The organism is Microvirga antarctica, assembly GCF_017921815.1.
GTDB classification, from domain to species: domain Bacteria; phylum Pseudomonadota; class Alphaproteobacteria; order Rhizobiales; family Beijerinckiaceae; genus Microvirga; species Microvirga antarctica.
In genome coordinates this window covers 1-57,671 of the sequence record NZ_JAGEMM010000002.1, presented here as the reverse complement: position 1 = coordinate 57,671, position 57,671 = coordinate 1, and the positions used below count along the sequence as shown (strand labels likewise).

The window sequence follows — 57,671 nt, the reverse complement described above, 5'->3', positions numbered from 1 at the left end:
CACCGCGTCGTCAGGCCCGATGGGGGCACCGGCCATGTGCTGCAGCGAGGCTGCGCGCTCTACAATGGCGACATCCCCTTCCGCCTCGTCGCGGTGACGCAGGATGTGACCGATCGCGAGCGGGTTCGCCGGGAAGGCACCGTCGCGCAGCGGCGGCAGACCTTCCTGCTTAACCTCAATGATCGCCTGCGGGACCTTGAGGATCCCAACGCCATCATGGAAGCCACCGTGCAGAGCCTCGGCCAGTTTCTCGAGGTCGATTTCGCCGGCTATGGCGAGGTGGATGAGGAACTGGGCGTCAACGTCATGGCGCGGGAATGGTCCCGCTGGGTCGTCAGCACGGAAGGCCGGCAGTTCCGCCTCAATGAATTCCTGCCCGACATGGTCGTGCAGCTGAAAGCGGGAAAAACCCTGTGCGTCGACGACGTCGACACCGACCCGCGGGTGCGCGACCCGGCGATCCAGGCGATCTACAGAACCATCAACGCGCGCACCGCCATCGGTGTGCCGCTGCTCAAAAACCAGCGCCTGGTGGCGATGCTGTATCTGAACGCGGCCCGTCCGCGCCATTGGTCGACCGACGAGATTGCGCTGGTGGAGGATGTCGCCGAGCGAACCTGGACGGCGGTGCAGAAGGCGCGGGCCGAAAGCAGCCTTCGGGAGACGGATGCGCTGTTTCGCGTGATCGCCGAATCGTTGCCGGCGCTCGTCTGGATCGTCAAGCCGAACCTCGAACTCACCTACACCAACGAGAGATGGGTGAGCTATTCGGGCTTCCCGAAAGAACAGGCGCTCGGCCATAGCTGGATGACGACGATCTATCCGCCTGACATGGAGCGCATGAGGGACGAGCTGGTTCCCGTTCAGGAAAATGAATCCGCCTATGAGACCGAGGCGCGCTACCGCTCGCGCTCCGGCGAATATCGCTGGCATCTCATCCGCGCCGCGCCGCGGCATTCGCAGACCGGCGAATTCCTCGGCTGGTGCGGAACGAGCGTCGACATTCACGACCTGAAGGAGACGTCCACCGCCTTGCAGGAGAGCGAGCAGCGCTTGGCCCTTGCGCAGCAGGCGGTCGGCATCGGCGTGTTCGACTGGGACGTGCCCTCCGGAAAGGTGACCTGGACGGTCGAGCAGGAGCGCCTGTTCGGCCTCGATCCCAACACCTTCACGCAGGATTTCGAAGGATGGGAATCCCGCGTCGTGCCGGCCGATCTCGACCAGACCAAGGCGATGCTCGAAGCCGCGATGGCGCGCCGGGATTCCGACATCACCTTCTCTCACCGCATCATGTTGCCGGATGGGACCATCCGCTTCATCGAGGTCAATGCGCGTTTCTTCTACGATCCGGACGGCAACCCCCTTCGCATGGTCGGAGTCAATATCGACGTCACGCGGTACAAGCAGGCCGAACAGCGTCAGCACCTGCTCATCCGCGAACTCCACCACCGGGTGAAGAACACCCTTGCGACCGTGCAGGCCATCGTGGGCTCGACCGCCCGCTCCACGTCGAGCATCGACGAGTTCTACCAGAGCTTTGTCGGACGGATCGTGTCCCTGGCCCGCACGCACAATCTCCTGACCGAGGATTACTGGCAGAAGGCCTCCCTCGGCGATCTCATCCGCACGGAGCTTGGTCCCTACGACGACGCCGGACGCAAGCGCGTGTTCATCTCCGGCCCGCCGGTCGAATTGCCGTCTGAGGCGGCGGTGCCCGTCGGCATGGCCATCCATGAACTGACGACAAATGCCGCAAAGCACGGGGCCTTGTCGTCGTTTGGCGGCAATGTCGATGTCCGTTGGCGTGTCGACGACAAGGAGAGCGGGCCTGTCCTGCATTTCGACTGGACCGAACGGGATGGACCGACCGTCAGCGCGCCCTCGCGGCAGGGCTTTGGCTCGCGCCTGCTGAACCGCGTGCTGACGACGCAACTCGGCGCCGATGTCAAAATCGATTTTCGCGAGGACGGCCTGCGGTTTGCCATGACCATGCCGATCCCCGCGGTTCCGCCCCTTCCCGATACCAGCCAGTGAGTGACATGCTGCTCGACCGCAACCGCTCCCACCTTCTCATCGTCGACGTGCAGGAGCGGCTGGTGCCGGCCGTGCAGGACAGCGCGCACATGCTGGACAGGATCGTGATGCTGGCTGCGGCCGCGGGCCGGCTCGGCATTGCCGTCACGGTGACGGAGCAATATCCCAAAGGCCTTGGATCGACCGTCGGATCCGTCGCCGACGCCGTTCCGCCCCGCGCACCCGTGCTCCCGAAGATGCATTTTTCAGCCGCGCGCGACCGGGTGATCGCCGAGCGCCTCGCAGCCGTGAGAGCGGAGGGTCGCGACCAGTTGGTGATCTGCGGTGCGGAGGCGCATGTCTGCGTGCTGCAGACAGCCCTCGACCTGAAAGCCTCGGGGGTCACGGTCGCCGTTGTGGCCGACGCGGTCTCAAGCCGGGCGGCCGACAGTATCAGCGCGGCCTGCGCCCGTCTGCTGCACGCGGGATGTCATTGGGTGACGACGGAGATGGCCCTGTTCGAATGGCTCGGCGAGGCCGGCACGGATGATTTTCGTGCACTCTCGGCGCTGATCAAAGCGGCTCCGACGCGCCCTCCCCGCCAGCCGCAATGAATTCTTTCAGCTCGTCGAGCGATGCGAACCGGAAGAAGCCTTGCGGCGTCTCGGCCTCGATCGATCCGTCGGAATACATGACGTATTTGTTCTCGCCCGAATTGTAGGTGCCGATGACGGCAGCGGGGCCGCCCGGCAGGTCGGCGTCATGCGCCTCCTCGTCGGGCTCGATTGCCACTACCGTGTCTGTTTCCGTCTCGGCGACAGAGACAAACACCTCCTCGTCATCCACCGCACTCTGCGCGACCGGGAGTTCGTCGGCGAGTTCCTCGTCGGGGCTCGTGGTGAAGGAGGGCTGCTCCCGCTCGGGAAAACGAACTTCGGTGTCGATGGATTCGCGATAGCGTTCCGCGAACAGGAAATCCGGCACCTGACCTTCCGAGATATCATCCCTCTGGGCATCGAACTCGGGCTCGGACGAAGGCTCCGGCGCGTCGATGGCAGCCTTCGGGAAGGGGTAGGCCGCTGCAGAGGGCAATGGGGCGGGGTCCTCGGCACGATCCAGGTCGTCAGGCGCGTCGAGAGCCGCCGGCGCGTCCTCAAAGAGTGGCAATGTCGGCTGCTGGATCTCCGCCGAGGCTTCGGAATCCTGCGCCGACTTGGTGCCGAACAGGGAACCGGCGAGCCCGCCAGCGGCCGCGCCGATGCCCACATCGCCCAACATGCGACCCCGCGCCTGTTCGGCGGAAGTGGGGGGAACCGCCACAGTCTCGATCTCGTCCTCCAGGCTGAGCTGCACCCGGGCGAGTTCTTCCTGAATTCGGGTCAGGCGCGCGACCACCGCGGTGATGCCGACGAGGAGCGCGCCGCTCGATGCCCCGATAATTCCAGAAATGACCATCGTCCAGCCGCGTTCGACGAGGACGATGTCCCAACCGAGGATGGCCGAAAACAATCCACCCACGATCATCGCCAAGGCGAGGGCGTAAAGAGCGATGATCATGTAATCTCCGTGACGCAAACAAAAGGTTGCCGCAAGGCAAGGCGCTGTTTTTATACGGCAAAGCCCATGTCAAGGGAAGGTTGCCGCGAAAAAAGTCCAAAGCATCGCCGTTGCCCTCGGGCCAGAGGCGCTTTAACTACAGCATGTCCCGGAAACGTCGACGCACTTTTCCGGTGGAGGACATTCTCAGGCTCGTGATGTCCGTGCGAATTCTCAGTGATCGGCCATCAAGGCCGGAATGCGCGCGGTCCGTCAGTTGCTCAATCCAGTCAGGAGACGCTCATGTCGTTCACTCTTCCCGAACTGCCTTACGCTTACGATGCGTTGCAGCCCTACATGTCCAAAGAGACGCTGGAATACCATCACGACAAGCACCACGCTGCTTACGTGAACACCGGCAACACCCTGATGCAGGGCACCGAGTTTGAAGGCAAGAGCGTCGAGGAGGTCGTCAAGGGCTCCTATGGCAAGAACCAGCCGCTCTTCAACAACGCCGGCCAGCACTACAATCACCTCCACTTCTGGAAGTGGATGAAGCCCAAGGGCGGCGGCGCGATCCCGGGCGAACTCGAGAAGAAAATCATTTCCGATCTCGGCTCGGTCGAGAAGATGAAAGAAGATTTCGTTGCGGCAGGCGTCGGCCAGTTCGGCTCCGGCTGGGCCTGGCTCGCTGTCAAGGACGGCAAGATCGCCATCATGAAGACACCGAATGGCGAGAACCCCCTCGTTCACGGCGCAACGCCGATCCTCGGCTGTGACGTCTGGGAGCATTCCTATTACATCGATTACCGCAACCGTCGTCCCGACTATCTCAAGGCGTTCCTCAACGACCTGGTGAACTGGGAATATGTGGCCGAGCTCTACGGCAACGCCGGGCACTGAACCGACGGACATCCCCTGCAGCGGGCCCTTTCGAGGGCCCGTTTTGCGTTGAGGCGGCTTGGTCGAATGCGATCGCAAGACCCGGAGTGCGGCAGATGGCCTGCGATGAGATGGTTGGCTCCTGGCAGACTTGATGCAAAGGATGGGACCATGAGCGTTCAGGGAACAGACCCGCTGCGCACCGCGATCGAACACGACCCCCGGTGGGCGAGCGTTGCCGCGCGGGACCGGGCGTCGGACGGCGCGTTTGTCTACGCGGTCAAGACCACCGGGATTTATTGCAGACCGTCCTGCCCGTCCCGTCGCGCGGCGCCCGGTAATGTCAGTTTCCACGCAACCGCGCCAGACGCAGAGCTGGCGGGTTTCCGTGCCTGCAAGCGCTGCAGGCCGGAGCGGGCCACGGTGAGCGAGCCGCACGCAGAAGCCATCGCCGAGGCCTGCCGGACCATCGCAGACGCTGAGGAGCAGCCCTCGCTCGCGAGCCTCGCGCGCAATGCCGGGCTGAGCACCTTTCACTTTCACCGGGTCTTCAAGGCCCTCACCGGCGTGACGCCGAAGGACTACGCCACCGCCCACCGGACCGGGCGCGTCAGGGACGAACTGTCCCGCAGCGCGACCGTCACACAGGCCATCTATGGGGCGGGTTTCAACGCGAACAGCCGGTTTTACGAGGCTGCCGACCGGATGCTGGGCATGACACCAAGCGATTTTCGCGCCGGCGGGACGAACACCGAAATCCGCTTCGCCGTGGCCCAGTGCTCCCTCGGGGCGATCCTCGTCGCCTGTAGCCAGAAAGGCGTCTGCGCCATTCTGATGGGTGAGGATCCGGACGGCCTGGTGCGGGATCTTCAGGATCGTTTTCCCCGGGCCGATCTCGTGGGCGGCGATGGAGCGTTCGAGGGCCTGGTCGCCAAGGTGGTGGGCTTTGTGGAAGCGCCCCGGATCGGCCTCGACCTTCCCCTCGACATCCGCGGCACCGCTTTCCAGCAGCGGGTCTGGAAGGCGCTGCTGGATATTCCGGCAGGCACCACGGCGAGCTATGCCGACATCGCCCGCGCCATCGGCCACCCCAAAGCCGTCCGGGGCGTCGCGCAGGCTTGCGCGGCCAATGCGATCGCCGTGGCGATTCCCTGTCACCGGGTCGTCAGGAGCGATGGCGCCCTCTCCGGCTACCGCTGGGGGATCGAGCGCAAGCAGGCGCTGCTCGACCGCGAGAAAGCGGCCTTAAGTCAGAAGCCGGGGGACAGGACGATCCCCCGCTCCCGCAACAGCCGCGCAAAGGCTGGCGAGGCGAGGTAGGCGCGCTCCAGCGGCCTGCTCTCCACCGCCGGATCGAGGCCGCGCAATTCCTCGTCCACGTAGCCCGGATGGCACATGACGACGGGACGCGGGCCGAGGCTCCTGAACGCCTCGGCGAAAATCCGCTCCGGCGGCACCGAGAGATCAAACGGCGCATAGCCGGAGAAGCCGTCATTGGTGGCAAAACCCGCAGCCCCCGCGCGGGCGCGAAACCCGGCAGCCAGGATATCCACAAGCAAGGCTTTCCCCCGACCGACCGACCGGCCGAGGATCGAGCGACCCGAATCGGAGGGGTCGCGCAGCCACAGCTTTTCCTGATAGCCCCGTTCGGTCAGAACACTGAGGAGCGCCAGCCGCACGACCGGCAGCACGTGCACATGCTGGTGTCCGTCCACAAACATCGGCGCGGCCCCATGCACGCTCTCGAACGCCACCACCTGACGGGCGATCTCCGCCCGGATTTCCCCGAGCGACAATCGCCCCGTGAGAGAGCGGGCAAGCAGGTCCCGCAGGGCCGGAAAAGCTCCGCCGGGGGCCAGATTCGGCATGGGGCCGATGGGCGACCCCGTGGTCAGGTTAAGATGGAGGCCGATGCCGATGCGGCCCGTCACCCGCGCGAGATCCGGGGCCGCCCGCCGCCAGCCCGGCATGTTGGTCATCGCGCCGGTGGCCGAAATCCGGCCGGCTTCGGCCAATTCGAGAATTCCCCGGCTGACGCCGTCGGACAATCCGAAATCATCCGCGCAGAGCACGACCTTTCGCGTAGCGGCCATTGGCGATCCCCATTCCTTCCGCTCGCCGACAGGGCCCGGCATCCCGCCCGAATTTGGACGCGGTCATGCATGAAACACAAGCGGCCAACGCCCGGTGCGTCATCGGCACCCGGAAGAACCCGCCCGCAAGGTGGGAAAGTTGCAAGCGGCCTCTTGAGCCCCGGTGAAAACTCGGCTCTCAATGCGCCACCCGCGAGAGGAACATCTTTTGGCGTCGCCTGAACTGAGCGTCATCATCCCCGTCCACAACGAAAGCGCCAATATCGGCCCTCTCTGCGAACGGCTCGTGCCCGTGCTCAACCGCATCACCCCGGTCTGGGAAATCGTCTTTATCGACGATGGCAGCGGCGACGAGACCCTCGCCCTTATCAAGGCGCAAAGCCTGCGTGACCCGCGAATCGGCGCGGTGTCCTTCAGCCGAAATTTTGGCAAGGAGGTGGCGATCGCCGCCGGCCTCGACCATGCCCAGGGCGACGCCGTCGTGATCATGGATGCGGATCTCCAGCATCCACCGGAGATGATCGAGACCTTCGTGGCCAAGTGGCGCGAGGGCTTTCTCATGGTCTACGGCCAGCGCACCGACCGCTCGGACGAGACCCGGGTCAAGCGCGGCTTCGCCCACCTGTTCTACCGCCTGTTCTCGCGGTTCGGCGAAATCAGCCTGCCCGAGGGCGCGGGCGATTTCCGCCTGATCGACCGCAAGGGCGTCGAGGTTCTGCGGACGCTGGGCGAAAAAGCCCGCTTCTCGAAGGGCCTGTACGCCTGGATCGGCTTCCGCAACACCGGCGTGCCATTCGTGGTGGAAGACCGGCTGCACGGTCAAAGCCAGTGGGGCTTCCGCAAGCTGTTCCGCTTCGCTTTCGACGGCATCGCGTCGTTCTCGACCGTGCCGTTGCGGGTCTGGACCTATCTCGGGACGCTGATCTCCATCTGCTCGATCGCCATTGCGATCTACTTCCTGATCCGCACGATGCTGTACGGCACCGATCTGCCGGGCTTTCCCAGCCTCATCGTCTCGCTCACCTTCTTTTCGGGGGTGCAGCTTCTCTCGCTGGGCATCATTGGCGAATATGTCGGCCGGATTTTTGCCGAGGTGAAGCGCCGCCCGCTCTATGTGGTGGCCGAGCGCGTCGGCACGGCGGCCGAAGTCAGCAACGCGCTGGTGCAGGACGATCCTCGGTTACGTCGGGCCTGATCGATGCTGAAGAAGATTCTCTCGGTCGGCGGCTGGACGCTCGTCTCCCGCCTCACCGGTTTCGTGCGCGACGTGATCCTGGCCGCCGTCATGGGCGCGGGTCCGGTCGCGGATGCGTTTCTCGTCGCCTTCCGCATTCCCAACCATTTCCGCGCCATTTTCAGCGAAGGCGCATTCAACAGCGCGTTCCTGCCGACCTACGCGCAGGTGCTCGAGACCGACGGCGAAGCCCGCGCGCGCTCGTTCGCCAGCCGGGTGACCACGTTGATGCTGCTGGTGCAGATGGTGCTGCTTGCCGCAGCCCTGGTGGCCATGCCGTTCGTGGTGACGCTTCTGGCGCCGGGCTTCTGGTCCGACCCGCCGAAATTCGAACTGGCCGTCACGCTGACGCGGATCACCTTTCCGTATCTGCTGTTCGTGACGCTGGTGACGATCCTGTCCGCCATCCTCAACGCCCATGAGCGGTTTGCGGCGGCAGCCGCCGCGCCCGTGCTTCTCAACGTCTCGCTGATCGCGGCGTTGAGCCTCGCGTTTCTGTTTCCCACCGCCGGCCATGCGGCGGCCTGGGGCGTAGCGCTCGCAGGCGTGCTCGAACTGATGCTGGTCTGGGCGGCTGCGCGGCGGCTTAATGCCGTGCCGCAGTTCGAAAAGCCGCGCATGGACAAGGCCATGAGCCGGTTCTTCAAGACCCTCGGACCGGCGGTGATCGGCTCGGCCGGGGTGCAGCTGGCCCTGTTCGCCGATACCATCATCGCGTCCTTCCTGCCCACCGGCGCGGTCTCGTCGCTCTATTATGCGGACCGCATCTACCAGTTGCCGCTCGGCGTCATCGGGATCGCGGCCGGCACCGTCCTTCTGCCGGAAATGAGCCGGCGGATCGCGGCGGGCGATCCCGATGCCGCCCATCGCTCGCAGAACCGCGCCGTGGGCCTGACGCTGGGTCTGGCCGCGCCGTTCGTTGTGGCGTTTCTCACCCTGCCGGACCTCATCATGTCGGCCCTCTTCCAGCGCGGCGCGTTCGATGCGGCTGCTGCCGCGCGGTCGGGGGCGGTTCTGGCGGCTTACGCGATCGGCCTGCCCGCCGCTGTGCTGATCCGTTCCGCAGTCGCCAGTTTCTACGCGCGCTCCGATACGCTCACGCCGCTGATCGCGTCGCTCGCCGCCGTCGCGGTGAATGTGCTGCTGAAAATCCTGCTGATGGACACCTACGGTGTCGTCGGCCTCGCGCTTGCCACGGCGCTGGGCATCTGGGTCAACCTGTCTCTCCTCGTGATCCTCGCCCTGCGGCGAGACTGGATGGCGCCGAGCGCGCAACTCGGCCGCATCGCGGCGGCGGTGGCAGCCGCCACCCTCCTGCTCGCGCTTTTCGCGTGGTTTGCGCCCGTCCCACTCGGCCGCTGGGCGACGAGCCTGCCGCGCTGGCGGAATGAGACCCTGCTGGCGGTGATCGGCCTCGGCGGCGCCGCCATCTACGGTGCGACCCTCGTTGCCGGCCTGAAAGTCGCCGGCGTCAAGCTCGCACGGCGCTAGCTGCGATTCTCCGGGCTTGGCGCGGGTGCATTGGGCCAGCAGACAACGAGGATCTGCGCTTCCTCGGTGCCCGTCGAGAGATAGCAATGGCCGAGACCGCTGTTGAAATACAGCGAGTCGCCCTCGGCAAGATCAACCGTGCGGCCATCCTCGATGAGCACCCTCACCGATCCCTCGAGAACCAGCAGGAATTCCTCGCCCACGTGGCGGATGAAATCATCGAAGGCCTCGAGAACGCGGGCCTTCACGCGGCCCAGCATCGGCACCATCTGCTTGTGGGACACGCCGGCCGCCAGCATCTCGTAGACATAGGTCGGCGTGTCGTAGCGCTCGGCCTGCCCCTTGGGGGTCACGGCCAGGGTGTCCCGTTCGAACGCCCGCGTTTCCGCGGCAAACAACGCCCCCACGTCGAGACCCAGATTCTGGGCCAGGGGCACGAACCTGTCGTAGGTCAGGGACATCTGGCCACGCTCCACCTTTGAGATCGTCGACGTGGCAAGGCCGCTCCGTCTTGCCGTTTCGGCGAGGGTCCAGCCATGCTCCTTACGCAGTTGCTTGAGCCGTCGTCCGAGCGTCAAGCGAGGCGAGGTCATGGCACCCTCCTGGAATTCCGGCCGGCGGTCTTCCTTTCGTTCCAACATCGCTCCAGCGAATAGCATCATGATAACGTATCATGTCGATGTGGCAACTGACGTGTTTTGCAGCGCCTCACACGGCGGCTTCCAGGCTAATGCTGGCGTCCGGCATGTCGAGAAGGGAGCGCGATCCCGGCGATCTCCGTCAGCAGCTTCCGGCGCGCCGCCAGCCCGAAGGGCCGCGTCTCATCCGCGACCTCCACGAATGCTCCCGGGCCGCCGATGACTTCAGCGGCGTAGTAATCTTCCAGCGCCATTCCGCCCGGGCCGCCGGGACGGCCGCCGGGCCGACGGATCGACAGGGCATTGATGGTGAAACCCTTCGCGATGGCCTCTGCACGCACTTGCGCCAGCGGCCGCCCGTTCATGTTCGGGCCGTCGCCCGAGACGTCGATGACTTTCCGGGTCCCCTCATGGGCGTTCGATTCCACCAGCCGGACCGAGAAGTCGATGGCGTTTGAAATGGAGTTGTAGCCGCTCGCACCGCGCGGCGCCGCCACCAGTTTATCGGCAAAGACCCGGGCGCTCGCCTCGTCGCGGATGACATGCCAGTCGACGATCAGCACCTGCGATTGCGGGCCGCCCCACTCCATGAAGGCCACCGCGATGGAGCCCAGCGCGCCGTCCCGGATACCGTCCAGCACGGGCTTGCTCGTCAGGGCATCCGCCCAGCCTTGCCGCTGCAGGCGCAACTCATCGGAATCGATCGAGCCCGAGCCATCCGCCGCGAAAACCAGTTCGAGGTCGACCGGCTCGGCCATGGCGGGCGTCGCCGCCAGTGCGACCGCAAGAACACAAGGCATCCAGAAACGCATCGACGATTCCCTCCCGTGACGGGAGACAATCTAGCGCTCAAAAGGCCCCGGAACGCCGGTTGTCGCGATCACAAAGCCGTTGGGGTCGTCAGGCGGCGAGGCCGGACGGCCGGTCGTGCGCGAAGGCCCAGTACAGCTCGCGCGCCCGCCGGTAGAACCGGCCCGGCTGCAGGTGCCGGTCGTCGATCCGCAAGACCGGCATGACCTTGGAATAGTTGCCCGAGACGAAGACCTCGTCGGCGCCCGCGAAATCCTCGAAGCGCAGGAAGCCCTCGACCACCTCGACCTTGTCGTCGCGCAGCAGCTGGATCACGCGCTGGCGGGTGATGCCGTTGAGAAAGGTGCCGTTGGCCGCCGGCGTGAAGACCACCCCGTCCTTGGCCATGAACACGTTCGAGGTTCCGGTTTCCGCAACGTTCCCGAGAGCATCGCAGACGAGCGCGTTGTCGAAGCCGTTCTGCTTGGCCTCGCGCAGGACCCGGGCGTTGTTGGGGTAGAGGCAGCCCGCCTTGGCATCGGTCGGCATGGTGTCGAGGGTCGGACGGCGGAAGCTGGATTTCATCACCGACAATCCGCCCGGCACCGGCATGGGCGCCTCGTACAGGGTGAGGCAGAACTGGGTCGAGGCCGCATCCGGCACGATGGTGGACATGCCCTCGGCCTCGCCCCAATACATCGGCTTGACGTAGAGCGCGGTTCCGGGCGCGAACTTTGCGGCCCCTTCCCGCACCAGTTCCATGATGCGTCCCGGCTCCATGGTGGGCGCGAGGCCCATCACGCCGGCCGAGCGATTGACCCGCGCGCAATGGCGGTCGAGATCAGGCATCACGCCCTCGAAGACGCGCGCCCCGTCAAACACCGACGATCCCATCCAGGCCGCGTGCGAGCGCGGGCCGATGATGGGCGGATTGCCCTCATGCCAGGCGCCGTCGAACCAGTTCCAAGTCTGGGAATACCAGGCCATGTCGTTCGTTCTCCGCTAGCGGCGCATCGCTCCGCGAGGGAACGGGTGGCCGAAACCGTCAAGGGAAGCCCCCTCGGGATGCAGGCAAAGGCCCCGGGGGCCAAGATCAAAAATGCCCGCTCTCCAGTAATGAGCCACCCGAAGGCTTGCAAGCTAATCGCACTAAAATATAATGCAATGTTATTTCAGGATTGCATCATGGCTGTTTCATCCAATTCATACGACCACAACCGTACGGGAAACGCCTATGTCGACGGCGTGCTCTCAGGGTGGCACTGGGACCGGACCACCCTGAATTATACGTTCCCCCAGACCGCCTCGGCCTACGCGACGGATTACGGCGGCCATTCTGAACCGCTCTTCGGTTTTCAGCCGGTCTCCGCACAGATGCAAAAGGCGACGCGCGAATTTATCCATGGCACGAGCGATGCCGGGACGCCCTGGATGAGGCTGACACCGATCGAAGGTTTCACCAACCTTGTGTTCACCGAGACAACCTCGGGATACGCCGACACCGAAATCATGATTGCCCATTCGACCAAGGGCAATCCGACCGCACATGCCTATTACCCCATCACAGTTCAGGACTTCCGGGCTGGCGACGTCTGGTTCGGCGACAGCGTGGATGTGAACTACCTGCGCCGCAATCCCCTGATCGGAACCTGGGGCTACAAAGCTGCCATGCATGAGTTCGCCCACGCATTGGGGCTGAAGCACGGCGACGCTGTGGACGAGCCCGAAGATGTCGCCTTGCCGCTCGACAAGGATTTCCTCGAATATTCCGTGATGACCACTCATTATGCGCCCGAGGTCGAGCCCAGCTCCCTTGCGGCGACTGAGACCTATCGGTTCCACTATCCGCAGACTTACATGATGCTGGACATTGCGGGGCTGCAGCATCTCTATGGCGCCAACTACACGTTTCGCGCCGCCAACACGGTTTATACTTGGAGCCCGGACACCGGCGAGGCCATCGTCGACGGCGTCGCGCAGGGCCGCCCCGGCGGGGGCGACGTGACGGATGCCAGCGCCAACAAGATTTTAGAGACCATCTGGGACGGCGGCGGGACCGACACCTACGATCTCTCCGCCTACGCGACGAACCTGAAGATCGATCTGAACCCCGGTGCCTATTCGACGTTCAGCGAGCCCCAGCGGACGTGGCTCGGTTCTCTCAACGAAGAGAGCTACACCGCGCGCGGCAATGTCTACAATGCCCTGTTGGCGAACGACGATCCCCGGTCGCTCATCGAGAATGCCGTCGGTGGACGCGGGGATGACACGATCCGCGGAAACCAGGGCATCAACGTGCTGCGCGGCTATGCAGGCCAGGATACGATGGAGGGCCGCGCCGGCAACGACATCTTGGACGGTGGAGACGGCACCGATACGGCGGTTTTTTCCGGCGCTTTCGCGAACTACGTCATGACCCATCAAACCGACGGTACCTTCCTGGTCGCAGATCAGCGAACGGATGGGGACGGCGAAGACAAGCTCGTCAGCGTCAGAGTGGCGAAATTCGCAGATCGGACGATCGTTCTCGGCGGCAACACGGCACCGACCGCCGTCATCCTGTCCAAAAGCAACGTCAACGAGAATGCACCCTTGAACAAGGTGATTGGTGTCCTTTCCGGAGAAGACCCTGAGGGAGATTCACTCACCTACCGGCTCACGTCCAATCCCGGCGATTATTTCAGGATCGACGGCGACAAGCTCGTCCTGGCCAAGAAACTCGACTACGAGGATGCCCATCAGCATGTCATCACCGTCGAAGGGACGGATGTCGGCGGGCTCACCACCACCACCACGTTCACGATTGATGTGGGAGATGTCGTCGAGAGGCCCCCCGCGACCGTCCTCTTGTCGACCGTCAGCATCGCCGAGACCACGCCGGTGGGCGCTGTCGTCGGGAAAGTGTCCGCCTACGATCCGGATGGCGACAAACTCACCTTTCGTGTTGAAGACGATGGCGGCGGAACGTTTTCACTCCAGGGCGACAATCTCGTTCTGGCAAAGCCCCTCGATTACGAATCACGCACATCCTACGGCATCGACATCTCGGCGACGGATCCCGACGGGCTGTTCTGCAAGGCGCATTTCGTCATCGGCGTTGAGGATCGGCTGGAGGCGACCGATCCGGCAAACACGGGCACCCCTCACCCCACGACGACGCCGCGTATTCTGCGCGGGACAAAAGCGAGAGATCACTTGTCTGGTGGCGGCGGCAACGACACGCTCTATGGCGGGCTGAGCAACGATGTCCTGGCCGGTGGCGCAGGCAACGATGTCTTCATCTTCGACAGCCGTCTTGACGGCAAGAAGAACGTCGATCGCATCGTCGATTTCCATGTGCCGTCTGACACGATCAACCTCGCGCGCACCGTCTTCAAGACGGTCGGCAAGGCTGGAACGCTGAAGAAAGACGCCTTCTGGATCGGCGCGAAGGCGCACGACGCATCCGATCGCATTCTCTATGACAGCAAATCAGGCGTGGTTGCCTACGATGCCGACGGCACCGGCGCGAAGGCTGCCGTCAAGTTCGCGGTCGTGAACAAGCATCTCCATCTGACGTCGCACGATTTTCATATCGTGTGAGCGCGCCAGCCGCACCGACGCGCTCCGCATCGGTGCGGCTGCTGACCTGATCAGGAGGCGAGCGCCGCGAGGATGCGCGCCCACGACCTCGTTCCCTTGTGGAAGCTCTTGAGGTCGTATTTCTCGTTCGGCGAGTGAATGCGATCGTCGTCGAGGCTGAAGCCGACGAACAGCGTATCGAGGCCGAGCGTGCGCTTGAAATCGCCGCCGATGGGGATCGAGCCGCCCATGCCGATGACGATTGGATCAACCTTCCACTCGTCATGCAAAGCGGCCTTCGCGGCGATGAGAGCGGGGAAGTCCTGCGGCAGCGATTGCGCGCGCGAGCCCTTGTGGCGGATGAACTCCACCGTGCAATCGGCGGGAATGCGCGCTTCCACGAAAGCCTGGAAATTGTCCGAGATCGCCTGAGGGTCCTGGTCGCCCACGAGGCGGAACGAGATCTTGCAGCGCGCTTCGGCCGCGATCACCGTCTTGGTGCCCTCGCCCGTGTAGCCGCCGATGATGCCGTTGACGTCGCAGGTCGGGCGCGACTGGATCTGCTCGATGAGCATGCGATCCTTCTCGCCGGCCGAGTGCCGCAGCCCGACCTGACCGAGGAACTCCTCCTCCGTCAGGTTGAGCTGCTTCCATTGTTCGAGAACCTGGCTCGGCGTCTCCGGAACGCCGTCGTAGAAATCCTTGATGGTGATGCGGCCGGACTCCTCGTGAATGTCGGCGATGATTTTTGCCAGCACATGGATGGGGTTTCGCGCCGCGCCGCCGAACTGGCCGGAATGCAGATCCCGGTCGGCGCAGCGCACGATCACCTCCTGGTAGACCATGCCGCGCAACGACGAGGTGATGGCAGGCGTCGCGCCATCCCACATGCCCGTATCGCAGACCAAAGCCACATCGGCCTTCAGCTCGTCCTTGTTGGCCTCGACGAATTCCGGCAGGAACTTCGACCCGTCCTCCTCCGCGCCCTCGACGAGGAAGGTGATGCCGATGGGCAGGGAGCCGGTGACGGCCTTCCACGCGCGGCAGGCTTCCACGAAGGTCAGCACCTGCCCCTTGTCGTCCGACGCGCCGCGCGCGCTGATGACCTTGCGGCCGTCCGGCAATGTCGCCATCCGGGGCTCGAAGGGCGGCGTCTCCCATTGGTCCAGCGGGTCGACCGGCTGCACGTCGTAATGCCCGTAGAACAGCACATGGGCCTTCGCGTCGCCCGCCACATGCCCGACGACGGCCGGATGGCCACCGGTCTCGCGGAGCGCCGTCTTGACGCCCATCCCGTTGAGTTCGTCCACCAGCCATTGCCCGGCCCGGCGGCAATCGTCCTGATAGGCCGGGTCGGTCGAGATCGAGGGCATTTTGAGCCACTGGAAAAGGCGGGCGAGCGAGGTGTCGAGATCGGAATCGATCCGCGCGAGAACCTGATCGAGGGCTTGGTCGGAATGGGACATGATGGAAGCGTTACCTGCTGGACTGAAACGAGCGCACAGCTAGCCCCAGGAGCAGCGCTGTCGCAAGAGAGGTTGAGGCGGGTCTGCCGCTGGCTAACGTCGCAGCAATCCGCCGAGGGTGCCCCGGACAATGGCGCGGCCGATGGAGCTGCCCTGGCGACCGCCGATGGATTTGCCGATCTGGGCTGCGAGCGAGCCCACCGTCTGGTTGACGACGGTGCGCGTCACCTCGCGGGTGACACGCTGCGTCACGGTCATGGAACCCTTGCGGGCCGGCCCGCTGCCGAACAGGCCGCCCAGCATATCGAGCAGACCGCCGCTGCCATTGGCTTCCTGCGCGTCGGCTGCGGCCTTCTCGGCGCGCTTGGCCAGCAATTCGTAGGCCGATTCCGAATCGATGCTCTGCTCGTATTTGCCCCGCAGTGGACTGGCCGCGATGATGCGTTGGCGCTCGGCCGCATCGATCGGCCCGACCTGCCCCATGGGCGGCGCGATCAGGGTGCGCTCGACCATGGAGGGCGAGCCCTTGCCCTCGAGGGTCGAGACCAGCGCTTCGCCGACGCCAAGATCGGTGATCGCCTTCTCGGTATCGAAAGCGGGATTCTGCCGGAACGTCTGGGCGGCGACGCGCACCGCCTTCTGTTCGCGCGGCGTATAGGCTCGAAGCGCGTGCTGCACCCGGTTGCCCAGCTGGGCCAGCACGGATTCCGGAACGTCCATCGGGTTCTGGGTGATGAAATAGACGCCGACGCCTTTCGAGCGGATCAACCGGACCACGCGCTCCACCGTTTCCAGCAGCACCTTCGGCGCATCGCTGAACAACAGGTGGGCTTCATCGAAGAAGAACACCAGTTTCGGCTGATCGAGATCGCCCACCTCCGGCAGTTCCTCAAACAGCTCCGACATCAGCCAGAGCAGGAAGGTCGCGTAGAGCCGCGGGTTGTTCATCAGCCGATCGGCCGCCAGGATGTTGATGACACCGCGTCCATCGCGGTCCTTGCGCATCAGATCCTTGATGTCGAGCGCCGGCTCGCCGAGAAACTCCTCGCCCTTCTGGTTTTCGAGCACCAGCAACTGCCGCTGGATGGTGCCGACGGTCGCCTTCGAGACGTTGCCATAGGTCGTGGTGAGATCCTGCGCGTTTTCGGCCACGAGTTGCAGCAGCGCGCGCAGATCCTTGAGATCGAGCAGCAGCAGGCCCTGCTCGTCGGCGATGCGGAACGCGATGTTGAGCACGCCCTCCTGCGTGTCGTTGAGATCGAGCAGGCGCGACAGCAGCAGCGGCCCCATTTCGGAGATGGTCGCGCGGACCCGATGCCCCTGTTCGCCGAACAGGTCCCAGAACTCGACCGGGAACCGGTCCGGCACGTAGTCGATGCCCACTTCCGCGGCGCGCTTGACGAAGGCCTCCTTGCCGGTGCCGGGGGCTGCCACCCCCGACAGGTCGCCCTTGATGTCGGAGGCAAAGACCGGCACCCCCGCATTGGAGAAGCCCTCCGCCAGCACCTGCAGCGACACCGTCTTGCCGGTGCCGGTCGCCCCGGTGATCAGCCCGTGCCGATTGGCGAGCTTCAAGTCGAGCGTTTCGAGCTTCGTGCTTTTGCCGATCAGGATCTTGCCATCCAGCATCTTGCCATCCAGCATCTTGGCGTCTTCGCGCATCGTCGGTCTCCGGTCGTGGCCGCCGACTCTAAGCAATGCCCGCGTCGGATTCTACTCCCGGTCTCACTTGATTTCGGGAGGCCGCACAGCGAACTATCGCCTGAACACGACACGGTTGAGGAGAATCACGTGGAAGAATTGATCGCACGGGTGACAGAGAAGACCGGCCTCGATGCCGAAACGGCCCGCAAGGCGATCGGCATCATTCTCGCCTATCTCCAGAAGGAGGGCCCGGCCGCAGAGGTCAACCAGCTTCTGGCGGCCTTTCCGGGCGCTGCCGACGCCATCGCGCTGGCGGAATCGGGTGGCGGCGGGGGCCTCATGGGCATGATGGGATCGCTCGGCGGCGGCGTCATGGCGCTCGGCAGCAAGCTGATGGGCGCCGGCGTGTCGATGGGCCAGATGCAGCCGCTCGGCCACGAACTGCTCGCCTTCGGCCGCGAAAAGGCCGGCGAGGACGTGATGGGACCCATCGTCGGCTCGATCCCGGGCCTCGCGCAGTTCGTCTGAGCTGAGAAAAAACGGGCGGCCGCCGAGTGGCCATCGGCCCGGCGGCCTGCGATAACTCACAGGCCATGACGGGACGACCCCCGCGGTCTGCCCGTCATTCCGTGCCTGTTCACCGCCTGCCAGGACCCGATGACAGATCAGCGCCCCGCCTCTTTCCTGACCAACGACTTTCCGGCAGCGACCCGCGAGGACTGGCGCCGACGGGTCGAGACTGTTCTCAAGGGGGCGGATTTCGAGCGGGTGCTCGTCGGACGGACGTATGACGGCATCACGATCGAGCCCCTCTATGAGCGGGCCGCGGCCAGCCGGCCCGTCCAGCGGGAAACAGCCGGCGCCTGGCGGATCGCCCAGCGTGTCGACCATCCGGATCTCGCCGAGGCCAATGCCCTTGCGCTGACGGACCTGGCCGGGGGCGCGGATTCCCTCACCCTCGTCTGCGACCGGGCCCCTGCCGCGCGCGGCTTCGGCCTTTCCCTCGGCACCGTGGAAGACCTCGACCGGGCCCTGTCCGGGGTGATGCTCGATCTCATCCACCTGCGGCTCGATGCGGGCGGGCGCGGCCGGCAGCTCGCGGCGCTCTTCGTGGCGCTCGCGGACAAACGCGGCCACGCGCTCGCCAGCCTCTCGGTCGATCTCGGCCTTGATCCGCTCGGCGCAATGGCAGCGAGCGGCGTGCTGTCGACCTCCTGGGACATTGTTGCGACCCGGATGGTCGAGACCCAGCAGGCGCTCACGGACCGTGGCTTTGCGGGCCGCACGTTCCTCGCTGACGGACGGCCCTATCACGAGGCCGGCGGAAGCGAGGCCATGGAGCTGGCGGCCGTGCTCGCCACGGGCGTCGCCTATTGGCGGGCGCTGGAGGCTGGCGGCGTGCCGCTCGAGACTGGACGGGACGCGCTCTCCTTCCTGCTCGTGGCGGATTCCGACGAGTTTCTCACGGTGGCGAAATTCAGGGCGCTTCGATGCCTGTGGGCCCGTGTCGAGCAGGCCTGCGGCCTGACCCCGAGGCCGGTCCGGCTTCATGCGGAAACGTCCTGGCGGACGACGACGCGGCGCGATCCGTGGGTCAACATGCTGCGGGCGACGCTGTCGACTTTTTCGGCCGGTCTTGGCGGCGCCGACGCCATCACCATCCTGCCCTTTACGGCAGCCCTCGGTCTGCCGGATGCCTTCGCCCGGCGGGTGGCACGCAACACCCATCTCATCCTGTTGGAGGAGGCCCATCTCGCCCGGGTCGAGGACCCGGCCTCCGGCGCGGGTGGGTTCGAGGCGCTGACCGATGCCTTGTGCGAGAAGGCCTGGGCGATCTTCCAGGGGATCGAGCGCGATGGCGGCCTTCTCGAAATTCTCAAGACCGGCGCGCTCCAGCGCGACATCGCGGCGACCCGCGCCACCCGCGACAAGGACATTGCCACGCGCCGGGACCCCATCACCGGCACCAGCGAGTTTCCCAACCTCCATGAGGGCCCGGTTGCGGTTCTCAGGCCCTCGCCCTTGTGGCCGCCTGCCGCAAACTCCTCCCGTTCCCCCGCCGGAGAGCCTGCCGCGCCCGCGAGCCCGACGCCGTTTTCGGGCCTGATCGCGGATGCGGCCGCGGGCTCCAGCCTGTCCGACCTTGCCAAAACCGCCAACGGTCCGGACCCGGTGGCGGTCGCGCCCCTGCCCTCCTCGCGCGATGCCGAACCCTTCGAGCTTCTGCGCGACCGGGCCGATGCCCATGCGGCCAAGACCGGCAGCCCGCCGCGCTTGTTTCTCGCGACGCTCGGCCGCCCAGCCAGCTTCACGGCGCGGGCGACTTTCGCCAAGAACCTGTTCGAGGCCGGCGGGATCGAGACCGTGATGGCAGACGGCGACCAGACGCTCGCCACACTGCTTGACGCCTTCCGCACAAGCGGCGCTTCGCTTGCCTGCCTCTGCGCGCCGGACGAGGCCTACCAGACAGACGGCGTGGCGGCGGTCGCGGCGCTGAAGGCTGCGGGCGCAGCGGCCATCTATGTCGCCGGTCGGCCGGGGGACCTTGGCGAGTCGCTGAGCGCAGCGGGCGCTGCCGGGTTCGTCCATCTGGGCTGCGACGTTCTCGCTTGCCTCGATCAGGCGCTCACCCTCGCGCTCGGTAGCGCTGACCGGTCGAATGCCCTAAAATGAGGCGGGCTCGTCTCAGTTGTTGTCAAAGGTAATCGCGGTCAGATGTCTCGCATCCCGAATTTTGCCGGTCTCGATTGGACGAACGACAGCGCTGCGGATTTTGCGCCACGCGCTGGTGAGGCGTGGCTGACGCCGGAGGGCATTCCGGTCAAGCCCGTCTACGGACCCGAGGATCGCGCCGGCATCGATTTTCTCGACACCTTTCCGGGCATCGCCCCATACCTGCGCGGCCCCTACCCGACCATGTACGTCAACCAGCCCTGGACCATCCGCCAATATGCGGGGTTCTCGACGGCGGAAGACTCGAACGCCTTCTATCGGCGCAATCTGGCGGCGGGCCAGAAGGGCCTGTCCGTCGCGTTCGATCTCGCGACCCATCGCGGCTATGACAGCGACCATCCGCGGGTGTCGGGCGATGTGGGCATGGCGGGCGTTGCCATCGACTCGATCTACGACATGCGCACGCTGTTTTCCGGCATCCCGCTCGATCGCATGAGCGTGTCGATGACCATGAACGGCGCGGTGCTGCCGATCCTCGCGCTCTACATCGTGGCGGCCGAGGAACAGGGCGTGTCGGCCGACCAGCTGTCGGGCACAATCCAGAACGACATTCTCAAAGAGTTCATGGTGCGCAACACCTACATCTACCCGCCCAAGGGGTCGATGCGCATCATCTCGGACATCTTCGCCTACACGTCCGCCCATATGCCGAAATTCAATTCGATCTCGATTTCCGGCTACCACATGCAGGAAGCGGGCGCGACGCAGGACCTCGAACTCGCCTACACGCTGGCCGACGGCGTCGAGTATATCCGCGCTGGTCTCGCGGCGGGCCTGACCATCGACCAGTTCGCGCCGCGCCTGTCGTTCTTCTGGGCGGTGGGCATGAACTTCTTCATGGAAGTCGCCAAGATGCGCGCCGCGCGCCTGATCTGGGCGCGGCTCGTTAAGGAGTTCGATCCCAAGAGCGAGAAATCCCTGCCCCTGCGCACTCATTCGCAGACGTCCGGCTGGTCGCTTGCCGCGCAGGACGTATTCAACAACGTGGTGCGCACCTGCATCGAGGCGATGGCCGCCACCCAAGGCCACACGCAATCCCTGCACACTAACGCGCTCGACGAAGCGCTGGCGCTGCCGACGGATTTTTCCGCCCGCATCGCGCGCAACACGCAGCTCTTCCTGCAGCAGGAAAGCGGCACGACGCGCATCATCGACCCGTGGGGCGGCTCCTATTACGTGGAAAAGCTGACGCACGATCTCGCCGAAAAAGCGTGGGCGCATATCCAGGAGGTCGAAAGCCTCGGCGGCATGGCGAAGGCCATCGAGGCGGGAATCCCCAAACTGCGCATCGAGGAAGCCGCCGCCCGCACGCAGGCCCGCATCGATTCCGGCCATCAGAAGATCATCGGCGTCAATTGCTTCAAGTCCACCGACGAAGCGACCATCGACATCCTCAAGGTCGACAACGCGTCAGTGCGCGCGCAGCAGATCGACAAACTGAAACGGCTGCGCGCCGAACGCGTGCAGAGCGATGTCGATGCAGCACTTGCCGCCTTGTCGGAAGGTGCTGCCGGCACCGAGGCGAACCTCCTTGACCTCGCGGTGAAAGCCGCGCGCGCCAAGGCGACGGTTGGCGAGATTTCCGACGCGCTCGAAAAGGTCTGGGGCCGGCACGTGGCGTCGATCAAATCGATCTCGGGCGTCTACAAGCGGGAGATGGGCATGTCGCAGCCGGTGATCGAACAGGTGCGCCGTCTGGTCGAGGATTTCGAGGCCAATGACGGACGGCGCCCGCGCATTCTCGTGGCCAAGATGGGCCAGGACGGGCACGACCGCGGCCAGAAGGTGATCGCATCGGCCTTTGCCGATCTCGGCTTCGACGTGGATATCGGCCCGCTCTTCGCGACCCCTGCCGAAGCCGCCCGTCAGGCCATCGAGAACGACGTCCATATCGTCGGCGTCTCGTCGCTCGCCGCCGGCCATCTGAGCCTGGTGCCGGAGCTGAAAGCGGAGCTTGCGAAATACGGACGCGACGACATCATGATCGTCGTCGGCGGCGTCATCCCGCAGCAGGATTTCGAGGCCGTCTACGCCGCCGGCGCCTCGGCGATCTTCCCCCCCGGCACCGTCATCGCCGACGCCGCCGTGGGCCTCATCGAGGACCTCAATCGCCGGCTGGGCTACGGGCCGAAGCAGGCGGCGGAGTAGGGGCACGGACTTGACCCTTCTCCGATGCAACTGTATCTCTCGTCGGCATGGGAACTGAAATGTCCAAGAGAGCACGTCACGTCATCGCCAGCCCGAGTGGCCGGTGGAGCGTCAGACTGACAGGTGCTTCGCGGGCCTCGAAGACCTTCGACAGCCAAGCCGCAGCCGTAAAGTACGCCAAGGAATCGGCCAAGAAGGACGGCACGGAACTTTATGTCCATCGTCGCGACGGGACGGTTCGGAATAAAGATAGCTATGGCGCAAGCATCGATACGGCACGCGACAGACGCTAGTCCGCGATGACGTTTGACACGAATGTCTTCGTCAACTGTCCGTTCGACAGATCGTACTATCCGCTCCTCCGACCGCTTCTGTTCACCATCTGCTACATGGGTCTCAAGCCTCGCATCGCGTTGGAATCACTCGATTCCGGCGAAGCGCGGATCCGCAAGATCATCTCACTCATCGAGCAATCGCGATTCGCGATCCATGATCTCTCACGGCTGAAGGCCGAGAAGGCCGGTGAGTACTTCCGCCTCAACATGCCGTTCGAACTCGGCCTCGATGTCGGTTGCCGGCTGTTCAAAGGAGGGCACCACGCGCGTAAATCCTGCCTGATCCTTGAGGCCGAACGCTACCGGTATCAGGCCGCCATTTCGGACCTGTCGAATTCGGACATTGCCGTCCACGACAATGAGCCTTCCCAGCTCACCTCCGAGGTCCGCAACTGGCTGAGCACCGCCGCAAAACTGCAAGCGGATGGAGCGACGAAAATCTGGGGCCGCTTCAACGACTTCATGGCCGACAATGATGACGCTCTGGCGGCCAGAGGTTTCAGCCCGAAGGATATCGAAAATCTTCCCGTCGGCGAACTCATCGATTGTATGGAAGAGTGGGTGCGCAAGAACGTCAATCGGGGCCGCGTAGCATGATGCGCAGTCGCCCGGTCAATTCGCCCGGTCGATCGCGCGCTTGACCACCTGCTGCACTTCCGGGTTCGACAGGAAGAGATCGTGGTTGATGATGCCGCCGCCGAATTCGGAGGCGTCGGCGACGCGCACGCCCAGCGATTCCAGTCGCTCGCGGTCTGCGGCGCCCGCGCGCACGATGCCGCCCGCGAGCCTGCTCGACATGGCGAGCGCCCGGTCGTTGGTGGAACTGATGACGGTGATTTTCTGGGCGTCGGGTCCAAGCCGCTCGAGGCCGCGGGCGAACAGGTCGATGTCGATGTCGGGGGCCGCCATCACCACCGCGCCGATGCGCGACATGGCGCCCTCGCCGCCCGATCCGCGCAGCATGCGCAGGGTCTCGAGCGTCAGCAACGTGCCCATGCTGTGGGCGACGATGTGGATGCGCCCACCGCTCGGTGACTTGGCGATGGCCGAGAGCAGATCCTCCAGCGCATCGCGGGACCACATGGCGCTTTCGCGGTCGCTCACATAGCTGAACGTCGAGCCGGCCGACGGCCAGGTGAAGAGCCCGGTCGCGCCGGGAAAGCGGATGCCCTCCGACAATTCGATGGTCGAGGTGGCGGCGGTCTCGAAGCTTTCCTTGTAACCGTGAATATACAGCAGCAGGTCGCGCCCGAGCGCCGCCTGGGCGAAGGATTGCGCCGCGGTGCTGCGGTCAATCGAATCCACCGATGCGATGCTCCAGCCGCCGGAGGTGACGCGGCCCATCAGGGAGCGGTCGGGCGGGGTGAGCCGCGCCTCCGCAAACACCATGTCGGCCGAGCGCTGCGCACTGAACCATGGCTTCTTGATCGGATCGCTGACCGGAAGCCGGGTCGTGGCCACCAGAAGGCGGGGATCGTTGGAAAGTCCGGCGCGCGGCGAGGTGGGAACGCCGGGCAGGATCGATTCGCCGCCGAGACAGCCGGACAGGGCGAGAGTCGCGAAAGCGATGACGACGGAGCGACGGGCGGGATGGGACATGGGGCCGGGGGTTGGAGGTGACAAGGCGATCCGCTCTGTCGCGTCGGATCATGGCGGGCGCAAGGCAGGACGAAGGCCTGCGACGATCTCTCAGGCAACGTGGTCAATCATTGGTGAACACCGGGCCGCTTGATGCGCCGCCCCGTGAGGCCTAAATCGGCCGTGATGTTCCTCGCCCGCATTCTCCTCGTCATCCTCGGTCTGTTCTTCCTCCCGCTTGGCGCCCATGCCCTCTGGTGGGGGATGCGCGAGGATGTGGCGGCCAATTACCGGGGCGCGGACTGGTCGAGCGCCAAGCTCCTGCCCGAGCCCGCCGCAGCCCCGCAGGCGATCGTGGCGATCTACGCGGCCCGCGTCGGCCGGTGGCGCGGCATCTTCGCCCATCACACCTGGGTGGTGGTGAAGGAGGCAGGCAGCGCCCGCTACACCCGCTATGACAAGGTCGGCTGGGGCAGTCCGGTGCGCACCAATGGCTGGGCGCCGGATGGACGCTGGTTCGGCAACGCGCCTCGCCCGATCGTCCTCATCGAGGGCGAGGCAGCCCAACGACTCATTCCGCAGATCCAGGCCGCGGTGGCGAGCTATCCCTATCGGGTGTCCGGCGACTATCACGCCTTCCCGGGGCCGAACTCCAACACCTTCGTGGCGCATATCATGCGCTCCGTGCCGGCGCTCAGCGCTGCCCTCCCGCCCACCGCCCTGGGCAAGAACTGGCAGCCCCTGCGGGATATTGTCGGCCTCACCCCGAGCCGCACCGGAATACAGATCTCGCTCGGCGGCTATGCGGGCCTGACGATTGGGTGGATCGAGGGCTTCGAGGTGGATTTCCTCGGCCTCGTCGCCGGCATCGACATCCGCCGGCCCGCCCTCAAGCTTCCCGGCTGGGGACGGATCGGCATGGACCCGATCATCTGGTGAATAGGCGCCGCGAACGCGCTAGAGCTTTTTCATGACCGGGCCAGCAGATCCCCTGAGAACCATTAATGCGGAGGCCGTCGCGCGGGGCGACCGCGCCGTGCTGGCGCGCGCCATCACGCTGATGGAATCGCGCCGCGCGGACCACCGGGCGAAAGCCCGCGACCTGCTGCAAGCTTTGATGCCCCGCACGGGAAAAGCGGTGCGGGTGGGAATCACCGGCGTCCCCGGCGTCGGCAAATCCACTGCGATCGATACGCTAGGGAGCCTGCTCACGGCCCGCGGCCACAAGGTGGCGGTGCTCGCGGTCGACCCGACCTCGACCCGCAGCGGCGGGGCCATCCTCGGCGACAAGACCCGCATGGCGAAGCTTTCGGGCGATCCCGACGCCTTCATTCGCCCCTCCCCGTCCTCGGGGACTCTCGGCGGGGTCGCGGCCAAGACCCGCGAGGCGATGCTGCTCTGCGAGGCGGCAGGCTTCGACGTGATTCTGGTGGAGACGGTGGGCGTCGGCCAATCGGAGACGGCGGTGGCCGATCTCACCGATTTCTTTCTCGTGCTCATGCTGCCCGGCGCCGGCGACGAGTTGCAGGGGATCAAGAAGGGCATTCTCGAACTCGCCGACATGATCGCCGTCAACAAGGCGGACGATGCAGGCATGCGCGCCAAAGCCGCCGCAGCGGAGTATCAGGCGGCCCTCCACATCCTCACGCCCGCCTCGGCTAGCTGGACCCCGCCGGTGGTGACCATCTCGGGCCTCACAGGCCAGGGACTCGATCTCCTCTGGGACAAGATCCTCGACCATCGCAGCCGGCTTGAGGCGACCGGCGAACTTGCCGAAAAGCGGCGCGGTCAGGATACCAAGTGGATGTGGGCGCTGGTGCACGAGCGCCTGCACGACCGGTTGAGGCAGGACGCGGCCTTGCGCCAACGCGTGCCGGCCATCGAGGCCGGCATCGCCGACGGCACACTCTCGCCGACCGCCGGCGCAGACGAGATCATCGGGCTGTTGAAGCTTTAGCCGGATCACGCCGCCTGTTGCGGCGCGGGTCCCACATAAACCGATTGTGGGCGGATCAGCCGTCCGCTGGCGATCTGCTCCTGCGCATGGGCGATCCAGCCGAGGGTGCGGCCCATGGCGAAGACGCAGGTGAAACTGTCTGGCGGAAAGGCGAGCGCCTCGAGCAGAAGCGCCGTGTAGAACTCCACATTTGTTTGCAGCGACCGGGTGGGCTTGCGCTCGCGCAGGATGGCGAGCGCTGCGGCTTCCACGGCTTCCGAATAGGCAAGCCGTCCCGCGCTGGCGCCGAGTTTGCCGATCGCGCGCTTCAATGCATCGGCGCGCGGATCGCGGACACGATAGATGCGGTGGCCGAAGCCCATCAGGCGGTCGCCGCGGGCAAGGGCCGCCTCCAGCCAGGTGCGGGCGTTGGAGGCCTCGCCGATAGCGTCGAGCATCTCGATCACCGGTCCCGGCGCGCAGCCATGGAGCGGGCCTTTGAGCGCGCTCAGGCCCGCCAGCACCGCCGAGGTCAAACCGGCCTGCGTCGAGGCGACGACCCGGGCCGCGAAGGTCGAGGCGTTCAGCCCATGGTCGCAGACGGTGACCAGATACGTGTCGAGGGCTTCCGCCTGCACTTCCGGTGCGGCCACACCCTTCAACATGCGCAGGATATCGGCCGCGTGAGACAGCGACGCGTCAGGCGCGAGCGGCGCCAATCCCCGCTGCGCGCGGATGACGGCCGGCGTGAAGACGGCGGGCGCTGCAAGAAGACGCAGGGCGGTGGCCAGATCGTCCCCATCGGCAAGACGCGCCATCAATGCGCGGACCGCCTCGATCGGCGAGCGCCCGATGAGCGTTGCATCGAGCCCCGCCACCTCCGCGAAGACCGCGACACGGGCGCGGCCCAGCGCCGCCGCGAAGTCTCCACCTGAAGGAAGATCGGGGAAAAACCCGTCCAGCATCAGCTCCGCCGCCTCGGCGAAGGTTGTGTGCCCGGCCAGATCGTCGAGCCGATGGCCGCGAATGATCAGCCGGCCGGCCGCACCGTCCACCTCGGAAAGCACGGTCTGCGCCGCCACCACATCGTCAAGTCCGCCCATCATCTCGAAAACTCCCTCACACCTGAGGCTTGAGAGTTGCGCCGCCCGAGACTACAATCAAGATTGATCAATATAATCAATGTATGGCAATGAGCGACTGGTTGACGGCCCAGGAAGTGATGCGGCGTTTGCGGCTGAAACCGCAGACGCTCTACGCCTATGTGAGCCGGGGACGGATCGAGGCACGGGCGGACGACGCCGATCCGCGCAAAAAACTCTATCGGGCGGCCGATATCGGCCGGCTGGAATACCGCAAGACGCGAGGACGCCGCGGCGCGACCATCGCCGAGGATGCGATCGCCTGGGGCGAACCGGTGCTGGCCTCCAGCATCACCACGATCGCCCACGGGCGGCTCTGGTATCGCGGGCAGGACGCCGAGATGCTGGCGCAGACGGCGCGGCTCGAGGATATCGCCCGGCTTCTGTGGGCCTGTGGCGAGGCGCGCTTCCCGACCCAGGCGAGCATCATCCCGGCGGGAACAGGCCAGCAGCGCATGTTCGCTCTGATGGCGGCGCGCGCCGCCGCCGACCCGGTGATCGCCGGCCGCACGCCGAAGGCCCTTTACCTCGAGGCGGCCTCGGTGCTCGACGGGCTGGTCGATGCCGTGGCCGGCGGCCCCGGCGAAGGACCCATCCATGAGCGCATCGGACGCGCGTGGGGTTGCGATGCGGACGGCGCGGCGTTGATCCGCATAGCGTTGGTGCTGCTGGCCGACCACGAACTCAACGCGTCGACGTTCGCGGTGCGGGTCACGGCCTCAACCGGCGCGTCCCTGGCGGCGTGCGTGCTCGCCGGGCTTTCGGCTTTGTCGGGTCCTCTTCATGGCGGTATGGCGCGCCGCGTCCGGGCCTTCTTCGACGAGACGCAGCGCGACGGCACCGCGCGCGCCGTCCGCGCCCGGCTCGCAACCGGAGCGCCCATACCGGGCTTCGGCCACCCGCTCTATCCCGCTGGCGATCCGCGGGCGCGCTGCCTGCTCGCGGCCTTCACGCTGCCAGCCGCGTTCGCGGAGGTGAGCCAGACCACGCAGGCGATCACCGGCGAGGTCTCCAATATCGACTTCGCACTCACCGCGCTGAGCGAGATCCTGCGGCTTGACGACGACGGGCCGTTCCAGATTTTCGCTGCCGCCCGCTGCACCGGCTGGATCGCCCATGCGCTGGAGCAATTCCAGACCGGGCGCCTGATCAGGCCGCGGGCGCGTTATACAGGCCCGGCGCCTGACATCACCTAGCGCCCAGCACCGGCAATATCCCGGGCGGGCCGCATGGCGCCGACGCGGATGCCGTTCCAGTTCAGGTTGTCGGGCGCAGCCAGGCGACCGATGGCGGCGGCCTCGGTGTCGTCGAGCTTGAGATAACGGAGCAGCAGGGCCGCCATCGCGATCTCGGCCGCGCGGGTGGCGCCGTCATCGATCTTCAGCGCAATGCCGTAGCCGAGTTCCGGCAGGGCCGCGCAATAGACGCCCTCCGCCCCGACCTTGACGAAGGCGCGCTCGCCCAGGATCTCCATCACCTTGGTGTCGAACCGGTCTGTTCCGGCCACCATGAAGGGATTGAGCGCCACCGCCTTGCGGATGCGGGCTGCGGCCTTGGCGGTATCGGCGGAGACGCCCACGCCGGTGCCGAAGCGGGCAAAGCCGAAAGCCATTGCCGGCAGGGGGATGGCGTAGGTCGGGATCGAACAGCCGTCGATGCCGCCAGCCTCCTCGTCATGGCAGGCGCCGGTGATATCCTCCAGCGCCGCCCTCACCCGCTGCTGGACCGGGTGGGCGGCTGTCACATAGCCGGCCGGATCATCGCCAGACGCACTTGCGAGGCAAACGAAACCAGCATGCTTGCCCGAACAGTTGTTATGCAGGGCATTGGGGGTACCACCGCTCGCGGCAAGCGCTCGGTTGGCGGCCTCGCCCATCGGCCAGTGGCTGCCGCATTCGAGGCACCCTACATCGCGGCCGACCTTGGCAAGCATCGAGGCGGCCGTCGCCGCATGCCGCTCCTCGCCCGAATGGGACGCGCAGGCGAGCGCGATTTCCGCGTCCGTGAGCCCGAATTGATCGGCAGCGCCGCTCTCAATGAGAGGCAGCGCCTGAAGGGCTTTCACGGCGGAGCGGGGGAAAACCGGACGGTCGACGTCGCCGAGGGAGAACACCGTTGCGCCATCGGCTTGCACCACGCACAGACTGCCGCGGTGGCGCGATTCGACCGAATGGCCGCGCACGACCTCGACGAGAAAGGGATTGCCCATAGATTGCCTCAGGATTGATTGGCGGTCTTGTGTGCCGAGGCTTCGACGGAGTCAAAGCTTTCCGCAACAGGTCTGCCAACCTCGGCCATGGCTTGCGGCAAGGCCGCCGCCCGCTTAAACCGGACGGAGATTGAAAGAGGGACGAGCAGATGCGTGTCACGATGATCGGAGCAGGCTATGTGGGCCTCGTGTCCGGGGCCTGCTTCGCCGATTTTGGTCACGACGTCTGCTGCGTCGACAAGGACCCGGCCAAGATCGACGCGCTCAATCGCGGCGAGATCCCAATCTTCGAGCCCGGGCTGTCCGACCTCGTGGCCAAGAACGTGCGCGACGCGCGGCTCTCCTTCACCACCAGCCTGCACGAGGCGGTGAAGGATGCCGAAGCGGTGTTCATCGCTGTCGGCACGCCGTCGCGGCGCGGCGACGGCCATGCGGACCTCTCCTACGTGTATCAGGCGGCGCGCGACATCGCCGCGTCGCTGTCCGGCTACACCGTCATCGTCACCAAATCGACCGTGCCGGTGGGCACCGGCGACGAGGTCGAGCGGATCATCCGCGAGGCGCGGCCGGAGGCGGAATTCGCCGTGGTGTCGAACCCGGAATTTCTGCGCGAGGGCGCGGCGATCGCCGATTTCAAACGCCCCGACCGGATCGTCATCGGCACCGAGGACGAGCGCGCCAGCAACGTGATGACCGAAATCTACCGGCCGCTCTACCTCAACTCGTCGCCCCTGCTGGTGACGTCGCGACGCACCGCGGAGCTCACGAAATATGCCGCCAACGCGTTTCTCGCCACCAAGATCACGTTCATCAACGAGATTGCGGATCTGTGCGAGCAGGTCGGCGCGAACGTCCAGGACGTGGCGCGCGGCATCGGGCTCGATAACCGCATTGGCGGCAAGTTCCTCCATGCAGGCCCCGGCTATGGCGGCTCGTGCTTTCCGAAAGACACCCTCGCGCTGATCAAGACCGCGCAGGATTTCGAGGCGCCAACCCGCATCATCGAGACGGTCGCGGCCGTCAACGACCAGCGCAAGCGCGCCATGGGCCGCAAGGTGATTACCGCCTGCGGCGGCTCGGTGCGCGGCAAGACGATCGCGGTGCTGGGCCTCACCTTCAAGCCCAACACCGACGACATGCGCGATGCGCCCTCGCTGGATATCATCACGACCTTGCAGGATGCGGGCGCGAGCGTGCGGGCCTACGATCCCGAGGGCATGCATGTGGCCAAGCCCATGCTGCCGGAGGTCGACTATGCCCGCGATGCCTACGATTGCGCGCGCGGCGCCGACGCCCTCGTCATCGTCACAGAATGGGACGCCTTCCGGGCGCTCGATCTCGGGCGGCTGCACAATGCGCTCGCCCATCCCGTCGTGGTCGACCTGCGCAACATCTATCGGCCCGACGAGATGCGCCGCCGCGGCTTCACCTACGTGAGTGTCGGACGGCCCTGACCTTCACCCGGCGCCGGTTTCGCGCCATAAAGACATTTACGGGAATTCGGAGCGCTTCATGCAGACCTTCTTCGTCGAGATCAAATGCAAGCTGGGCAAGACCTACGAAGTCGCAAGCGCCATGGCCGACCGGGAAATCGCCTCGGAGATCTATTCCACCGCCGGCAATTACGACATCCTGGCGAAGTTCCACGTGGATGACGGCGTCGATATCGGCCATTTCATCGCCAAGAACGTGCAATCCATCGACGAGATCGCCGACACGCATACGATCATCACCTTCAAGGCGTTCTGACCGGCGCGCGCCGCTACTGAACCGACGCGTAGGCCTCGAGCCGGGCTGCGGCTGTCTTGGGCTGGGGCGCGATCTCGGCGAGGATCGGGCCGATATCCTCGTAGCGATCCATGCGCCGCACGATCTTGGAATCGATGCGGTTGTAGAGTTCGGCGACGCTGACGGCGCGCCGCTTGCGGCCCTTGCCGTCCATGAACAATCCGGCATTGGCCTTGGCGGCCTTCGGGAAGAGCCGGGTCGCGCTCATGTTGGGATCGGAATCCAGAACATCGAGAAACCGCACGGCGCTGCCGGCGCCCAGGAAATGCGCCAGATAGAGTTCGGCCTCCGACAATTCACGTTCGCCCTGCGCCTGCAGGGCGCGTTCCACGTCCTTGATCAACTCGCCGGCCATGAGGGCGGAGAAATACGGGTCGGTGCGCAGGCTCAGGATCCAGGCGCGGTCTTTCTCATCGGCCACGACCGGATCGCCGTCGATCGTGCGGATCGCCTTGGCGGCGGCCGCAAATCCGTAATCGGACGCATGGACCTGCACGACCTCGAGCCAGGTCCGCTCGATGAACTGGAACAGGCCCTCGGCGGAGGAGGTCGGCGCGCGGGCCTCATTCGACAGGCTCGATTCCACATCGGCCAGGGTCATCATGTAAACCGGATCGACACCGGTCACATGGGCCGCCTTCAGGATGGAGTGAACGAGCCAGCGGGGCACGGTGCGGCCGCTGAACGGGATCAGCTCGTCGGGGTTACCCCCGAGATCGGTTGGAACCGGATGCGCGGTTAAGGGTTTTCCCGTTGACGCGAACGGAAACGCCGCCTCGATGATCGACCGGAACAGTCCCGGGTTTTTCCGGAGTTCCGGAATCGGTGCGGGCGCCGAGGCCGGACGTGCAATGAGAGCGCTTGGCAGCGTGGCGATCGCCGCGGGCGCTGCCGCCATGGCCTGGAAGCCCAGAACGACGCTGAGCGTCGCGCAGATGCGCACAACGCGTCGGCCGCGGCGGAGGTGTTTGCGTGACGGTCCCTTGATGGGCCGCGGAATCGCGCCAAGCGGCGTGATCGCGATAGTCGGCATTCGGTTTTTCCCGCTAGGTCGAGCCGGGCGGCGGACCCTTCCCCAGTGCGTCTGTGTGACAAGGGGTGGCGGTCAGTTGTGGCGAGAATCAGTCAGCTTAACCGTAGATTTACCGAGATCAGGGCTAAGTCACTGGTCGTTAACCCAAAATTAGGATCCCGATTTCGCGACGAGTTTCGCGTTTGTCTGTTCAAGACGCTTGGCCAGCTCCCGCATCACGGCCAAAGCCATCTGGGGGAACTGCGCCAGAAGCTCGAGAAACACCCGGCGGTCGATTCGAAGCGCCGTCGTGGGCTCTGACGCGACGATCGTGGCGGAACGCGGGGTATCGGAGAGGATGCCCATCTCGCCCACCAGCGCATTGCTTTCCAGCTCCGCCACCTTGATCTCGCCCGTGGGCGTGGTGAGCAGGACATCCGCTCGCCCGTCAAGGATCACATAGGCCGAGTCCGACGTGTCGCCTTGGGAGAAGAAACGCTGCCGGTCCGCGAACTGCACGCGCTCGCTGGTGAAGGCCAGAAGTTTCAGGCGGGCGGGGTCGATGTCCTTGAACATCGGAACCTGCCGCAAGGATTGAACTTCGGCTTCAAGGGTCATGCAACCTCTCCTGCAATTTCTTCGGCCTGCGCGGCGTTCGGCTCGGATGGGCCGGGCGCCTGCAAGGCTTTCGTCTCTGTGGTAATCTTTCCGTCGCCAAAGCGCATCAGAATATCGAACCCGCTCGCCTGTCGCTCGTTCGGCAGAACCATGAAAAGGCTCCGGCCCCGGCCAAGCTCGATGAGCAGGCTGATCATCTGTTGCGCCCGCGTCTCGTCGAATGGCGCCAGCGCGCCGTCGATGACCAGGATGTCGGGGCGTTTCACCAGACACCGCACCAGATTGACGCTGGCGCGTTCCTGAGCGGTCAAAAGCCGGCCGGCCGTGCCCACCTGCCGGTCGAGACCCACCCGCTCGATCTCTTCGAGGAGACCGAGTTCCTTGACGATCGCCGCGATGGCTTCGGCCACACGGGCCTGGGCGTTGGCGACCCGGTAGCTCACGCGGCCGAAAAGCAGGTTGTCGCGCACCGGAGCGGCCGAGCAGACCTTCGCGGGGTCGTAGAATTCCACGCCCGCCTCGGCCGTCTCGAATTCGGTCCGCACGAGGCCGCGGGCCTGGACGACCTGAACTTTCAGGTGGCTGTCGATGAGTCCCAGACGATGGCGGGCCTCGATATAGGCAAGCGGCAGCGACAGGAGGCGCGTGCGGTCCTCGCCGGTGAGCGAATCGTCGGAGCCCCGTCGCCGGCGCAGGATCGCCTCGAATTCCGGCAGCTCCTCGGCGCCGATGAACGAGAATTGCTCGAACAAGGAATGGCCCGGCGGAAGTCCCTCGAAGATCTCCGTCATCGTCTCGGCGATCTGGATGCCCATATGGACGAGATCGTCGAACAGGCCCGCCTCGTCGATGGCTTTCCGGAAGCTCGGGTTCTCGGCAAGGTTACGGCCGCGGAACGCGTCCGATGTCGGCACGCCGAACAGGATGTTCTCGGCGATGGTCGACTGGTCGTTGAACTGGCGCGGATCGAACGGCTCCACGAGGTCGCCCATCCCCTCGGCCTGGAACGTCTCGCGCAACCGCTGTCGTCCTTCGACGAGACGCGCGGCAAAGTCGGGGTCGCGCTCGGGATCGATCCTGCCGGCGAGGCCGAACAGGTAGATCTCGGTTCCCATTCCAACCTTCTTCATCAGGTCGATGAGAATGTGATCGAGGTCTTCCTCGTCCTTCGCCCCCACCAGCTCGTAGTCGATCCACTGGTCTGAGATGTTGTCGATCGGATTGCCCGTGCGCTGCGCTTCCTTGATCCGGCGCAGGGCCTCCCGCTCGTCTTCCTTGAACTTGCCGACCGGCGAATGGCGCAGGCCGTAGATGAGATTGTCGCGGATGCTGCCGGGAAAGAGGATCGGGTCGATGCCCGCATAAGCGAGCCTGCGGCCGGCGGTGGCGAGCGGGATCTGGGCGATGTCGCGCTCGCCCAGCCGCACCCGTCCGCCGAACGAGAGCATGCGGCGCGCGATGATCTGGGCGGTGATGCTGGCAGCCGCACTGCCGCCGGAGATAAGCGCCACCTCGGCGGGCAGCGGAATCTCGAACGACGCCCCGTCGAGAACCATGCCCCCATGGGGATCGGCAACCCGCAGATCCTCGGCCACGAGCGGCCCTCCCAGCGGCTCCTCGTCGACCGCCTCGTCCTTGCCGAGCAGGATTGGCGCGAGGCGCTCCTCCGAGAAGTGCTGGGCGACCTGGTCGTACTTCACCTGCACGTCGAGACGCTGCTGATCCCAGTCGATGAGCTCCTTCAGGGGCGGCGGCAATTCGCGATAGGCCGCGATGACGGCCACCAGCTGACCGATGTCGAGGGTGCCGCGAATGGCGAGATACCCGCCGATCGAATAGAAGAAGAACGGCGTCAGCTGCGACAGGAAATTGTTGACGAACTTGACGATGAATTTCCGATTGTAGATCTGCAGCCGCAGGTCGAAGAGCTGGTAGAGCCGGTGGCCGATCTCGGCGCGCTCCCAGCCATAGGCGTTATGAACGTGCACGGCCTCGATGCCGTCGAGAACCTCGCCGATACGCCCGGCAAATTCCCGCGACGAGATCTGGCGCAGCCTTCCGAGCCGTAGCAATTCGCGCCGCATGCGGGGAATGATGGTGAACTGGATCGCCACGACGGCCAACGCCATCAGGCCCAGCCAGATATGCTGCACCATGATGAAGAACAACGCCGTCAGCGCCTGCATGCCAAGGAAGACCGGCGTGATGAAGGCATCGCCGATGAAGCCCCCGACAGGCTCCACCTCGTCCTTGATGATGGTGGCGGTCTCCGACGATTTGACCGTCCGCAGCGCCTCCGGCGTAAAACGCAAGACCATGGTGAACAGGTCGAACCGCAGCCGCCGCAGCATGCGCTCTCCGAGCACCCCCTTGGCGACGTTGATCCAGTATTTGAACGCCCCGTTGACGATGACGAAGAACAGGAACAGGCAGGAGAGCCCGAGCAGCAGGCCGATACGGCCGACCTGGAAGCCCTCGAAGATGTGCCACGAGGAACCTCCGAGCCAGCCGGGAAGGCTCAAGGTGAAGGGAAGAAAGGGCGCGGTCGCCTGCCCATCGCGAAAGGCCTCCCCCTGAATAGCCTGGTTGACGATCTGGCGCGGAAGATCGAGTGAGGCAAAATAGAACGGCTGCGACACCAGAACGACGCCGCAGACAAGGATCTGGTCGCGCTTGGAGTGGGTCCAGATATAACGGAACAGGCTCTTTTCCATTGGCCGGACGATATCACCAACGCTTTGACGATCCATAGTCTCTTTCGTTCGTGCGTCTCCCTTTTCAACGGCAGCCTTGTCTAGTTTGACCGCCGCTCTTGCAACCTCGGAAGTCTGTGTCTTAACGTCAGTCGACACCGTCGGTAAAAGTGCCTAAATGGCAGCCTGGTCATGGACGTGATGATGGAACCTCTAACGGCAAAGTCTCCGCCATGGCGCCAGCGCGCCTCGCGCGTTGTCATTTACAGCCACGACACCTTCGGGCTCGGCCATCTGCGCCGCTCGCGGGCGATCGCCAATGCAATCGTCGAGGAATGCCCCGAGACCTCGGTGGTCATCATCTCCGGCTCGCCGGTGATCGGCAATTTCGAATTCGGCAGCGGCGTGGACTACATCCGTATCCCGGGCGTTACGAAGTTGCCCGACGGCGACTACCGCTCGCTCAACCTGAACGTTGATCTCGACGAGGCCGTGGGCCTGCGCGAAGCGCTGATCCTGCAGGCGGTCAAGTCGTTCCGGCCCGATGTCTTCATCGTCGACAAGGAGCCGACCGGCTTTCGCGGCGAGGTCGTGCCGGCGCTCGAATACCTCGAAAGGACCGGCTGTCACCTGGTCCTCGGCATCCGCGACGTGATGGACGAGCCGGCGCTGCTGGTCCCCGAATGGGAGCGCAAGGGCGCCCGCGACGCGCTGATCCGTTATTACGACGAGATCTGGGTCTACGGCCTCAAGGACGTCTACGAGCCGTTGGCAGCCCTCGACCTGCCGGCCGACGTGGAAGAGCGGATCACCTATACGGGGTATCTGCGTCGGGAGGTCCCGGCGACGCCCTCGCTCATGCGCTACCCCAAGATCACCCGGCAGCCCTTCATCCTCGTGACGACGGGCGGCGGCGGCGATGGCGACGATCTCATCGACTGGGTGATTTCGGCCTATGAGGCCGAGGTCGGGCCGGAGATGCCCGCCGTCATCCTGTTTGGCCCCTTCGTCAATCGCGATCAACGGCGCAACTTCATGGAGCGCATCGCCCGGCAGCCGAAGCTCGACGCCATGTCGTTCGACAACAAGATCGAACACCTGATGGAGAAGGCCACGGCCATCGTCGCCATGGGCGGCTACAACACCTTTTGCGAAATCCTGTCCTTCGACAAGCGCGCGCTCATTGTCCCGAGAACCCGCCCACGGCTCGAGCAGCATATCCGCGCCGTGGAAGCCGAGCGGCTGGGACTTGTGAGCATGCTCAGCGACTACACTGAACCCCGCACGCCCGAGCGGATGGCGGAGGCCCTCCGGCGCCTGGCTACCCAGCCTCGTCCCTCCGAGGTCACGGTGCCGGGGATGCTCGACGGCCTCGACCGGGTGCAGGAGCGCCTGAAGGCCCTGACCCAGTCGCCGGCCTATCTGTCCGCCTCGCAGGCGGCCGAGTAAGCAGCCCGGATGTCCCTGTCTCGTGAAGCCCGGCGGATTGCCGTCGTCGTGAAGGGCTATCCGCGCCTGTCCGAGACCTTCATCGCCCAGGAGATCCTGGCCCTGGAGGAGCGCGGCCTCGGCCTCGAGATCTGGTCCCTGCGGCACCCGACCGAGACGGCGGTTCATCCCATGAACCGCAAGATCCGCGCGAAGGTCAGCTACCTCCCGGAATACCTCTACGAGGAACCCCTGCGGGTGCTGCGCGGCCTCGCCTTCGCCATCCGACAGCCTGCCTTCGGCGCCGTAATTCGGACCTTCTGGGCCGATTTCAAGCGCGATCGCACCGCCAACCGCATCCGCCGTCTCGGGCAGGCGGTCGTGATGGGCCGTGAGTTGCCCGCCGCGGTCAGGCACATCCATTCCCACTACCTGCACACGCCCGCCTCGGTGGTGCGCTATGCGGCCCTGCTGACCGGGCGGAGCTGGACCTTCTCGGCCCACGCCAAGGACATCTGGACGACGCCGGACTGGGAAAAGCGCGAGAAGCTCGCCGCCGCGCTCTGGGGCGTCACCTGCACGGCGCAAGGAGCCGAGCACCTTCAGGCCCTGAGCCCAACGGCTGAGCGCATCACCCTCGTCTATCATGGCCTCGACCTGTCGCGGTTTCCCGCCCCCCGCGCGGAAGGGTCCCGGCGGGACGGGTCGGACCCGGCCGATCCGGTGCGGATCGTGTCGGTCGGCCGGGCGGTGGCCAAGAAGGGCTTTGGCGATCTGCTGCAGGCGCTGGCCGCCCTGCCTGCGGATCTTCACTGGCGCTTTGCCCATGTGGGCGGCGGCGATCTGCTCAAGACCCTGAAGGCGCAGGCCGAGGCGAGCGGCCTTTCCGACCGGGTCGCCTTCCTGGGCTCGAAGGCGCAGCCCGACATCGTGGCTTTGCTGCGCGAGGCGGATCTGTTCGTGCTGCCCTCCAAGAAGGCCGCGTCGGGGGATCGGGATGGCCTGCCCAATGTGCTGATGGAAGCAGCCAGCCAGAAACTTGCCATCGTCGCCAGCGACTTCGCCGGCATCCCCGAGTTCATCCGGGACGGGCAGGACGGCGTTCTCGTGCCGCCGGGCGATTGGGGGAGCCTGTCGAACGCCATCAACCTTCTGGCGCGCGAGCCGGAGCGGCGGGACCGGCTGGCCGAATCCGCGTTTGCGCGGTTGCGGCACGATTTCTCCATGGATGGCGGCATCGATCTGCTCGACCAGCGCTTCCGCCAGATCCTCGATCCCGCTCTGCCCGTCAGGCTGCCCGCGTGACGGACCTGGGCCCCGTCGCGTTCTATGCGCCCTTGAAAAGCCCGGACCATCCCTCCCCGTCGGGCGACCGCACCATGGCGCGGCTACTGCTGAAAGCCCTGCAGGCGGCTGGATTTTCGCCTGACCGCGCGAGCGATCTGCGCACCCGTGACGGACGGGGCGACCCGGCCGCGCAGGGGCAAATTCGCGATGCTTGCCTGCGGGAAGCGGATCGGCTCGTTACCTCTTATCGCCGGCTCGCGCCCGAATGTCGGCCCGTGCTCTGGTTCACCTATCACGTCTATTACAAGGCTCCGGACTGGATCGGTCCGCCCGTGGCCGATGCCCTCGGCATCCCCTACGTGATCGCTGAGGGCTCCCGCGCTGGCAAGCGGGCGACAGGACCCTGGGCGCTCGGCCACCGGGGCGCCGTGCTGGCGCTGGACCGGGCCGATGTGATCTTTTCCATGACGGCCAATGACCGCGACGCGCTCGCCCGGGACCGGCCGGCCGGGCAACGGATCGTCGACCTGCCGCCGTTCCTCGACCTCTCCGACCGGGACGCCCCCATCTCTCGCACCGCAGCGCCGGACGAACCTTTGCGCCTGCTCACGGTCGCGATGATGCGCCCTGGCGACAAGGCCGCATCCTATCGCATCCTCGCCGCCGCCCTGGCCCGGATCGAAGATGTTTCCTGGACCCTCGAGGTGGTGGGCGACGGCGAAGCGCGCCCTGAGATCGAAGCGCTCTTCGCCCCGTTGGGCCCGCGCGTCCGCTTTCACGGGACGCGCGAGGGAGGGTCGTTGCGCGCGTTCTACGGCAACGCGGATCTGTTCGTCTGGCCCGCCGTCAACGAGGCGTACGGCATGGTGCTGCTGGAGGCGCAGAGCGCCGGGATCCCAGTGGTGGCGGGCGATTTCGGCGGCGTGGCGGCCGTCATGCAGGATGGCCGGACCGGCTGCCTGACGGCGCCGGGCGATGCTCAGGCCTTCGCCGACGCGCTCGGCGGACTGATGGCGGACCCGACCCGACGCCGGTCCATGGGCGGGGCCGCCCGCCTCTTCGTCGAAAGCGAGCGAACGCTGGCCCACGCTGCGATCCGTCTGCGCGAGAGCCTGTGTCCCCTGCTCGGGAAAAGCGCCGCATGAGTGGGCGCGTTCTCATCGTCGTGACCCATCTGCTGGGAGCAGGCCACCTCACCCGCGCCCGCGCGCTGGCCGGCGCCTTCGCGGCGTCCGGCTATGAGACGACCCTCGTCTCCGGCGGGATGCCAATGCCGACAGCCCCGCCCCCGGGCGTAACGTTCATCCAGCTGCCGCCCGTTCAGGTCCGCGAGGCGCGTTTTTCGGAGCTGCTCGACGAGCGCGGCGCGCCTGTCACGGTTGCGCTCCTTCACGCCCGGCGGGCGTTGTTGCGGGAGACGGTGATCGAAATCGCCCCCGCCATTCTCATCACCGAACTGTTTCCCCTCGGCCGACGCGGTCTCGCCGACGAATTCCTCGCCCTGCTGCGCGCGACCCGGGCGCTCGATCCACGCCCGCTCGTTCTATCATCGGTGCGCGACATCCTGGTGGCGCCCGCCAAACCCGGCCGCGTCGCCGAAGCCGAGACGCGGCTCGATGATTTCTATGACGGCATTCTCGTGCACGGCGATCCGGCGCTTTCAACCCTTGACCTTTCCTGGCCCGTGGGCGACCGGGTGCGGGCGCTGATCCACGAGACGGGCTACGTGGATGAGGACGTGGCGCCTGTGCCGGTCGTCGAGCGAAATGGCATTGTCGTCTCGGGCGGCTCCAGCCCGGCCGGATTGCCGCTCTTCAGGGCGGCCCTCTCGGCCGCGAGCATCGTCCCGGATCACCCCTGGCACGTCCTTGTTGGCCGCGCCGTGACCGAGGCCGATTTTCTGGCCCTGCGGCAGGCGGCTCCTGCCCATGTGACGGTCGATCGTGCGAGGCCCGACTTTCGCGGTCTGCTGGCGGGTGCGGAGGTGTCTGTCAGCCAGGCGGGCTACAACACGAGCATCGATCTGCTGCGCACCGGCGTCCGCTCGGTTCTGGTGCCGTTCGAGGGCGGTCGCGAGACGGAGCAGCGCCTGCGGGCAGAGCGCCTTCAGGCGGCTGGCCTCGCACACCTCCTCCCCGAGAGCGCGCTTGGCGGGCCTTCCCTCGCGCAGGCCGTGAAGGTTGCCCTGGCCTCCCCGCTTCCGCCCGCAGCGACAATCGCGCTCGACGGCGCCGCCCGCAGCGTGACGATCGCGCGGAGGCTTGGCGCGCCCGCCAGCCATCCGTCGCCGATCAACTGGTCCATCCTGAGCGAGGCCATCGCGAGAGCGCGGGGGACAGGCTATGAGCCCGCCTTCTGGTGGCGGGACGACGACGCGGTGGCGGCCAGTCCGGCACTCGACAGCCTGCTCCAGCTGTCCCGTCGCTATGACGCCCCCCTCGCCCTGGCGGTGATCCCGGCCGCATGGGAGGCCTCGCTGGCGGAGCGTCTCCTGGGCGAATCAGGCGTGCAGGTGCTTGTGCACGGCTGGGCTCACGACAACCACGCTCCCGCGACCGCGAAGAAAGCGGAATTCGGAGCCCATCGCGAGATGGCGACGATGGCAGCGCAGGCCGCTGCGGGCTTGCGAAAACTGGAATCCGCCTTCCCGGCCATCCTTCCGGTGTTCGTTCCACCGTGGAACCGGATCGCGCCTGCGCTCGTCTCTCATCTGGCGGAGGCCGGTTATGCGGGTCTGTCGACGTTCCGCGACCGCGAATGCGCCTTTCCGGCGCCGGGGCTTGTCCAGATCAACACGCATGTGGATCCGATTGACTGGCATGGAAGCCGCTCACTGGCACCGGTGCCGGAGCTGATCGCAGCCCTGGCTTCCGCCATCGACGGCCGGAATGCGGGCAAGGCTGTGGGGGAACCCATCGGCCTGCTCACCCATCATCTCGTGCATGATGCGAAAATCTGGGCATTCTGTGAGGAATTGCTCGCTTTCCTGTCCCGATCTGGCCTTCTCTTCGGGACTCTTGAAAGTTATGGTGTGACAACGCGTGAAACGTCGTCGAGATGTTGCGCATTGTCGTCCTATGATGCGCCGTCTCGTGGAGAAGCCGATGGATAAGCCACTCCTGTCGATCCGCCAGTTGTCGGTGGATTTTGTGACCGAGTCCGGAGATTTCCGGGCGGTGGATGGTTTGACGTTCGACATTCCGCGCGGCAAGACGGTCGCGCTGGTGGGGGAGTCCGGCTCCGGCAAGTCCATCACCGCCCAAGCGATCCTCCAGATCCTGCCGAAGCAGGCGACCATCACGGCCGGGCAGATCGTATTTCACGATCCCAACCGTGACACGGGCGTGGATATCGCGGGGCTCGGGTCGGACAGTGCGGCGATGCGCGGCATGCGCGGCGGCCGCATCGCCATGATCTTCCAGGAGCCGATGACATCGCTGTCGCCCCTGCACACGATCGGCGACCAGATTTCGGAATCCTATCTCACCCACATCGACAGCGACAAAGCCGCAGCCCGCCAGCACACGATCGACGCGCTGGCCCGTGTCGGCTTTCCCGATCCGCAGCGCGCGCTCACGACCTATCCGTTCGAGCTGTCCGGCGGCTTGCGCCAGCGCGCCATGATCGCGATGGCGCTGATCACGCGACCGGCGCTCCTCATCGCCGACGAGCCGACGACGGCTCTCGACGTGACCACGCAGGCGCAGATCCTCGAATTGATCAAGGAGCTTCAGGTCGAAACCGGCATGTCGGTGCTCCTCATCACCCACGATCTGGGCGTTGTGGCCAATGTCGCCGACGAGGTGGTGGTGGTGTATCGCGGACGGGTGATGGAGGCCGGCACGCGGGACGATCTGTTCCGCAAGGCGCAGCATCCCTACCTCCAGGCGCTGATGCGCGCGGTGCCGCGCTTTGCCATGGCGGAGGGCGAGCGGCTGACGCCCATCCGCGAAGTGAAAAGCACCGGACTGGCGCCCGGCGGCGCGCCGCGGCGCATCGCGACGGCCGGCCCGATTCTGCAAGCCAAGGACCTCACCAAGACCTTCACGCTCCGCTCAGGCTGGTTTTCCGGGCAGCTCCGCACCATCCACGCGGTCAACGGCGTCGACCTCGCTCTGCCGGCCGGCAAGACCCTCGGGCTTGTGGGCGAATCCGGCTGCGGAAAAACGACCGTGTCGAAGATCATCATGCGGGCCATGAACCCGGATGCGGGCAGTGTGCTGTTCGACGATGGCAGCGGGCCGAAGGACGTGCACGCCCTTCAGGGCGACGCGCTGACCGCGTATCGACGCAACGTCCAGTTCATTTTCCAGGATCCATTCTCGTCGCTCAACCCGCGCATGACAGTGTACGAGCTGCTGACCGAACCGCTGCGCATCCACAATATCGGCACGCCCGACGAGCGCTATGCGCGCGCCAAGCAACTCCTCGACATGGTCGGTCTCGACCAGCGTGTGCTGCGGCGCTACCCGCACTCCTTCTCCGGGGGTCAGCGTCAGCGTATCGGCATCGCGCGCGCGCTGGCGCTCGAGCCCAGCGTGCTGATCTGCGACGAGCCGGTGTCGGCGCTCGACGTCTCGGTCCAGGCGCAGGTGCTGAACCTCCTGAAGGACCTGCAATCGGCGCTCGGCCTGTCCTACCTGTTCGTGTCGCACAATCTCGCGGTGGTGGATTACATCGCCGACACCATCGCCGTCATGTGCCGGGGCTACATCGTCGAGGAAGCGCCCAAGACGTCGCTGTTCCGCAACCCTGTGCATCCCTACACGCAGGCGCTGCTCGCAGCCGTGCCCGACCCCGACATCGACCGGCCGCTGAACTTCGAGAAGCTGCGCGCCGACCGGTTCGCCGATCCGTCGCAATGGCCGGCGCCGTTCCGGCTCGCCCCCGGAGAATTTGGACACATGAGCGAGATCGAGCCCGGCCATAAGGTCAGGCTCGGAACCGCAGCCGCGAAGGAAGCAGCATGATGGCCCCCCTCACCCGCCTTCCCGCCCTGATGGCATTGTGTGTCCTCGGCCTGCTCGCCAGCCCTGCGGGCGCGGTGGATTTCACTGAAGCGCCGTCGCTTGCCGAGAAGGTCGCGCGCAAGGAACTGCCACCGGTCAACGAGCGCCTGCCGCTTGCGCCCCTCGTCTCCGAACCCCTCGGCGGGCAGGCAGGACAATTCGGCGGCGACATCATCACGCTCGTCCCGCGCGCCCGCGACATCCGTTACATCACCACCTATGCGTATACCCGGCTCGTCGGGTACGACCGCCAGCTCGAGCTGAAGCCCGATCTGCTGGAAGCGGTCGACAACGTGGACGACCGCGTCTTCACCTTCACGCTTCGCGAAGGCCACCGGTGGTCCGACGGCCAGCCCTTCACGGCGGAGGATTTCCGCTATTACTGGGAAGACCTCGTCAACAACAAGGACCTGTCGCCCGCCGGCGTCCCGGAATTCATGATGGCAGGCGGGAAGCCTGCGAAATTCGAGGTGCTCGACGCGCGTCACGTGCGCTACACCTGGGACAACCCCAATCCGCGCTTCCTGCCGCAACTGGCGGCGGCGGTCGATCCGGGTATTTACCGGCCGGCTCACTATCTCAAGCTCTTCCATGCCAAATACGCCGACAAGGCGAAGCTCGAAGAGGCCGCCAAGGCTCAAAAACTCAAATCGTGGGCAGCCCTTCACAATCGTGTCGATGACATGAAGGAGCAGACGAATCCCGATCTGCCGGTGCTGCTGCCATGGCGCGTGACCAACCGGGCGCCCGCCACCCGCTTCGTGTTCGAGCGCAATCCCTATTATCACCGGGTCGACCCCAAGGGGCAGCAGCTTCCCTATGTGGACCGGGTCATCATGGACGTGTCGGCGAGCGGGTTGTTCGCCGCGAAAGCCAATGCGGGCGAAGTCGATCTGCTCTTCCGCGGCCTGTCGATGGCCGATATTCCGGTGCTGAAGCAGGGCGAGAAAATTCAGGGCTACACGACGCTGCTCTGGCCCTATGCGCGCGGCTCGGAGCTGGCGCTGTTTCCCAACCTCAACGCGACCGATCCAGTGTGGCGCACGCTCAATCGGGACGTGCGCTATCGCCGTGCGCTGTCGCTGAGCATCGACCGCAAGACCCTGAACAACGCCCTGTTGTTCGGGCTCGGCATCGAGGGCAACAACACCATCATGGCCGAAAGCCCGCTGTCGCAGCCGGGCCTGCGCACCACCAACGCAACTTACGATCCGGGGGAAGCCTCGCGGCTGCTCGATTCCATCGGCCTGACCCAGCGCAACTCGGCAGGGATCCGGCTTCTGCCGGATGGCCGCGAACTTGAGATCATCGTCGAGACCGATGGCGAGAGCAGCCTGGTGGTCGACGGATTGACGCTCATCACCGAGTTCTGGCGCGAGGTCGGCGTCAAGCTGTTCGTCAAGCCGCAGGATCGGACTGTCATGCGCAACCGGGTCTTCGCGGGCTTGACGACGATGGTCGCCGGCCAGGGTTTCGACAACGCGATCCCCACCGCCATCATGCCGCCGACTGAGTTCGCGCCCATGCGCCAAGACAATTACGCCTGGTCGAAATGGGGCCAGTATATCGAGACCAAGGGCAAGAATGGCGAAGCGGTCGATATCCCGGCGGCCAAGCGCCTGCTCGAGATCTATAATGTGTGGATGAACACGGGCGACCGCACCGTGCAGGCCGAGGCCTGGACCGAGATCCTGCAGAACCACGTGGACAATCAATGGACGATCGGGACAGTAGCCGGCGCGCTGCAGCCGATCGTGGTTCGCAATGGCCTGCAGGGGTTGCCGAAGAAGGCTCTCTATTCGTTCGAGCCGACGGCCATGATCGGCATCTACCGCATCGACGAAATGTTCTGGAATAAAGCCGTGCAGAAAGAGGCTCGCCGATGATCCGTTTCCTGTTGCGTCGGTTCGTCACCATGTGCGTGACGCTCCTGATCATCTCGGCGCTCGTGTTCTTCATCATCAAACTTCCGCCCGGCGACTTCCTCACCAACCAGATTGCCGAGCTGCGGGCGCAGGGCGAATCCGCATCCGTGGCCAAGGCCGAGTTCCTCATCAAGCAATACGGACTCGATCGTCCCGTCTGGGAGCAATACATGGTCTGGGTGGGGTTCATGCCCGGCCAGAACGGGTTCTCGGGTCTTCTGCAGGGGGATTGGGGCTGGTCGTTCGAATATGACCGCCCCGTCATGGAGGTGGTGGGCGATGCCCTGTGGCTGACGCTACTGGTGAATTTCGCCGTCGTGATCTTCATCCATCTGGTGTCGATCCCCATCGCCATCTATTCGGCGACCCGGCAATATTCGCTCGGCGACTACATCGCGACCTTCATCGGCTATATCGGGCTGGCAACGCCGAGCTTCCTGCTGGCGTTGATCCTGCTCTATTACATGAACCGTTGGTTCGGCGTGTCGATCGGCGGACTCTATGATGCGCAGTATGCGGGCCAGCCGTGGACGTGGCCAAAGATCCAGTCGCTTCTCACGCATCTCATCGTGCCGACGCTCGTCATCGGGCTTGGCGGCACGGCGGCCATGATCCGGCGCATGCGGGCCAATCTTCTCGACGAGCTCGGCAAGCAGTATTACGTGACGGCGAAGGCCAAGGGCCTCACCGCCCGCAAGGCGCTGCTGAAATATCCGTTCCGCATGTCGCTCAATCCCTTCATCTCCGATATCGGCAACCTGCTGCCGCATCTGGTATCGGGCTCCGTGCTCGTTTCGCTCGTGCTCTCCCTGCCGACCGTCGGTCCGATCCTGCTCAGCGCCCTCAAGACGCAGGATCAATTTCTCGCAGGCTTCATCCTGATGTTCGTCGCGATCCTCACAGTCGTCGGCATGCTGGTCTCCGACCTGTTGCTGGCCTGGCTCGATCCGCGCATCCGGATGGGAGGCGGCCGATGAACGGGCCCGTGTCGCTCACCCCGCATTATGTGGATCAACGCCCCTTCGACCCCGGCGCGACCGAACCGATGGGGTCGGAGAGCGAGAGCTTCTACCGCGCCTCGTCCTGGCGGCTGATGTGGTGGAAATTCCGCCGCCACCGGGTTGCCGTCGCGGCGGCCTTCATCCTGCTCGCCTTCTATGCGCTCATTCCCTTTGTCGAGGTCATCGCGCCCTACAACCAGACCAAGCGCAACGGCGATTTCCTCTATGCGCCGCCGCAGGCCGTGCACCTCTTTCACGATGGCCGATTGGTCGGGCCCTTCGTCTATCCCTACAAGTTCACCTTCGACCTGGAGAGCTTCCGGCGGGTCTACACCGTCGACAAGACGACGCCGCAGCCGGTGCGCTTCTTCTGCCGCGGCGATGGCTATGATTTCTGGGGTCTCATTCCCGGCAACGTGCACCTCTTCTGTCCGCCGGAGAACGGCACTTTGTTCGTGCTCGGCACCGACCGGCTCGGACGCGATCTGCTGTCGCGGATCATCTATGGCGCGCGGATTTCGCTTACCATCGGCATCGTCGGCATCGCGGTGTCGTTCACGCTTGGTCTGTTTTTCGGCGGTCTTGCCGGCTATCTCGGCGGCTGGGTCGATCATGTGATCCAGCGCATGATCGAAATCCTGCGCTCGCTGCCGGAATTGCCCCTGTGGCTCGCCTTGTCGGCCGCGTTGCCGGCCAACTGGAGCCCGATCCTCGTCTTCTTCGGCATCACGATCATTCTCGGCCTTCTCGACTGGCCGGGGCTCGCCCGTGCGGTGCGCTCGAAACTGCTGTCGCTGCGCGAGGAGGATTTCGTGAAGGCCGCCGAACTGATGGGCGCATCGAAACAGCGGGTGATCGCGCGTCATCTCATTCCGAACTTCATGAGCCACCTGATCGCGTCGGCGACCCTGTCGATCCCGTCGATGATCCTCGGCGAGACCGCCCTGTCATTCCTCGGTCTCGGCCTGCGCCCGCCCATCACCTCGTGGGGCGTCCTGCTCAACGAGGCGCAGAATCTGGCGGCGGTGCAGCTTCATCCCTGGCTGCTCTTCCCGATCATCCCGGTGGTGGTCGTGGTGCTCGCCTTCAACTTCATGGGCGATGGGTTGCGCGACGCGGCCGACCCGTATCATTGAGGCGAGACGGACGAGACCGTGCCATCCCGACACGCCGTTCGACCCAAGAAAAAGGCGCCCGCGAGGGCGCCTTTTCAATTCACAGGATGGCGTTGCCGTTACCGGCCGCGCGGACCCTTGTCGAGCCAGGACACCTGACGGCCATCGCCGCGGGATTCGCCGGCGCGGGCTGCCTGGGGCTGACGCTGACCGCCGCTCGTCTGGCCGCCCAACGGCTTTGCGCCGCGGGGACGATGACGCTTCGGACCGCGATCCGCATTGGGATCGGGATTGCGCGGCGCGCCGTGTCCCGTGTTGCCACGGGCATGCGGGGCCGAGCGCGGACGCTGAGCCTGCTGCGGACGACGCGGCTCGCGGGGTTCTTCCCGCTCGCCCGCCACGGGGCCGGCCTGGAAGCCTTCCGGAAGCGGAGCGACCGGCACCTTCAGGCGCGTGAGCTTCTCGATGTCGCGCAGGAACGCCCGCTCTTCATCGTTGCAGAACGACATGGCGATGCCCGTCGCCCCGGCACGGGCCGTGCGGCCGATGCGGTGGACGTAGGATTCCGGCACGTTCGGCAGATCGTAGTTGATCACGTGGCTGACGCCGTCGACGTCGATGCCCCGCGCCGCGATATCGGTGGCGACAAGCACCCGGCAGGAGCCGGACTTGAAGGACGCGAGCGCCCGCTCACGCTGCGGCTGCGACTTGTTGCCGTGGATGGCCGCCGCATTGATGCTGGCTTTCTCGAGCCCGCGCACGATCTTGTCCGCGCCGTGCTTGGTGCGGCTGAAGACCAGGACGCGTTCGATGGCCGGATCCTGCAGAACGGTTTCGATCAGCGCCTGCTTGCGTCCGGCGGACACGAACATGACGCTCTGCTCGACACGCTCGGCGGTCGTCGCGACCGGGGTCACGGCGACGCGGGCGGGATCGCGCAGGAAGGTGTCGGCCAACGACGAGATCGTCTTCGGCATGGTGGCCGAGAAGAACAGGGTCTGGCGATCCTTCGGCAGCATCGTCACGATGCGCTTGAGGGCGTGGATGAAGCCCAGATCGAGCATCTGGTCGGCCTCGTCGAGGACGAGGATCTCGACGTCGCGCAGGCTGAGCGCCCGGCGATCGATGAGATCGAGCAGGCGACCGGGGGTCGCCACCAGAACGTCGACGCCGAACGAGAGGTCACGCTCCTGCTTACCGATGGCCACGCCGCCGAACACGACCGAGGTGGTCAGTTTCAGGTTGCGGCCATAGGTGCGGAAGCTGTCGGCAATCTGGCTTGCCAGTTCGCGGGTGGGGCTGAGCACGAGAACGCGGCAGCCCTTGCGGACCGGCGCGCGGGGGTTTTCAGTCAGGCGGTGCAGGATCGGCAGCGCGAAGGCCGCCGTCTTGCCGGTGCCCGTCTGGGCGATGCCGCAGATATCGCGGCCGGCCATCACATAGGGAATGGCCTGCGCCTGGATCGGGGTGGGCTTCTCATAGCCTTCGGTCGCAAGCGCCTTCAGGATCGGCTGGGCCAATCCGAAATCGGTGAAAAGAGTCAAAGTGTGTGTCTTTCGAGCAGAAAAATGAGCCAAAAAGGCCAAGTTCGTCATGCCAAATCGTGTTGGAAGACGGGCGCTGCCGGGCTCCTGGCGACCGCCCGCGTGATGGGGCAGTCGAGCGGTCAAGCGATTGAAGAAAGGGGCCGGGCCTCCACCCTCAGGCGGATATCCGTCACGCAGCCCCACTCAAGCGGCTCCTCGACGGAGCGCTGACGCCGTGCTGTGCATATGGCGGATACCGCGCTGTTCGTCAAGCGCTGGCGCTGATATGATATGCTGTATCGCATAGTGCGGCCCGGATTGTCCGAGAGCTTTTGTCCGGCGATGATGACGAGGTGCAGCACGCGATGTCGCAGTCGAAACCGATGCCGTGGGGGTTCGTGACGGCCCTGTCCGTGACGCAACTCGTCTCCTACGGAACACTCTTCTATGCCTTCGCCCTGCTCATCGATCCCATGGAGCAGGACCTTGGCTGGTCGAAGGCGGCGCTGACGGCGGCGTATTCCCTCGCCCTCGTCTCCTCGGCGGTCTTCGCCGTGCCGGTGGGCCGGCTCATCGACAAGGGTTATGGCCGTATGGTCATGACCAGCGGCTCGATTCTCGCGGCCATTCTCCTCGTCCTGTGGTCCCGCGTGTCGGATTACCGGCTGTTCCTCTTGATCTGGGTGGGGCTCGGCGCCTGCATGAGCGCCGTCCTTTACGAATCCGGCTTCGCCGTTCTGGCGCTCCGGCTCGGATTCCAGGCCCGGCGGGGCATCACCGTCTTGACCCTGATCGCGGGCTTTTCCAGCACGGTGTTCGTCCCGCTGACCCATGTGCTGATCGAGGCCTATGGATGGCGGGGCGCGCTGCTGATCCTGGCTTTCGTCAACCTCGCCATTTGCGCCGCGCTTCATGTGGTGAGCATCCCGCGGGCCGCGAGTCTTGCGCGACCGCAGGCGCCGCTGGGGGAGGCCACTCCCGAGCGGCACCCTCGCCGCATTCTGAGACTGCCCGCTTTCTGGTGCTTCGTCACGATGGCGGTGTTGCAGGGGATCGTCTCGACGGGCCTGCCGATCCACCTGATCCCGCTGCTGGTGGAGCGCGGTTTCAGCCTCGAGGAGGCGGTGGCGGCCTACACGGTCATCGGGCCGGCCCAGGTGGCGGCGCGGTTTGTCACCGGCTTCGGCGACCGGGCCATGAGCCTCAAGGGCATTGGGACGGTCGCAATGATACTCAGCACGCTCGCCCTCGGCCTGCTGCCCCTCATTCCCGCCGGGTCCTGGGTGGTTTTTCTGTTCGCAGGCCTTTACGGAGCGTCAAGCGGCATGCTGACCATCGTGCGGGCGCTGCTGCCCCAGGAGATGTTCGGCCATGGGGATTACGGCACGGTCCAGGGCATGATCGCCATGCCTGTGCGGCTTGCCCAATCGGCCGCCCCTTTCGCCTTCGGGGCCCTGTGGGGATGGTGGGGGAACTACACCGCGGTAGCCGTGCTGTGCTCCATCACGGCCCTCGGCTCCCTCCTGGCCTTTGTGGTAAACTTGGTCGTTACAAGAGACCGTTGAGGGTCGACCGCGACGGAGGCTAGAATTTGCTTGCCTTGGCTGGCCAAAGAAATCATGTCCAATGCGCCGGGCGGTCCGGCTTCGAGGAAAGACGCGTTTCGTGGCGACAATGACCGATCTTCTGATCGTGGGCGGCGGCATCAACGGGACAGGCATTGCGCGGGACGCGGTCGGCCGCGGCCTCTCCGTCGTGCTGTGCGAGCAGGCCGACCTTGCGGGCTATACCTCGTCGGCCAGCACCAAGCTGATCCATGGCGGCCTGCGCTATCTCGAATATTACGAATTCCGCCTTGTGCGGGAGGCGCTGATCGAGCGCGAGCGCCTGCTGGAGGCAGCCCCGCACATCATCTGGCCTCTGCGCTTCATCCTGCCGCACGAGAAGGGCATCCGCCCCGCCTGGTTCGTCCGGCTCGGGCTTTTTCTCTACGACCATATAGCGCCCCGCAAACGGCTGCCGGGAACGGAGACCATCCACCTCACCCGCCACCCGGCCGGCCAAGCGCTGAAGCCCGGCTTCGACACCGCCTTCGTGTATTCGGATTGCTGGGTCGAGGACAGCCGGATGGTGGCGTTGAACGCGCTCGATGCGTTCGAGCGCGGGGCCGATATCCGGGTGCGCACCAAGCTCGCCTCGGCCCGCCGCGACGGCGATGGCTGGCTCGCGGTGCTCCAGGACACGCGAACCGGCGAGACTTCCGAAATTCGCGCCAAGGCCATCGTCAATGCGGGCGGCCCGTTCGTGGCCGAGGTCCTCAACACCAAGCTCGGGCTCAACACCGCCAAGCACGTGCGCCTCGTCAAGGGCAGCCATATCGTGGTGCCCAAGCTGTTTGACGGCGATCAGGCCTTTATCCTCCAAAACAAGGACAAGCGGATCGTGTTCGCGATCCCCTATCAGGGCAAGTTCACCCTGGTGGGCACCACCGACATCCCGGTCGAGGCAGTGCCCGACAAGAAGGTGGAAATCACCGACGACGAGATTCGCTATCTCTGCGAGGCCATCAACCACTTCTTCAAGCGGGAGATCAGGCCCGCCGACGTGGTGTGGACCTATTCGGGCGTGCGGCCGCTCTTCGACGACGGCTCCAGCAACGCCTCGGCGGTGACCCGCGATTATGTGTTCGAGCTCGATGCACCGAACCAGCAGGCGCCGGTGCTGTCGATCTTCGGCGGCAAGATCACGACCTTCCGCAAGCTCGCCGAGCATGCCCTCGAGCAGCTGAAGGATTTCTTCCCGGCCATGACGCCGTCCTGGACCGAGACCGCGAAACTCCCCGGCGGTGACATGCCGGATGCGGATTTCGAACGCTTTTTCGCGACCGTCACGGCCCGATTCCCCTTCCTGGACCGGCCGCTCGCCCATCGCCTCGCCCGCGCCTACGGCACCCGCATCACCCATCTCCTCGGGTCGGCGACGTCGATGGCGGAGCTCGGCGAGGATTTCGGCGCCGGATTGACGGCCGCGGAGGTCGATTATCTGGTGGCCCATGAATGGGCGCGCACGGCCGAGGACATCCTCTGGCGCCGCTCCAAGCTCGGCCTTCATGTGCCGGAGGGCGCTGCCGCGCGGATCGACGCCTATCTGGCAAAGCGCAGCACCGCGTCCGTCGCCGCACAATAAGAGGCGCGCCACCGCGCCCGATCTAAAGACCTCCGGGGGGATTTCCATGGCCAACTACGTGGGCGCAATCGACCAGGGCACCACCAGTTCGCGCTTCATTGTGTTCGATCGCGCCGGCGCAATCGTCAGCGTGGCTCAGAAAGAGCATGCGCAGATCTATCCGCAGGCGGGCTATGTCGAGCATGACCCGGCCGAGATCTGGCGCAACACCGAGACGGTGATCGAAGAGGCGCTGGCGAAGAGGCGCCTGAAACCGCAGGACCTCGCCGCCATCGGCATCACCAACCAGCGCGAAACCACGCTGATCTGGGACAAGCGGACCGGAAAACCGCTGCACAATGCTCTCGTCTGGCAGGATACCCGCGTCGATTCCATCGTGGCCGAATACGCCCGCGATGGCGGCCATGACCGGCTGCGCGACAAGACCGGCCTGCCGCTCACCAGTTACTTCTCCGGGCTGAAGCTCCGCTGGCTCCTCGACACTGTCCCGAACGCCCGAAAGATGGCCGAGGCGGGCGACCTCCTGTTTGGCACCGTCGACACCTGGCTGGTGTGGAACCTCACCGGCGGACGCTGCCACATCACCGACGTGACCAATGCCAGCCGGACCCAGCTGATGGATATCCGCACCCTGCAATGGGACGCGGAGATTCTCGCCCTGTTCCAGATCCCGGCGGCGTGCCTGCCCACCATCGTGTCGTCCAGCGAGGTCTATGGGGAAGCCACCGGCCTGCTCGCCGGCGTCCCGATTGCGGGAATCCTCGGGGACCAGCAGGCGGCCCTCGTGGGCCAGGCCTGCTTCACCCCGGGCGAGGCCAAGAACACCTACGGCACCGGCTGCTTCATGCTGATGAACACCGGCGAGACGCCTTACCCGTCGAGCCACGGCCTGCTGACCACAGTCGGGTACCGGTTCGGCGAGGCCAAGGCGGTCTATGCGCTGGAAGGCTCGATCGCCATCGCGGGCGCGCTGGTCCAGTGGCTGCGCGACAATCTCGGGCTGATCCGTCACAGCACGGATATCGAACCGCTGGCCCGCACGGTGCCGGATAACGGCGGCGTCACCATCGTGCCGGCCTTCTCTGGCCTCTACGCGCCGCACTGGAACGCCGGCGCCCGCGGCCTCATCGGCGGCCTCACCCGCTATGCCAACAAGGGCCACATCGCCCGCGCCGCCCTCGAAGCGACCGCTTTTCAAGTTCTCGAAGTGCTGAACGCCATGGCAAAGGACACCGGCATCGCCGTCAAGGAGCTGCGCACCGATGGCGGCATGGTGGTGAACGAGTTGCTCATGCAGTTCCAGGCCGACATCCTCGATGTGCCCGTGGTGCGGCCCCGGGTCATCGAGACGACGGCTCTCGGCTCCGCCTATGCGGCGGGCCTTGCCACCGGCTTCTGGACCGGCACCGACGAACTCGTCCGCAACTGGGCCGTCGACAAGCGCTGGCAGCCCGCCATGCCGGCCGCCGACCGCCGCCGCCTCACCAGCGGCTGGGAAAAGGCCGTCGGCCGGGCCGTCGACTGGGTGTGATGGACTTGGCGGCCCTCACGGGTTAAGTGCTGACAATCGTTCCGAGAAAAGGCTCTCTGTCATGTCGTTGTCTGTTCTGACCGTTGTGGGCGCCCGCCCACAATTCATCAAGGCGGCTCCCGTCAGCCACGCCCTGGCAGCGCACGGCAACATCCGTGAGATCCTGGTTCATACCGGACAGCATTTCGACGCCGCCATGTCGGACGTCTTCTTTCAGGAACTCGACATTCCGCCTCCGGCCCACAATCTCGAGGTCAACAGCCTTGGCCACGGGGCGATGACCGGCCGGATGCTGGAAAAGCTCGAAGAGGTGATGATCGCCGAAAAGCCCGATTGGGTCCTGATCTACGGCGACACCAATTCGACCGTGGCGGGCGCCCTGGCTGCGGCCAAGCTGCACATTCCGGTCGCCCATGTGGAGGCGGGCCTGCGCTCGTTCAACCGCAAGATGCCGGAGGAAATCAACCGGGTGATGGCCGACCACGTGAGCAACCTCCTGCTCTGCCCCACCCGCACGGCCGTCGCCAATCTCGCGCGCGAGGGCATCACCCATGGCGTCCATCATGTGGGCGACGTCATGTACGACGTCACCATTGCGGCCGTGGAGCGGGCGCGCGAGCGGTCCGACATTCTCACCCGGCACGGGCTGACGCCGAAGACCTACGCGGTCGCCACGATCCATCGGGCCGAGAACACCGACGATCCGGCCCAATTGGCCAAGGTGATCGCGTGGCTGTCGGAGCGGGGCAAGGACACCCCGATCGTCATGCCGCTGCACCCGCGTACGCGCAAACTCATGGAGAAGAGCGGACTGAACCCAGCCGGAATCCGGATCATCGAACCGCTCGGCTACCTCGACATGGCCTGGCTGACCCACAATTCGGCTGCCGTCTTCACCGATTCCGGAGGCCTGCAGAAGGAGGCCTATTTCCACCGGGTCCCCTGCGTGACCCTTCGGGACGAGACCGAATGGGTCGAGACCGTCCAGGCCGGCTGGAACCGCTTGTGGAGCGTCCCGGATTATGAGCCCCGGCGGGACATCACCGATTACGGCACAGGCGCGTGCAGCGCGAAGATCGCGACACTCCTCGCCGCCTGACGGACGCGCCTGCCGCTAGGACATTTACTGGAGCGCGGCGCGGATCTTCTCGGCGCCGGCGGCCAGGATGTCGGGTTTCTCCATCTCGCCCGAATGGGCCTTGAGCGGAACGCCCGCCATACGCGGAATCACATGGACGTGCATGTGGAACACGACCTGCCCGCCGGCGCTTTCGTTGAATTGCTGGATGGTCACCCCGTCGGCGGAAAACGCCTTCCTGACGGCGATCGCCAGCACCTGGACGGCCTTCATCAGGTCGGCGAGATCGTCCGGCGCGATATCGAGAATATTGCGCGCCGGAACCTTGGGAATCACCAAAACATGGCCGTCGCCGCGCGGCATGATGTCCATGATGGCGATGGCCCGATCGGTTTCGTAGAGTTTGTGGCACGGCAATTCGCCGCGCAGGATCCGGGCAAAGATGTTGGTGTCGTCGTAGGTCATGGGAGCTTCTCGGGATTGCTGGTTCAAACCGTCATCCGCGGCACGCGCGCGCATGGGCATTGCGGCGTTGACGATACGGAGTTTCGTCAGCTAGACAATCGCCGCAGATGCTTTGCGCGCTTGCGACCCAGACGCCGATGGGTGAATGTTCGGTCGCTTTCAGTTTAGTCTTGTATCCCACTTTGAAGCAATATCGCGCCGGTTGGCGTCAGGAACGCGATGACAAACTATGACAAGCTCGCCGCTTTCGTGCGGGCGCACCGCTCCGACCCGCTGAACCTGGCAAAGATCATCAACGCCTGGGAATGGACGTCCCTTGAAGGCGGCAGCTACGGCCCGGTGCCCACCGGGGCCGAGAACGTGCCGGACGTGCTCGCCGCAAGCTGCGGCTGGCGCCAGATCCTGATGACCGAACTGTTCAAGGAAATCGGCATCAAGAGCCGCGCCGTGAACTTCTACAACGTTCCCTTCCAGGGCAACCATACGGCCGTCGAGCTCAACATCAACGGCAAGTGGATGTTCTTCGACCCCACCTTCGGGACCTATTTCGAATCCCTGAGTGGCGGCAAACCGCTATCGGCCGCCGAAGCCCGGGCGAAGTGGCCGAACGTCGTGGTGAAGAAAGCCACTCTCGACGGCTGGCAGGGCAAGTTCGTCGATCTTGCGTCCATCAACCCGAAGACCGCCTACAAGACGCAGGTGGACGAATTCTTCAACCGTCCGCTCGCTGCCACGAACCTTCCGTTCGTTCTCAGCGCGGAAATCAAGAGCCTCTATTTCGGCCCGGAGGCGGGCTATTTCCTCGACGGGCAGAAGACCCCGATGCCGGCGAGCGGCGCGACCTGGATCACCCGGGTCGACACCAAGCACAAGGCCCCCTGGACGCGGATCGTCGACACCTTCGACAAGAACGGCAAGCTCGACAGTCGCTGGGGCGAGTTCGATACCTCGAGCAAAAAGCACTACGGCTGGTTCATCGATTGGGACCAGGCCGACAAGTACGACTGGGCGGTCAAGACGACCTATGTGGGCAACGTGCGCAATGCGGTGCTCGACTACACGCTCATCGTCAACGACGACAAGAGCAAGGTTCTCATCGATTACGACTCGGCCCCCTCCAAGGAAGTCTGGTCTGTCATGACCACCTACCGGACCGCGTCCGGGGCCATGGACTGGCAGACCGGAACCTACGACGACGGCCGGACCTGGATGACCGACTGGGACCAGGCGGGCAGCCTCCCGTGGAAATCCTTCCGCGATGAATATGACGCGGCCGGCAACGTCCTGACGACCTCCTTCATCGGCGATGACGGCGTCAGCTCGGTGGTGGAGTGGAGCACCGTCAACACGCTCGCGGGAACCGCCTACGGCGATGTGCTGACCGGCACGTCCGGGCGCGACTTCCTCAAGGGTTTCGCCGGCAACGACGTGCTGATCGGCGATACCGGGCCGGACCGGCTCGAAGGTGGCGCCGGCAACGACATCTACTACACGGACTCGCTCGAGGATCTGGTCATCGAGAAGGCCAATGGCGGCACCGACACTGTGCGCTCCACCGTGAGCTGGGTGCTGGCGCCCAATGTCGAAAATCTCGTCCTGCTCTCTGGCCGCTACGGCACCGGCAATGCAGAGAAGAACTTCATCTTCGGCAATGCCGAGAATAACGTGCTGAGCGGCATGGCCGGCAACGACCACCTGTCCGGCCAGGGCGGCGACGACATTCTGTCGGGCGGTACGGGCAACGACGTGCTGGAGGGCGGCCTGGGCGCGGATATCCTGTCCGGAAACGCAGGCGCGGATGTGTTCATCTGGCGGTCGATCGCCGAGACAGGCAACACCGCCTCGACCGCCGACCTGGTGCGGGACTTCTCCTTTGCCCAGGGCGACCGCCTGAATCTGTCGGCCATCGACGCCAATCGCGGCGTTGCCGGCAACCAGGCCTTCAAGTTCATTGGATCGGGCGCGTTTACGGGCGCGGGCCAGATCAAGGCCGTGCAGGTCGACGGCGAAACGCGCATTCTCCTGAATGTGGATTCCAATCCCGATGTGGACGCCGTGATCCGGCTCAGCGGCCTGAAAGCCGTCGATGCCTCGTGGTTCGTGCTTTAGGAGACACAAGGCGGGCACAAAAGGCCCGGGTTCCTGCCCGAGCCGCCCTTTGGGACTCCGGGCCCGGCCTGCCGGCGCCCTGCCTTCCCTTATCCCGTCCCTGCCTTCTCCCCGCCCGGGGAAAAACCCCTCGACCGGCTGGAAATAGGCCACCCGGTCGGCTAGTGATGCCCGTGGCGCAGACGGTGGCGAACCTGGCAGCGAACCCCTGACGCGGCCCCGAAGGGCGAGACGCCCGGCCAAGCAGGCGCTCCACCCGACACGGTTGATAACGATACTGGATGATTCTCATGGCATTGGACCACCTCAAGCCTGCTTTCGGCCACAGGCCCGGTCACCGTCGGGCTCGGCTCCTGATGGTCTGCTACTACGACCCTAACGGCATCCCGACGATCTATGAGAACATCGCCAACTGGCAGCAGTTCAGCCGTTACAGCATCGAGGTCCTCAACCTCTGGCCGGGGCGCAACGG

The 57,671-nt window shown here is 65.4% G+C and carries 46 protein-coding genes (1 of these 46 running past the window's edge); 31 read left to right on the top strand and 15 right to left on the bottom strand.

Annotated features, from left to right (window positions below; all coding sequences use genetic code 11):
* Both J4G32_RS07570 and J4G32_RS07565 read left to right on the top strand, forming a co-directional pair.
* A protein-coding gene (locus J4G32_RS07570; protein ID WP_210485594.1) for a PAS domain-containing protein crosses the window boundary here: on the top strand, window positions 1–2,034 show its 3' portion. It extends 318 nt beyond the left edge of the window; 2,034 of the gene's 2,352 nt are visible here — the last part of the coding sequence; its start codon lies off the left edge, out of view; it ends in the stop codon at window positions 2,032–2,034.
* 5 nt (window positions 2,035–2,039) lie between these two features.
* Window positions 2,040–2,627: an isochorismatase family protein gene (locus J4G32_RS07565; protein WP_210485593.1), complete on the top strand. Its 588-nt coding sequence runs from the start codon at window positions 2,040–2,042 to the stop codon at window positions 2,625–2,627.
* Here the strand turns inward: J4G32_RS07565 and J4G32_RS07560 are convergent.
* Entirely contained in the window at window positions 2,587–3,570 is a 984-nt protein-coding gene (locus J4G32_RS07560; RefSeq protein ID WP_210485592.1) for a hypothetical protein, read from the bottom strand. The two genes, J4G32_RS07565 and J4G32_RS07560, sit on opposite strands and share 41 nt — an antisense overlap.
* Window positions 3,571–3,852: 282 nt before the next feature.
* Here J4G32_RS07560 and J4G32_RS07555 point away from each other — a divergent pair, with 282 nt between their 5' ends.
* Window positions 3,853–4,452 carry a superoxide dismutase gene (locus J4G32_RS07555; RefSeq protein ID WP_210485591.1) on the top strand — a complete coding sequence of 200 codons (600 nt, stop codon included), beginning with the start codon at window positions 3,853–3,855 and terminating at the stop codon, window positions 4,450–4,452.
* Window positions 4,453–4,602: 150 nt separating this feature from the next.
* On the top strand, window positions 4,603–5,751 hold the full coding sequence (ada, locus tag J4G32_RS07550) for a bifunctional DNA-binding transcriptional regulator/O6-methylguanine-DNA methyltransferase Ada (RefSeq protein ID WP_246504911.1): 1,149 nt from the start codon (window positions 4,603–4,605) through the stop codon (window positions 5,749–5,751).
* Here ada and J4G32_RS07545 read toward each other — a convergent pair.
* Entirely contained in the window at window positions 5,682–6,524 is an 843-nt protein-coding gene (locus J4G32_RS07545; RefSeq protein ID WP_210485589.1) for a ChbG/HpnK family deacetylase, read from the bottom strand. The two genes, ada and J4G32_RS07545, sit on opposite strands and share 70 nt — an antisense overlap.
* A gap of 181 nt (window positions 6,525–6,705) precedes the next feature.
* On the opposite strand from J4G32_RS07545, the gene J4G32_RS07540 reads away from it, so the two are divergent.
* Window positions 6,706–7,719, top strand: a complete 1,014-nt coding sequence (locus tag J4G32_RS07540) for a glycosyltransferase family 2 protein (protein ID WP_210485588.1) — start codon at window positions 6,706–6,708, stop codon at window positions 7,717–7,719.
* 3 nt (window positions 7,720–7,722) lie between these two features.
* Window positions 7,723–9,249, top strand: a complete 1,527-nt coding sequence (murJ, locus tag J4G32_RS07535) for a murein biosynthesis integral membrane protein MurJ (RefSeq protein ID WP_210485587.1) — start codon at window positions 7,723–7,725, stop codon at window positions 9,247–9,249.
* Here the strand turns inward: murJ and J4G32_RS07530 are convergent.
* The 3 genes from J4G32_RS07530 to J4G32_RS07520 form a co-directional block, all read right to left on the bottom strand.
* Window positions 9,246–9,842: a helix-turn-helix domain-containing protein gene (locus tag J4G32_RS07530; protein WP_210485586.1), complete on the bottom strand. Its 597-nt coding sequence runs from the start codon at window positions 9,840–9,842 to the stop codon at window positions 9,246–9,248. The genes murJ and J4G32_RS07530 overlap by 4 nt on opposite strands.
* 134 nt (window positions 9,843–9,976) lie before the next feature.
* A complete protein-coding gene (locus J4G32_RS07525; RefSeq protein ID WP_210485585.1) occupies window positions 9,977–10,699 on the bottom strand; it encodes a DUF1194 domain-containing protein in 723 nt (240 codons plus the stop codon).
* 88 nt (window positions 10,700–10,787) lie between these two features.
* Window positions 10,788–11,663, bottom strand: a complete 876-nt coding sequence (locus J4G32_RS07520) for a branched-chain amino acid aminotransferase (RefSeq protein ID WP_210485584.1) — start codon at window positions 11,661–11,663, stop codon at window positions 10,788–10,790.
* A gap of 198 nt (window positions 11,664–11,861) precedes the next feature.
* Here J4G32_RS07520 and J4G32_RS07515 point away from each other — a divergent pair, with 198 nt between their 5' ends.
* Window positions 11,862–14,258, top strand: a complete 2,397-nt coding sequence (locus J4G32_RS07515) for a cadherin domain-containing protein (RefSeq protein WP_210485583.1) — start codon at window positions 11,862–11,864, stop codon at window positions 14,256–14,258.
* A 50-nt stretch (window positions 14,259–14,308) separates the two neighbouring features.
* Here J4G32_RS07515 and J4G32_RS07510 read toward each other — a convergent pair whose 3' ends face one another.
* A complete protein-coding gene (locus J4G32_RS07510) occupies window positions 14,309–15,703 on the bottom strand; it encodes a M20/M25/M40 family metallo-hydrolase (protein ID WP_210485582.1) in 1,395 nt (464 codons plus the stop codon).
* A gap of 93 nt (window positions 15,704–15,796) precedes the next feature.
* Window positions 15,797–17,365: a helicase HerA-like domain-containing protein gene (locus tag J4G32_RS07505; RefSeq protein ID WP_425515503.1), complete on the bottom strand. Its 1,569-nt coding sequence runs from the start codon at window positions 17,363–17,365 to the stop codon at window positions 15,797–15,799.
* 129 nt (window positions 17,366–17,494) lie between these two features.
* Between J4G32_RS07505 and J4G32_RS07500 the strand changes: the two genes are divergently transcribed.
* From J4G32_RS07500 to J4G32_RS07480, 5 genes are all read left to right on the top strand, one after another.
* Window positions 17,495–17,875 carry a DUF2267 domain-containing protein gene (locus J4G32_RS07500; protein ID WP_210485581.1) on the top strand — a complete coding sequence of 127 codons (381 nt, stop codon included), beginning with the start codon at window positions 17,495–17,497 and terminating at the stop codon, window positions 17,873–17,875.
* 129 nt (window positions 17,876–18,004) lie between these two features.
* On the top strand, window positions 18,005–20,020 hold the full coding sequence (locus J4G32_RS07495; protein ID WP_210485580.1) for a methylmalonyl-CoA mutase subunit beta: 2,016 nt from the start codon (window positions 18,005–18,007) through the stop codon (window positions 20,018–20,020).
* Between the two features lie 42 nt (window positions 20,021–20,062).
* Window positions 20,063–22,228 (top strand): methylmalonyl-CoA mutase, encoded by a 2,166-nt coding sequence (gene scpA / locus J4G32_RS07490; protein ID WP_210485579.1) that lies wholly within the window; start codon window positions 20,063–20,065, stop codon window positions 22,226–22,228.
* Between the two features lie 59 nt (window positions 22,229–22,287).
* Window positions 22,288–22,521 carry a DUF2188 domain-containing protein gene (locus J4G32_RS07485; protein ID WP_210485578.1) on the top strand — a complete coding sequence of 78 codons (234 nt, stop codon included), beginning with the start codon at window positions 22,288–22,290 and terminating at the stop codon, window positions 22,519–22,521.
* 6 nt (window positions 22,522–22,527) lie between these two features.
* A complete protein-coding gene (locus tag J4G32_RS07480) occupies window positions 22,528–23,160 on the top strand; it encodes a hypothetical protein (RefSeq protein ID WP_210485577.1) in 633 nt (210 codons plus the stop codon).
* 15 nt (window positions 23,161–23,175) lie between these two features.
* On the opposite strand, the gene J4G32_RS07475 is transcribed toward J4G32_RS07480, so the two are convergent.
* On the bottom strand, window positions 23,176–24,162 hold the full coding sequence (locus J4G32_RS07475; RefSeq protein WP_210490913.1) for an alpha/beta hydrolase: 987 nt from the start codon (window positions 24,160–24,162) through the stop codon (window positions 23,176–23,178).
* A gap of 132 nt (window positions 24,163–24,294) precedes the next feature.
* On the opposite strand from J4G32_RS07475, the gene J4G32_RS07470 reads away from it, so the two are divergent.
* On the top strand, window positions 24,295–25,080 hold the full coding sequence (locus tag J4G32_RS07470; RefSeq protein WP_210485576.1) for a DUF3750 domain-containing protein: 786 nt from the start codon (window positions 24,295–24,297) through the stop codon (window positions 25,078–25,080).
* Window positions 25,081–25,111: 31 nt separating this feature from the next.
* The gene (meaB, locus tag J4G32_RS07465; protein WP_210485575.1) at window positions 25,112–26,098 is read left to right on the top strand and encodes a methylmalonyl Co-A mutase-associated GTPase MeaB; all 987 of its coding nucleotides are present in this window, start codon (window positions 25,112–25,114) and stop codon (window positions 26,096–26,098) included.
* Between the two features lie 5 nt (window positions 26,099–26,103).
* Here the strand turns inward: meaB and J4G32_RS07460 are convergent, their stop codons facing one another.
* Window positions 26,104–27,183, bottom strand: a complete 1,080-nt coding sequence (locus J4G32_RS07460; protein WP_210485574.1) for a citrate synthase/methylcitrate synthase — start codon at window positions 27,181–27,183, stop codon at window positions 26,104–26,106.
* Window positions 27,184–27,281: 98 nt separating this feature from the next.
* Here J4G32_RS07460 and J4G32_RS07455 point away from each other — a divergent pair, with 98 nt between their 5' ends.
* Window positions 27,282–28,415: a citrate/2-methylcitrate synthase gene (locus J4G32_RS07455; RefSeq protein ID WP_246504908.1), complete on the top strand. Its 1,134-nt coding sequence runs from the start codon at window positions 27,282–27,284 to the stop codon at window positions 28,413–28,415.
* Here the strand turns inward: J4G32_RS07455 and J4G32_RS07450 are convergent.
* Entirely contained in the window at window positions 28,412–29,428 is a 1,017-nt protein-coding gene (locus J4G32_RS07450) for an asparaginase (protein WP_210485572.1), read from the bottom strand. The genes J4G32_RS07455 and J4G32_RS07450 overlap by 4 nt on opposite strands.
* Before the next feature lie 149 nt (window positions 29,429–29,577).
* On the opposite strand from J4G32_RS07450, the gene J4G32_RS07445 reads away from it, so the two are divergent.
* Both J4G32_RS07445 and J4G32_RS07440 read left to right on the top strand, forming a co-directional pair.
* The gene (locus tag J4G32_RS07445; RefSeq protein ID WP_210485571.1) at window positions 29,578–30,882 is read left to right on the top strand and encodes a UDP-glucose dehydrogenase family protein; all 1,305 of its coding nucleotides are present in this window, start codon (window positions 29,578–29,580) and stop codon (window positions 30,880–30,882) included.
* Between the two features lie 58 nt (window positions 30,883–30,940).
* A complete protein-coding gene (locus tag J4G32_RS07440) occupies window positions 30,941–31,177 on the top strand; it encodes an Lrp/AsnC ligand binding domain-containing protein (RefSeq protein WP_210485570.1) in 237 nt (78 codons plus the stop codon).
* A gap of 13 nt (window positions 31,178–31,190) precedes the next feature.
* Here the strand turns inward: J4G32_RS07440 and J4G32_RS07435 are convergent, their stop codons facing one another.
* The 3 genes from J4G32_RS07435 to J4G32_RS07425 all read right to left on the bottom strand — a co-directional run bounded on the left by J4G32_RS07435 (window position 31,191) and on the right by J4G32_RS07425 (window position 35,596).
* Complete coding sequence (locus J4G32_RS07435; RefSeq protein WP_210485569.1) at window positions 31,191–32,249, bottom strand: hypothetical protein; 1,059 nt, start codon at window positions 32,247–32,249, stop codon at window positions 31,191–31,193.
* A 150-nt stretch (window positions 32,250–32,399) separates the two neighbouring features.
* Window positions 32,400–32,846, bottom strand: a complete 447-nt coding sequence (locus J4G32_RS07430) for a Crp/Fnr family transcriptional regulator (protein WP_210485568.1) — start codon at window positions 32,844–32,846, stop codon at window positions 32,400–32,402.
* On the bottom strand, window positions 32,843–35,596 hold the full coding sequence (locus J4G32_RS07425) for an ABC transporter ATP-binding protein (RefSeq protein ID WP_246504907.1): 2,754 nt from the start codon (window positions 35,594–35,596) through the stop codon (window positions 32,843–32,845). The genes J4G32_RS07430 and J4G32_RS07425 overlap by 4 nt, the downstream gene beginning before the upstream one ends.
* 147 nt (window positions 35,597–35,743) lie before the next feature.
* Here J4G32_RS07425 and J4G32_RS07420 point away from each other — a divergent pair, with 147 nt between their 5' ends.
* From J4G32_RS07420 to J4G32_RS07385, 8 genes are read left to right on the top strand one after another with little or no spacing between them, the layout of a single operon-like run.
* Complete coding sequence (locus tag J4G32_RS07420) at window positions 35,744–36,988, top strand: glycosyltransferase family protein (protein WP_210485567.1); 1,245 nt, start codon at window positions 35,744–35,746, stop codon at window positions 36,986–36,988.
* Window positions 36,989–36,997: 9 nt separating this feature from the next.
* Window positions 36,998–38,272, top strand: a complete 1,275-nt coding sequence (locus J4G32_RS07415) for a glycosyltransferase family 4 protein (RefSeq protein WP_210485566.1) — start codon at window positions 36,998–37,000, stop codon at window positions 38,270–38,272.
* Entirely contained in the window at window positions 38,269–39,399 is a 1,131-nt protein-coding gene (locus J4G32_RS07410; RefSeq protein ID WP_343232608.1) for a glycosyltransferase family 4 protein, read from the top strand. Before J4G32_RS07415 ends, J4G32_RS07410 begins: the two co-directional genes overlap by 4 nt.
* On the top strand, window positions 39,396–41,366 hold the full coding sequence (locus J4G32_RS07405; RefSeq protein ID WP_210485565.1) for a glycosyltransferase: 1,971 nt from the start codon (window positions 39,396–39,398) through the stop codon (window positions 41,364–41,366). Before J4G32_RS07410 ends, J4G32_RS07405 begins: the two co-directional genes overlap by 4 nt.
* Window positions 41,359–43,224 carry an ABC transporter ATP-binding protein gene (locus J4G32_RS07400; protein WP_210485564.1) on the top strand — a complete coding sequence of 622 codons (1,866 nt, stop codon included), beginning with the start codon at window positions 41,359–41,361 and terminating at the stop codon, window positions 43,222–43,224. Before J4G32_RS07405 ends, J4G32_RS07400 begins: the two co-directional genes overlap by 8 nt.
* Window positions 43,221–45,149, top strand: a complete 1,929-nt coding sequence (locus J4G32_RS07395) for an ABC transporter substrate-binding protein (protein ID WP_246504906.1) — start codon at window positions 43,221–43,223, stop codon at window positions 45,147–45,149. Before J4G32_RS07400 ends, J4G32_RS07395 begins: the two co-directional genes overlap by 4 nt.
* On the top strand, window positions 45,146–46,165 hold the full coding sequence (locus tag J4G32_RS07390) for an ABC transporter permease (RefSeq protein ID WP_210485563.1): 1,020 nt from the start codon (window positions 45,146–45,148) through the stop codon (window positions 46,163–46,165). Before J4G32_RS07395 ends, J4G32_RS07390 begins: the two co-directional genes overlap by 4 nt.
* Window positions 46,162–47,325 carry an ABC transporter permease gene (locus tag J4G32_RS07385; protein WP_210485562.1) on the top strand — a complete coding sequence of 388 codons (1,164 nt, stop codon included), beginning with the start codon at window positions 46,162–46,164 and terminating at the stop codon, window positions 47,323–47,325. The genes J4G32_RS07390 and J4G32_RS07385 overlap by 4 nt, the downstream gene beginning before the upstream one ends.
* A 98-nt stretch (window positions 47,326–47,423) precedes the next feature.
* On the opposite strand, the gene J4G32_RS07380 is transcribed toward J4G32_RS07385, so the two are convergent.
* On the bottom strand, window positions 47,424–48,848 hold the full coding sequence (locus tag J4G32_RS07380) for a DEAD/DEAH box helicase (protein ID WP_210485561.1): 1,425 nt from the start codon (window positions 48,846–48,848) through the stop codon (window positions 47,424–47,426).
* A 347-nt stretch (window positions 48,849–49,195) separates the two neighbouring features.
* On the opposite strand from J4G32_RS07380, the gene J4G32_RS07375 reads away from it, so the two are divergent.
* The 4 genes from J4G32_RS07375 (at window position 49,196) to wecB (ending at window position 54,646) form a co-directional block, all read left to right on the top strand.
* The gene (locus tag J4G32_RS07375) at window positions 49,196–50,395 is read left to right on the top strand and encodes an MFS transporter (RefSeq protein WP_210485560.1); all 1,200 of its coding nucleotides are present in this window, start codon (window positions 49,196–49,198) and stop codon (window positions 50,393–50,395) included.
* Window positions 50,396–50,495: 100 nt separating this feature from the next.
* Window positions 50,496–52,016 carry a glycerol-3-phosphate dehydrogenase gene (locus J4G32_RS07370; RefSeq protein ID WP_210485559.1) on the top strand — a complete coding sequence of 507 codons (1,521 nt, stop codon included), beginning with the start codon at window positions 50,496–50,498 and terminating at the stop codon, window positions 52,014–52,016.
* 46 nt (window positions 52,017–52,062) lie between these two features.
* Window positions 52,063–53,547, top strand: a complete 1,485-nt coding sequence (glpK, locus tag J4G32_RS07365) for a glycerol kinase GlpK (protein WP_210485558.1) — start codon at window positions 52,063–52,065, stop codon at window positions 53,545–53,547.
* A gap of 61 nt (window positions 53,548–53,608) precedes the next feature.
* Window positions 53,609–54,646 (top strand): non-hydrolyzing UDP-N-acetylglucosamine 2-epimerase, encoded by a 1,038-nt coding sequence (gene wecB, locus J4G32_RS07360; RefSeq protein WP_210485557.1) that lies wholly within the window; start codon window positions 53,609–53,611, stop codon window positions 54,644–54,646.
* Between the two features lie 24 nt (window positions 54,647–54,670).
* On the opposite strand, the gene J4G32_RS07355 is transcribed toward wecB, so the two are convergent.
* Window positions 54,671–55,090, bottom strand: coding sequence for an HIT family protein (locus J4G32_RS07355; RefSeq protein ID WP_210485556.1), 420 nt, complete (start codon window positions 55,088–55,090; stop codon window positions 54,671–54,673).
* Between the two features lie 219 nt (window positions 55,091–55,309).
* Between J4G32_RS07355 and J4G32_RS07350 the strand changes: the two genes are divergently transcribed.
* Complete coding sequence (locus J4G32_RS07350; protein ID WP_210485555.1) at window positions 55,310–57,199, top strand: calcium-binding protein; 1,890 nt, start codon at window positions 55,310–55,312, stop codon at window positions 57,197–57,199.
* 290 nt (window positions 57,200–57,489) lie between these two features.
* The coding region (locus tag J4G32_RS07345) for a hypothetical protein (protein ID WP_210485554.1) at window positions 57,490–57,671 on the top strand (182 nt) is incomplete at its 3' end.

Coding starts and splice junctions, on each gene's coding strand:
- J4G32_RS07565 (WP_210485593.1), top strand. CDS start 2,040: ATGCTGCTCGACCGCAACCGCTCCCACCTTCTCATCGTCGACGTGCAG.
- J4G32_RS07560 (WP_210485592.1), bottom strand. CDS start 3,570: ATGATCATCGCTCTTTACGCCCTCGCCTTGGCGATGATCGTGGGTGGA.
- J4G32_RS07555 (WP_210485591.1), top strand. CDS start 3,853: ATGTCGTTCACTCTTCCCGAACTGCCTTACGCTTACGATGCGTTGCAG.
- ada (WP_246504911.1), top strand. CDS start 4,603: ATGAGCGTTCAGGGAACAGACCCGCTGCGCACCGCGATCGAACACGAC.
- J4G32_RS07545 (WP_210485589.1), bottom strand. CDS start 6,524: ATGGCCGCTACGCGAAAGGTCGTGCTCTGCGCGGATGATTTCGGATTG.
- J4G32_RS07540 (WP_210485588.1), top strand. CDS start 6,706: ATGCGCCACCCGCGAGAGGAACATCTTTTGGCGTCGCCTGAACTGAGC.
- murJ (WP_210485587.1), top strand. CDS start 7,723: ATGCTGAAGAAGATTCTCTCGGTCGGCGGCTGGACGCTCGTCTCCCGC.
- J4G32_RS07530 (WP_210485586.1), bottom strand. CDS start 9,842: ATGACCTCGCCTCGCTTGACGCTCGGACGACGGCTCAAGCAACTGCGT.
- J4G32_RS07525 (WP_210485585.1), bottom strand. CDS start 10,699: ATGCGTTTCTGGATGCCTTGTGTTCTTGCGGTCGCACTGGCGGCGACG.
- J4G32_RS07520 (WP_210485584.1), bottom strand. CDS start 11,663: ATGGCCTGGTATTCCCAGACTTGGAACTGGTTCGACGGCGCCTGGCAT.
- J4G32_RS07515 (WP_210485583.1), top strand. CDS start 11,862: ATGGCTGTTTCATCCAATTCATACGACCACAACCGTACGGGAAACGCC.
- J4G32_RS07510 (WP_210485582.1), bottom strand. CDS start 15,703: ATGTCCCATTCCGACCAAGCCCTCGATCAGGTTCTCGCGCGGATCGAT.
- J4G32_RS07505 (WP_425515503.1), bottom strand. CDS start 17,365: ATGCGCGAAGACGCCAAGATGCTGGATGGCAAGATGCTGGATGGCAAG.
- J4G32_RS07495 (WP_210485580.1), top strand. CDS start 18,005: ATGACAGATCAGCGCCCCGCCTCTTTCCTGACCAACGACTTTCCGGCA.
- scpA (WP_210485579.1), top strand. CDS start 20,063: ATGTCTCGCATCCCGAATTTTGCCGGTCTCGATTGGACGAACGACAGC.
- J4G32_RS07485 (WP_210485578.1), top strand. CDS start 22,288: ATGTCCAAGAGAGCACGTCACGTCATCGCCAGCCCGAGTGGCCGGTGG.
- J4G32_RS07480 (WP_210485577.1), top strand. CDS start 22,528: ATGACGTTTGACACGAATGTCTTCGTCAACTGTCCGTTCGACAGATCG.
- J4G32_RS07475 (WP_210490913.1), bottom strand. CDS start 24,162: ATGTCCCATCCCGCCCGTCGCTCCGTCGTCATCGCTTTCGCGACTCTC.
- J4G32_RS07470 (WP_210485576.1), top strand. CDS start 24,295: ATGCGCCGCCCCGTGAGGCCTAAATCGGCCGTGATGTTCCTCGCCCGC.
- meaB (WP_210485575.1), top strand. CDS start 25,112: ATGACCGGGCCAGCAGATCCCCTGAGAACCATTAATGCGGAGGCCGTC.
- J4G32_RS07460 (WP_210485574.1), bottom strand. CDS start 27,183: ATGATGGGCGGACTTGACGATGTGGTGGCGGCGCAGACCGTGCTTTCC.
- J4G32_RS07450 (WP_210485572.1), bottom strand. CDS start 29,428: ATGGGCAATCCCTTTCTCGTCGAGGTCGTGCGCGGCCATTCGGTCGAA.
- J4G32_RS07445 (WP_210485571.1), top strand. CDS start 29,578: ATGCGTGTCACGATGATCGGAGCAGGCTATGTGGGCCTCGTGTCCGGG.
- J4G32_RS07440 (WP_210485570.1), top strand. CDS start 30,941: ATGCAGACCTTCTTCGTCGAGATCAAATGCAAGCTGGGCAAGACCTAC.
- J4G32_RS07435 (WP_210485569.1), bottom strand. CDS start 32,249: ATGCCGACTATCGCGATCACGCCGCTTGGCGCGATTCCGCGGCCCATC.
- J4G32_RS07430 (WP_210485568.1), bottom strand. CDS start 32,846: ATGACCCTTGAAGCCGAAGTTCAATCCTTGCGGCAGGTTCCGATGTTC.
- J4G32_RS07425 (WP_246504907.1), bottom strand. CDS start 35,596: ATGGATCGTCAAAGCGTTGGTGATATCGTCCGGCCAATGGAAAAGAGC.
- J4G32_RS07420 (WP_210485567.1), top strand. CDS start 35,744: ATGGAACCTCTAACGGCAAAGTCTCCGCCATGGCGCCAGCGCGCCTCG.
- J4G32_RS07415 (WP_210485566.1), top strand. CDS start 36,998: ATGTCCCTGTCTCGTGAAGCCCGGCGGATTGCCGTCGTCGTGAAGGGC.
- J4G32_RS07405 (WP_210485565.1), top strand. CDS start 39,396: ATGAGTGGGCGCGTTCTCATCGTCGTGACCCATCTGCTGGGAGCAGGC.
- J4G32_RS07400 (WP_210485564.1), top strand. CDS start 41,359: ATGGATAAGCCACTCCTGTCGATCCGCCAGTTGTCGGTGGATTTTGTG.
- J4G32_RS07395 (WP_246504906.1), top strand. CDS start 43,221: ATGATGGCCCCCCTCACCCGCCTTCCCGCCCTGATGGCATTGTGTGTC.
- J4G32_RS07390 (WP_210485563.1), top strand. CDS start 45,146: ATGATCCGTTTCCTGTTGCGTCGGTTCGTCACCATGTGCGTGACGCTC.
- J4G32_RS07385 (WP_210485562.1), top strand. CDS start 46,162: ATGAACGGGCCCGTGTCGCTCACCCCGCATTATGTGGATCAACGCCCC.
- J4G32_RS07375 (WP_210485560.1), top strand. CDS start 49,196: ATGTCGCAGTCGAAACCGATGCCGTGGGGGTTCGTGACGGCCCTGTCC.
- glpK (WP_210485558.1), top strand. CDS start 52,063: ATGGCCAACTACGTGGGCGCAATCGACCAGGGCACCACCAGTTCGCGC.
- wecB (WP_210485557.1), top strand. CDS start 53,609: ATGTCGTTGTCTGTTCTGACCGTTGTGGGCGCCCGCCCACAATTCATC.
- J4G32_RS07355 (WP_210485556.1), bottom strand. CDS start 55,090: ATGACCTACGACGACACCAACATCTTTGCCCGGATCCTGCGCGGCGAA.
- J4G32_RS07350 (WP_210485555.1), top strand. CDS start 55,310: ATGACAAACTATGACAAGCTCGCCGCTTTCGTGCGGGCGCACCGCTCC.